49 protein-coding genes, 1 tRNA gene, 1 rRNA gene and 1 riboswitch (1 of these 52 running past the window's edge) are annotated in these 57,671 nt (G+C 45.5%); of the genes, 22 read left to right on the plus strand and 29 right to left on the minus strand.

Features of this window, described 5'->3' with window-relative positions; translation table 11 throughout:
* A 16S ribosomal RNA gene (locus tag D9A03_RS00735) occupies positions 1-268 on the minus strand; the annotation flags it as partial.
* Between the two features lie 643 nt (positions 269-911).
* On the opposite strand from D9A03_RS00735, the gene D9A03_RS00740 reads away from it, so the two are divergent.
* Together D9A03_RS00740 and D9A03_RS00745 are read left to right on the plus strand one after the other, a co-directional pair.
* Positions 912-2,399, plus strand: a complete 1,488-nt coding sequence (locus D9A03_RS00740; protein WP_254054944.1) for a M23 family metallopeptidase — start codon at positions 912-914, stop codon at positions 2,397-2,399.
* Between the two features lie 421 nt (positions 2,400-2,820).
* A tRNA-Arg gene (locus D9A03_RS00745) sits at positions 2,821-2,897 on the plus strand.
* 369 nt (positions 2,898-3,266) lie between these two features.
* Here the strand turns inward: D9A03_RS00745 and D9A03_RS00750 are convergent.
* Positions 3,267-4,187 carry an HNH endonuclease gene (locus tag D9A03_RS00750; protein ID WP_120495332.1) on the minus strand — a complete coding sequence of 307 codons (921 nt, stop codon included), beginning with the start codon at positions 4,185-4,187 and terminating at the stop codon, positions 3,267-3,269.
* 87 nt (positions 4,188-4,274) lie between these two features.
* On the opposite strand from D9A03_RS00750, the gene D9A03_RS00755 reads away from it, so the two are divergent.
* A complete protein-coding gene (locus D9A03_RS00755) occupies positions 4,275-4,664 on the plus strand; it encodes an MAPEG family protein (RefSeq protein ID WP_120495333.1) in 390 nt (129 codons plus the stop codon).
* A gap of 15 nt (positions 4,665-4,679) precedes the next feature.
* On the opposite strand, the gene D9A03_RS00760 is transcribed toward D9A03_RS00755, so the two are convergent.
* Positions 4,680-5,942, minus strand: a complete 1,263-nt coding sequence (locus tag D9A03_RS00760; protein WP_120495334.1) for an MFS transporter — start codon at positions 5,940-5,942, stop codon at positions 4,680-4,682.
* Between the two features lie 162 nt (positions 5,943-6,104).
* Here D9A03_RS00760 and D9A03_RS00765 point away from each other — a divergent pair, with 162 nt between their 5' ends.
* The 3 genes from D9A03_RS00765 to D9A03_RS00775 all read left to right on the plus strand — a co-directional run bounded on the left by D9A03_RS00765 (position 6,105) and on the right by D9A03_RS00775 (position 8,352).
* Entirely contained in the window at positions 6,105-6,536 is a 432-nt protein-coding gene (locus D9A03_RS00765) for a helix-turn-helix domain-containing protein (protein WP_120495335.1), read from the plus strand.
* Positions 6,537-6,711: 175 nt separating this feature from the next.
* Positions 6,712-7,482 (plus strand): isocitrate lyase/phosphoenolpyruvate mutase family protein, encoded by a 771-nt coding sequence (locus tag D9A03_RS00770; protein ID WP_120495336.1) that lies wholly within the window; start codon positions 6,712-6,714, stop codon positions 7,480-7,482.
* 180 nt (positions 7,483-7,662) lie between these two features.
* The gene (locus D9A03_RS00775) at positions 7,663-8,352 is read left to right on the plus strand and encodes an adenylate/guanylate cyclase domain-containing protein (protein ID WP_120495337.1); all 690 of its coding nucleotides are present in this window, start codon (positions 7,663-7,665) and stop codon (positions 8,350-8,352) included.
* Here the strand turns inward: D9A03_RS00775 and D9A03_RS00780 are convergent.
* A complete protein-coding gene (locus D9A03_RS00780; RefSeq protein ID WP_120495338.1) occupies positions 8,349-9,530 on the minus strand; it encodes a cupin domain-containing protein in 1,182 nt (393 codons plus the stop codon). The two genes, D9A03_RS00775 and D9A03_RS00780, sit on opposite strands and share 4 nt — an antisense overlap.
* Positions 9,531-9,654: 124 nt before the next feature.
* Complete coding sequence (locus D9A03_RS00785; protein ID WP_120495339.1) at positions 9,655-12,054, minus strand: PAS-domain containing protein; 2,400 nt, start codon at positions 12,052-12,054, stop codon at positions 9,655-9,657.
* A gap of 229 nt (positions 12,055-12,283) precedes the next feature.
* Here D9A03_RS00785 and D9A03_RS00790 point away from each other — a divergent pair, with 229 nt between their 5' ends.
* Positions 12,284-13,150: an AraC family transcriptional regulator gene (locus D9A03_RS00790; RefSeq protein ID WP_120495340.1), complete on the plus strand. Its 867-nt coding sequence runs from the start codon at positions 12,284-12,286 to the stop codon at positions 13,148-13,150.
* Here the strand turns inward: D9A03_RS00790 and D9A03_RS00795 are convergent.
* A complete protein-coding gene (locus tag D9A03_RS00795) occupies positions 13,139-14,068 on the minus strand; it encodes a hydrogen peroxide-inducible genes activator (protein ID WP_120495341.1) in 930 nt (309 codons plus the stop codon). The two genes, D9A03_RS00790 and D9A03_RS00795, sit on opposite strands and share 12 nt — an antisense overlap.
* A gap of 124 nt (positions 14,069-14,192) precedes the next feature.
* Between D9A03_RS00795 and nhaA the strand changes: the two genes are divergently transcribed.
* From nhaA to D9A03_RS00825, 6 genes are all read left to right on the plus strand, one after another.
* Positions 14,193-15,383 carry a Na+/H+ antiporter NhaA gene (gene nhaA / locus D9A03_RS00800; protein ID WP_120495342.1) on the plus strand — a complete coding sequence of 397 codons (1,191 nt, stop codon included), beginning with the start codon at positions 14,193-14,195 and terminating at the stop codon, positions 15,381-15,383.
* A gap of 113 nt (positions 15,384-15,496) precedes the next feature.
* A riboswitch (TPP riboswitch) is annotated at positions 15,497-15,605 on the plus strand.
* Positions 15,606-15,718: 113 nt separating this feature from the next.
* Positions 15,719-16,732: a thiamine ABC transporter substrate binding subunit gene (gene thiB, locus D9A03_RS00805; protein ID WP_120495343.1), complete on the plus strand. Its 1,014-nt coding sequence runs from the start codon at positions 15,719-15,721 to the stop codon at positions 16,730-16,732.
* 50 nt (positions 16,733-16,782) lie between these two features.
* Positions 16,783-18,465: a thiamine/thiamine pyrophosphate ABC transporter permease gene (gene thiP, locus D9A03_RS00810; protein WP_120495344.1), complete on the plus strand. Its 1,683-nt coding sequence runs from the start codon at positions 16,783-16,785 to the stop codon at positions 18,463-18,465.
* Complete coding sequence (gene thiQ, locus D9A03_RS00815) at positions 18,458-19,165, plus strand: thiamine ABC transporter ATP-binding protein (protein WP_254054946.1); 708 nt, start codon at positions 18,458-18,460, stop codon at positions 19,163-19,165. Before thiP ends, thiQ begins: the two co-directional genes overlap by 8 nt.
* 155 nt (positions 19,166-19,320) lie before the next feature.
* Complete coding sequence (locus D9A03_RS00820; RefSeq protein ID WP_120495345.1) at positions 19,321-20,109, plus strand: transporter substrate-binding domain-containing protein; 789 nt, start codon at positions 19,321-19,323, stop codon at positions 20,107-20,109.
* Positions 20,110-20,189: 80 nt separating this feature from the next.
* Complete coding sequence (locus tag D9A03_RS00825) at positions 20,190-20,837, plus strand: glutathione S-transferase family protein (protein ID WP_162937905.1); 648 nt, start codon at positions 20,190-20,192, stop codon at positions 20,835-20,837.
* Between the two features lie 374 nt (positions 20,838-21,211).
* Here D9A03_RS00825 and D9A03_RS00830 read toward each other — a convergent pair whose 3' ends face one another.
* Positions 21,212-22,198 carry a D-glycerate dehydrogenase gene (locus tag D9A03_RS00830; protein ID WP_120495347.1) on the minus strand — a complete coding sequence of 329 codons (987 nt, stop codon included), beginning with the start codon at positions 22,196-22,198 and terminating at the stop codon, positions 21,212-21,214.
* Positions 22,199-22,453: 255 nt separating this feature from the next.
* Here D9A03_RS00830 and D9A03_RS00835 point away from each other — a divergent pair, with 255 nt between their 5' ends.
* On the plus strand, positions 22,454-23,029 hold the full coding sequence (locus D9A03_RS00835) for an SH3 domain-containing protein (protein ID WP_120495635.1): 576 nt from the start codon (positions 22,454-22,456) through the stop codon (positions 23,027-23,029).
* Between the two features lie 135 nt (positions 23,030-23,164).
* Here D9A03_RS00835 and irrA read toward each other — a convergent pair whose 3' ends face one another.
* Positions 23,165-23,602 carry an iron response transcriptional regulator IrrA gene (gene irrA, locus D9A03_RS00840; protein WP_120495348.1) on the minus strand — a complete coding sequence of 146 codons (438 nt, stop codon included), beginning with the start codon at positions 23,600-23,602 and terminating at the stop codon, positions 23,165-23,167.
* Between the two features lie 394 nt (positions 23,603-23,996).
* On the opposite strand from irrA, the gene fabA reads away from it, so the two are divergent.
* From fabA to D9A03_RS00855, 3 genes are all read left to right on the plus strand, one after another.
* Positions 23,997-24,509, plus strand: coding sequence for a bifunctional 3-hydroxydecanoyl-ACP dehydratase/trans-2-decenoyl-ACP isomerase (gene fabA / locus D9A03_RS00845; protein ID WP_162937906.1), 513 nt, complete (start codon positions 23,997-23,999; stop codon positions 24,507-24,509).
* Positions 24,510-24,577: 68 nt separating this feature from the next.
* Complete coding sequence (fabB, locus tag D9A03_RS00850; protein WP_120495350.1) at positions 24,578-25,801, plus strand: beta-ketoacyl-ACP synthase I; 1,224 nt, start codon at positions 24,578-24,580, stop codon at positions 25,799-25,801.
* Positions 25,802-25,879: 78 nt separating this feature from the next.
* Positions 25,880-26,656, plus strand: a complete 777-nt coding sequence (locus D9A03_RS00855) for an enoyl-ACP reductase (protein ID WP_174233623.1) — start codon at positions 25,880-25,882, stop codon at positions 26,654-26,656.
* 236 nt (positions 26,657-26,892) lie between these two features.
* On the opposite strand, the gene clpB is transcribed toward D9A03_RS00855, so the two are convergent.
* The gene (gene clpB, locus D9A03_RS00860; RefSeq protein WP_120495352.1) at positions 26,893-29,484 is read right to left on the minus strand and encodes an ATP-dependent chaperone ClpB; all 2,592 of its coding nucleotides are present in this window, start codon (positions 29,482-29,484) and stop codon (positions 26,893-26,895) included.
* A gap of 634 nt (positions 29,485-30,118) precedes the next feature.
* On the opposite strand from clpB, the gene D9A03_RS00865 reads away from it, so the two are divergent.
* Complete coding sequence (locus tag D9A03_RS00865) at positions 30,119-30,874, plus strand: MOSC domain-containing protein (RefSeq protein ID WP_120495353.1); 756 nt, start codon at positions 30,119-30,121, stop codon at positions 30,872-30,874.
* A gap of 59 nt (positions 30,875-30,933) precedes the next feature.
* Here the strand turns inward: D9A03_RS00865 and D9A03_RS00870 are convergent, their stop codons facing one another.
* From D9A03_RS00870 to D9A03_RS00910, 9 genes are all read right to left on the minus strand, one after another.
* Positions 30,934-31,656 carry a DUF4167 domain-containing protein gene (locus D9A03_RS00870; protein WP_120495354.1) on the minus strand — a complete coding sequence of 241 codons (723 nt, stop codon included), beginning with the start codon at positions 31,654-31,656 and terminating at the stop codon, positions 30,934-30,936.
* A 184-nt stretch (positions 31,657-31,840) separates the two neighbouring features.
* Positions 31,841-32,713, minus strand: coding sequence for a peptide chain release factor N(5)-glutamine methyltransferase (gene prmC / locus D9A03_RS00875; protein ID WP_120495355.1), 873 nt, complete (start codon positions 32,711-32,713; stop codon positions 31,841-31,843).
* A 35-nt stretch (positions 32,714-32,748) separates the two neighbouring features.
* Entirely contained in the window at positions 32,749-33,825 is a 1,077-nt protein-coding gene (gene prfA, locus D9A03_RS00880) for a peptide chain release factor 1 (protein WP_120495356.1), read from the minus strand.
* 2 nt (positions 33,826-33,827) lie between these two features.
* The gene (gene hemA, locus D9A03_RS00885; protein WP_120495357.1) at positions 33,828-35,162 is read right to left on the minus strand and encodes a glutamyl-tRNA reductase; all 1,335 of its coding nucleotides are present in this window, start codon (positions 35,160-35,162) and stop codon (positions 33,828-33,830) included.
* A 62-nt stretch (positions 35,163-35,224) separates the two neighbouring features.
* On the minus strand, positions 35,225-36,469 hold the full coding sequence (gene hisS, locus D9A03_RS00890; protein ID WP_120495358.1) for a histidine--tRNA ligase: 1,245 nt from the start codon (positions 36,467-36,469) through the stop codon (positions 35,225-35,227).
* A 130-nt stretch (positions 36,470-36,599) separates the two neighbouring features.
* The gene (gene ispG / locus D9A03_RS00895) at positions 36,600-37,733 is read right to left on the minus strand and encodes a flavodoxin-dependent (E)-4-hydroxy-3-methylbut-2-enyl-diphosphate synthase (protein ID WP_120495359.1); all 1,134 of its coding nucleotides are present in this window, start codon (positions 37,731-37,733) and stop codon (positions 36,600-36,602) included.
* A 181-nt stretch (positions 37,734-37,914) separates the two neighbouring features.
* Entirely contained in the window at positions 37,915-39,141 is a 1,227-nt protein-coding gene (locus D9A03_RS00900) for a helix-turn-helix domain-containing protein (protein ID WP_162937907.1), read from the minus strand.
* 119 nt (positions 39,142-39,260) lie between these two features.
* Positions 39,261-41,543: a phosphoenolpyruvate--protein phosphotransferase gene (gene ptsP, locus D9A03_RS00905; protein WP_120495361.1), complete on the minus strand. Its 2,283-nt coding sequence runs from the start codon at positions 41,541-41,543 to the stop codon at positions 39,261-39,263.
* A gap of 164 nt (positions 41,544-41,707) precedes the next feature.
* On the minus strand, positions 41,708-42,931 hold the full coding sequence (locus tag D9A03_RS00910; protein WP_120495362.1) for an aspartate kinase: 1,224 nt from the start codon (positions 42,929-42,931) through the stop codon (positions 41,708-41,710).
* A 251-nt stretch (positions 42,932-43,182) separates the two neighbouring features.
* On the opposite strand from D9A03_RS00910, the gene ubiG reads away from it, so the two are divergent.
* On the plus strand, positions 43,183-43,956 hold the full coding sequence (ubiG, locus tag D9A03_RS00915; protein WP_120495363.1) for a bifunctional 2-polyprenyl-6-hydroxyphenol methylase/3-demethylubiquinol 3-O-methyltransferase UbiG: 774 nt from the start codon (positions 43,183-43,185) through the stop codon (positions 43,954-43,956).
* Positions 43,957-44,055: 99 nt separating this feature from the next.
* Here ubiG and D9A03_RS00920 read toward each other — a convergent pair whose 3' ends face one another.
* The gene (locus tag D9A03_RS00920) at positions 44,056-44,475 is read right to left on the minus strand and encodes a DUF1178 family protein (RefSeq protein ID WP_120495364.1); all 420 of its coding nucleotides are present in this window, start codon (positions 44,473-44,475) and stop codon (positions 44,056-44,058) included.
* 183 nt (positions 44,476-44,658) lie between these two features.
* Between D9A03_RS00920 and D9A03_RS00925 the strand changes: the two genes are divergently transcribed.
* The gene (locus tag D9A03_RS00925) at positions 44,659-45,171 is read left to right on the plus strand and encodes a bifunctional 2-polyprenyl-6-hydroxyphenol methylase/3-demethylubiquinol 3-O-methyltransferase UbiG (protein ID WP_120495365.1); all 513 of its coding nucleotides are present in this window, start codon (positions 44,659-44,661) and stop codon (positions 45,169-45,171) included.
* A 10-nt stretch (positions 45,172-45,181) separates the two neighbouring features.
* On the opposite strand, the gene D9A03_RS00930 is transcribed toward D9A03_RS00925, so the two are convergent.
* The 3 genes from D9A03_RS00930 to D9A03_RS00940 form a co-directional block, all read right to left on the minus strand.
* The gene (locus D9A03_RS00930; protein WP_120495366.1) at positions 45,182-46,003 is read right to left on the minus strand and encodes a carbon-nitrogen hydrolase family protein; all 822 of its coding nucleotides are present in this window, start codon (positions 46,001-46,003) and stop codon (positions 45,182-45,184) included.
* Positions 46,000-46,269 (minus strand): glutaredoxin 3, encoded by a 270-nt coding sequence (gene grxC / locus D9A03_RS00935; protein WP_120495367.1) that lies wholly within the window; start codon positions 46,267-46,269, stop codon positions 46,000-46,002. Before grxC ends, D9A03_RS00930 begins: the two co-directional genes overlap by 4 nt.
* Before the next feature lie 131 nt (positions 46,270-46,400).
* Entirely contained in the window at positions 46,401-47,144 is a 744-nt protein-coding gene (locus tag D9A03_RS00940; protein ID WP_120495368.1) for a ComF family protein, read from the minus strand.
* Positions 47,145-47,257: 113 nt separating this feature from the next.
* On the opposite strand from D9A03_RS00940, the gene D9A03_RS00945 reads away from it, so the two are divergent.
* Entirely contained in the window at positions 47,258-48,154 is an 897-nt protein-coding gene (locus tag D9A03_RS00945) for a methyltransferase domain-containing protein (RefSeq protein ID WP_120495369.1), read from the plus strand.
* Positions 48,155-48,171: 17 nt separating this feature from the next.
* On the opposite strand, the gene D9A03_RS00950 is transcribed toward D9A03_RS00945, so the two are convergent.
* The 5 genes from D9A03_RS00950 to D9A03_RS00970 all read right to left on the minus strand — a co-directional run bounded on the left by D9A03_RS00950 (position 48,172) and on the right by D9A03_RS00970 (position 52,752).
* On the minus strand, positions 48,172-48,435 hold the full coding sequence (locus D9A03_RS00950) for a ribbon-helix-helix domain-containing protein (protein WP_120495370.1): 264 nt from the start codon (positions 48,433-48,435) through the stop codon (positions 48,172-48,174).
* Positions 48,436-48,569: 134 nt separating this feature from the next.
* On the minus strand, positions 48,570-49,028 hold the full coding sequence (mutT, locus tag D9A03_RS00955; protein WP_120495371.1) for an 8-oxo-dGTP diphosphatase MutT: 459 nt from the start codon (positions 49,026-49,028) through the stop codon (positions 48,570-48,572).
* A gap of 53 nt (positions 49,029-49,081) precedes the next feature.
* Positions 49,082-50,314, minus strand: coding sequence for a bifunctional glutamate N-acetyltransferase/amino-acid acetyltransferase ArgJ (gene argJ, locus D9A03_RS00960; RefSeq protein WP_120495372.1), 1,233 nt, complete (start codon positions 50,312-50,314; stop codon positions 49,082-49,084).
* Between the two features lie 86 nt (positions 50,315-50,400).
* Positions 50,401-51,354 carry a peptidylprolyl isomerase gene (locus D9A03_RS00965; protein ID WP_120495373.1) on the minus strand — a complete coding sequence of 318 codons (954 nt, stop codon included), beginning with the start codon at positions 51,352-51,354 and terminating at the stop codon, positions 50,401-50,403.
* Between the two features lie 135 nt (positions 51,355-51,489).
* On the minus strand, positions 51,490-52,752 hold the full coding sequence (locus tag D9A03_RS00970; RefSeq protein ID WP_120495374.1) for a peptidylprolyl isomerase: 1,263 nt from the start codon (positions 52,750-52,752) through the stop codon (positions 51,490-51,492).
* A gap of 250 nt (positions 52,753-53,002) precedes the next feature.
* On the opposite strand from D9A03_RS00970, the gene secA reads away from it, so the two are divergent.
* Positions 53,003-55,678 (plus strand): preprotein translocase subunit SecA, encoded by a 2,676-nt coding sequence (gene secA / locus D9A03_RS00975; RefSeq protein ID WP_120495375.1) that lies wholly within the window; start codon positions 53,003-53,005, stop codon positions 55,676-55,678.
* Between the two features lie 116 nt (positions 55,679-55,794).
* Here secA and D9A03_RS00980 read toward each other — a convergent pair whose 3' ends face one another.
* Complete coding sequence (locus D9A03_RS00980) at positions 55,795-57,408, minus strand: thiamine pyrophosphate-binding protein (protein ID WP_120495636.1); 1,614 nt, start codon at positions 57,406-57,408, stop codon at positions 55,795-55,797.
* Positions 57,409-57,512: 104 nt separating this feature from the next.
* On the minus strand, positions 57,513-57,671 hold the 3' end of the coding sequence (gene acdA, locus D9A03_RS00985; RefSeq protein ID WP_120495376.1) for a 3-sulfinopropanoyl-CoA desulfinase. The gene runs 1,137 nt beyond the window's last position; 159 of the gene's 1,296 nt are visible here — the last part of the coding sequence; the start codon falls outside the window, past its right edge — the gene reads right to left on this strand; it ends in the stop codon at positions 57,513-57,515.

The raw sequence follows: 57,671 nt of genomic DNA on the forward strand, positions 1-57,671 counted from the left end.
GCTATAGATCGTAGGCTTGGTAGGCCATTACCCCACCAACTACCTAATCTAACGCGGGCTCATCATAGAGCAATAAATCTTTCCCCCTCAGGGCGTATGCGGTATTAGCAGTCGTTTCCAACTGTTATCCCCCACTCCATGGTAGATTCCCACGCGTTACTCACCCGTGCGCCACTGTCCAGTTCCCGAAAGAACCTTCTCGTTCGACTTGCATGTGTTAAGCCTGCCGCCAGCGTTCGTTCTGAGCCAGGATCAAACTCTCAAGTTGACCTGACTTCTGTCTTAAAACAGAACTCAAATTCTATTACTGACTAGGTTTTGTGTAACTTATTTCGAATAAGATACATGAAACTAGCTAGCTCATCGCCATAAACAACAAACCGCCGTCCACGCATCCCTTCCAATTCATATCAACAATGTCAAACAACTATTCACTAAACCAGAACCAAAAAAACCCGGCCCCGAAAAGCTAGACGATATATATAGTCTTTTTCCCTACCGTCAAGGAACATCTGAAACATTTTTGTAAAAACTTTTTCAAGGAACAAATCCTATCCAAATCCTCAAGCCAGCTTCTGTAAAACTTCCGCTAACTGTCTGTTTTTACTCCACCTTTCCGATGTACCGCCAAAGCACCTGCCCCGTCGGTGAGCGACCTTATAGGCCTACACCAACATACTGTCAAAGACCTTTTTAAATTTTATTTACTTTTTTCCATCATCTTGCCTCTTGTTTGCGACAGGTATGCCGCAAACCCCGCAGAAAAAGGGGATTTTTTTGAAAAACAGAATCGAGTAAGCATTGACAGGAATCCATAAATACATCACCTTGTCCAAGCAGAGTATTGAAATTCTATATAACAACAACATCGAATACGGCCGTATGTCGTCACGGATTCCGGAGCACTACGTGTGAAGAACAGATTCCACACACCTGTTTTTATGGTTAATGCAGCACTCGGAGGCAGTCTGTCGATTCTCGCCCTTGGCGGAATCTATTTCTGGCTTTCCAGTAGCACCCCTATAGAAGAACAGATCACAAACGAGGTAAAAACGGCCTCTGTTAGCGAAAGCGAAGATTCATCCATCGTCGCCAATGCCAGTACACAGGAAATTACCATTGCATCACCAGAAGTTGTCGCGACGCTTAAGACCGACCTGCTGACCAGCGAATATATAGCCGTCGGGGCTGTTCCTACGGAAACGGCCGCTGATATTCTTGAACCTGGTGATATCGAAAAAATGGTGACCGTCTCTCACGGTGACACTCTTATGAGCTTGCTTGTTTCCGCAGGCGTAACCAGATCAGAAGCCCACGGTGTGATTAAAGCTCTGACTGATGTCTATTCACCACGAAAGATCAAACCCGGACTGGACATTGCCCTTACCTTTGCACCTCCGTCAGATCCGAACGCCGAGAAGATCGTCCCACAGAAAAAAGAACGCGATGTTGGCCCTCTAAGAGCCATGCAGTTTCAGCCCAGTGTTGAACGCATTGTTAAGGTAAGCACCACGGAAGGCGAAAACACCAAGTATATCGCGGAAGAAATCCAGCGCCCGCTGACCATGAAAATGACGCGTAGCGCAAATGAAATTACAAGTAGCCTCTATCTTGCCGCAACGAACGTTGATGTGCCCAACGATATTATGATCAAGATGATCAGGGCCTATAGCTTTGATGTTGATTTCCAGCGCGAGATTCAAAAAGGTGACAGCTTTGAAGTCGTTTACGAAGCCTATTACGATGAAGATGGTAATCTCGCGCGCACAGGTGACATGCTTTACGGTAAACTGAATCTCTCTGGTGACGATCTACAGTTATACCGCTTCACACCGTCCAGCGGTTTTACCGACTACTTTAATGAAAAGGGACAGTCTGCAAAAAAAGCATTGATGAGAACACCTGTTGATGGCGCACGTCTTTCCAGCCGTTTTGGCAAACGCAAACATCCGGTTCTTGGCTATACCAAGATGCACAAAGGCGTTGATTTTGCAGCACCGCGCGGGACACCAATTTATGCAGCTGGTGACGGTGTGATTCTACGGGCGAACCGCTTCAGCAGTTTTGGTAATTATGTAAGGATTCGTCACCACAGTGGTTATGAAACAGCTTACGCTCATATGAAGGGATTCGCGAAAGGGATTCGTAAATCCAAGCGCGTGCGTCAGGGGCAGGTAATCGGCTATGTTGGCACAACAGGGCGATCTACTGGTCCACACCTCCACTACGAAGTGCTCTTCAATGGTCGTCAGGTTAATCCGTTGAGCGTCAAACTACCCGCAGGCGAGAAGCTCAAGAAGACAGACCTGAAAAAATTCAAGGCTGTAAAAGCCAAAATCGACAAGATGATTGAAGATCTGAAACAACCGGCTGCTATCGCCAAGCTGGAAGCAAACTGATTTCGAAATGATCATCACAATACCAAGTCCGAAAAGGACTACGGCTGTTCCTTTGGCAGGATTATGAAAAAGGCTGTCAAAGGTGTCGCGTTTACGGGACCTTTATGATTCAACAGGATATGTCTAAAGAAACAGACATCAACACGAAAGAGCAAAAACAATCAGCCGCAAGAAAAATCCTGCTTAAAATATACGCGACTTGTCGGTAATCCGTGATCTCTATAGAGACCATCAACGTTCTTACCGTATATATCCAGAGACATATTGAGCTTACCAAGTTAAAAACAAACAAAAGCGGCGCATCCAGAGATAATTTTATAAGCCAGTTAAATTTATCGCCCCAACAAAGGTAACCGCCATTTTGCCCCTTTACCTCGTCCATAGCTTGCAGTAATGTCCGCCCTATTGGCCCTCTGCTTAAGCACCCGTAGCTCAGCTGGATAGAGTGTCGCCCTCCGAAGGCGAAGGTCACAGGTTCGAATCCTGTCGGGTGCGCCATCTCTGTTAATTAATACAATCCCCTTTCATACAGTATTTCTACCTCTACTTATTATTAAACAAGACAAGAGATACAGCGACAATAATCAAAGAAGCTTATGTTCACTTGCTGGATGAAGGAGTTGAGGTTCGCAGACCCTGCAGAGTTTATATGATCAACACCATTATAGTCATAGTTCTATCTGACTACTATGACTTCGAAGACCCACATGAGGTTTGGGATGTGTATCCCAGAAATTTTGTAAAACTTGTTCAAGATTCAAAAGGAAGCTTGATTGTACATGGTTTATCTTCCCCATCATTAGTAAATGACTTGGTAACCTAGGCCCAGTTGTTATGGTTTTTCTTAAAATTGCTACAAAAAGCAGTCTAGGATTTAAAACAATTGTCTCGATGCCATCCTAAAAACTTTGGATGCGGGCGTAATGAGGGGTTTTCGGGTGCATACGCTCTCCCGCTGGAATTCACCAGTCGTTTAATTTGGGTTGGGTCATTTACTTGTCGTGAGATCAAAATATCCAGATCATCGCTTAATGAAATCAGGCCACGATCAAACATCCAATGCACTGTACCAGACAATGCTATCCCATTTCTGACCGTATCAGGACCATGTTGGGCCACAGGTTTAATATGGGCTGCCTCTACTTCTGCTCTACCGCCACCGTTGATAAGCTGTAATCCAGTAATAGCACAGCGTCTGTCATAGGCATCAAGAACGTGTTTTCGAAACACACGATCCCGCGGGATACGTGAGATGGTTTGTTCAACTCGAAGACGTTCACTTTCGTGGGTAAAGCCTGATGCGTCTTCCGATAAACCGTCCCATGCAGGTAAATCTTTGTTTCGCCCCACATCATCAGCCCGTGGCAACATATCTGTTTCTTCGGGAAACCCTTGCAAAACAATCTGATTAAAATCAGCATCGGAAATAGGTCGTATCGCCCACTGGATCAAACCCACATTTAAAGAGCCATCCTCTTTTCTGAGATCTGATTCCATAAAACCGTTGTCTTTTCGAAAGGAGACAAATTCTTCAAAAGACAAAAAGGTTCCCGGCATAATACGGGCAATATACATACCTTCGTTAGAAGCATCCGGCTCAATCGTCTCAACTTTGGCTATCGCGTTGTACCCGAGCCTGCCTCCACCGCCACGAGGTTCGTAATAAAGGACCCAATCATTTTCAAAGCACTTTGCACGCTTCAAATAACGTTTCGGAAACTGGTATTGTTCTTCCGGAAAATCGTTGTATTTTGAATCTGCCCGGTGGACAAACACACCTTTTGCCATGACCAACACTTATTAATTGAATAAAATACCAAGTATCACCCTAGGTTGATCAAATCTTTCCTGCAATTAATTTCCCTGGACCACACCATGCCTTTTGAATTCTATATTCTCTTATCTGCCTGTTTGTTGGCGTTGATACACCTTGCAAGTGCTTCTTTTGCCTTTAAAGCACAGGTAGGGCACGCATATACAATCGGGGCGCGGGATGAGAATTTAAAACCAGAGGGAATAGCTGGTCGATTAAAGCGTGCGCAGATAAACTTTCAGGAAACCTTTCCAATCTTTATCGCGTTGGTTTTCATATTAAATCATATACAAGGCTTTGATCTGATCAGCCAATGGGGAGCAGCCCTTTACCTCGTAGGCCGTATCGTCTTTCTCCCTCTCTATGCCTTTGGTGTCGTTCTCTATCGAACGCTCGCATGGAAGCTTGCCACAACAGGCTTGGCCTTACTTGGTCTTTCTGTTTTTGTCTGACAAAAATCTCAAAAATCAAATCTGCTTTGCCCCAAAATTCAAGATCTCCACCCCTCGTTTTACGGCAGCTATAAGTGCGATTATTCCCAGCAACAGGGCTGTCCCTTGATAGGTTATGGTATAGCCAAAGGAGGTAATCGACGGGATGCTCAGGAAAGGGGAACAGAACTGACCAAGGAAAACGGCGGTTGTCAGAATACCGCCTGCCATACCACGGCGGCTTGAGGGGGCAATCTGCAGAGCGATCCCCACAAAGTTTGGAACGGCAAGCGCAAAGCCAATGCCCACTGCCACAGACCCGATAAAGATCGCCATGGCATCAGTGCCAAGGGGAAGAATGGCAAAACCCAGTGCCATAAAACCATAACCCAGCGCGTAGGTTCCGGCGTAGTTTAGCATTCGCTTGATCCGGCTATAGAACAGCGCGGCACAACCTCCAGACAGAGACAAAGCTCCAAGTGCCGCCCCCGTCATAACGGCACTGTCATATCCCATGCTATCGAGGAAAAAGGGCAGTTGCGTTGGCATCAGGAAAAAGATCATATTGGTCATTAGCTGCAACACTGCCAAGGCGGCGATCCACCCCTTCCATGATTGATGACCATCAGCCTCCGTGGCTTCAGGTTTTGCAGAGGATTCAGGCGCTCTATTTTTTACAGGATCTTTGGTGTTTTTTTCAACGGGCACGCCAGATGTCTCTTGGATAACCAGCCACATAAAGGGAAGATAAAATACAGCCAAACCGTAGATAACAAAGGGCAGACGCGGAGAGCTAACCGCAAACCAACCCGCGAGCGTTAAAAAGACAAAGCCCCCAAAGTTTCGGGCAGAAATCTGTAGCCCCGTCAAAGCACTGCGTTTTTCGCCTGTAAAATAATCACCGATCAAGGCGGTCTGTGACGTCATAATCATCGCCACCGCAATGCCCAGGGCCAATCGGCTGGCAAAGATCATTTCAAGATCGGGCAGATAAAAGCCTGCACTACCGGTAATGACAAACAGCACAACACCGGATAGTAGCATTGCCCGTCTGCCATAACGGTCCACAAAGTACCCGGCAAGCGGCGCAAAGATAACAACTGTTAGCGAAGGCGCTGGAACCAACAGTCTGATCAAAAGTTCTGCGTTGGGCTGCCCCATAAAAACGCGTTCTAACTCAGCCAAGGCCGGACTGATGGTTGCGTTTGCCATGACCATAAGGGTGGCCGCCATCATCAGGGCAATGGCTCTGCCATCCTGCCAAACCGGACTTTCTTTGCTTACCAGCGACTGTGTCATTGGCTTTTCCTCTTGTATGAATTGTGTATTTTGGGCATGATACAAATTCAAGTTAACTTGAGGTCAAGCTAGAAAATATAGCACTAAATGATCTGGGAAATTATCTGGTAATCGACTTGAAAGTTCGCGCCAGAATTTGCCTCTCAATCAACAGAGAAAAACATGCGCGTTTTAGATATTTCAGAAGTGGTTGATCAAACCGGGTTACGCCCTTCGACCCTGAGATATTACGAGGAAATAGGCCTGATTAAATCCATCGGCAGACACGGACTTCGGCGACAGTTTTCCCCGCAGACTTTAATGCAGTTGTCCTTGATCGTGCTGGGAAAATCTGCAGGCTTTTCGCTGGATGAAATCACCGGAATGTTTAGCGAGGACGGACAACCAAACCTGCCCCGAGATGATTTGAAGGCTCGTGCCGATGATCTGGATAAACAAATCCATGACCTTACTGTTCTCAGCAAAGCCCTGCGCCATGTGGCTGATTGCCCTGCGCCATCCCACATGGAATGCCCCAAGTTCCAAAAGCTATTGCGCATTGCCAGACGTAAAAAACCAAATAAAGTTATCGGGGCAAAAAAGAGCCCTTTTTAATTCAACTCAAAAAACAGCCCCTTATCCATCGGGGTATCTAGGTTTAAAACAAAGACATGAAAATATGATCAGGTCCGATTCTGTCCAGCTTTTGTAAAAAGAGAAAGCTATAGCTTGGGAAGAAACACAACGATCTCTATGTTTTCAATATCATGTTTTCACAGGAGTCCTTTCCATGCCTTCGCTTCAAGAAAAAGCCTCAACCTTTCACAATCTACACAAAAAAGGCGATCCGCTGGTTCTCTATAATATCTGGGATCCGGGAACAGCCAAAGTCGCAGCTGGCGCGGGTGCTCCAGCCATTGCAACAGGTAGCTGGTCAGTTGCAGAGGCCTTTGGCTTTCCCGATGGCGAAAAACTCCCGCGTGATCTTGCCATGGAAAACATCAACCGCATTTGCAATAGCGTTGACGTGCCTGTTTCTCTGGATCTTGAATCAGGTTACGGCACAACACCTGAAGAGGTTGCTCAATCTGTGACACTTGCAGGGCAAAACGGTGCGATCGGCATTAACTTTGAAGACCAGATCATTGATGGCCAAGGGCTCTATAGCATCGAAGATCAGGCGGCACGGATTGCCGCAGCCAAAAAGGCATCAGATGCTCTGGATGTATCAATTTTCATTAATGCACGGACAGATATCTTTCTGAAGGCAACCGCTTCAGATGATAAAAAGAAACTGTTGGAAAAGGTTATCGCCCGCGGCCAAGCCTATGCCGATTCTGGCGCAGACGGCTTTTTTGTCCCTGCCTTGACAGATGCGGATCTGATCAAGGAACTCTGCGAAAAATGCCTCTTACCCGTAAACATTATGATGATGCAAGGCTGTCCATCCATCAGTGAACTGGCCGACCTTGGTGTTGCCCGCATCAGCCACGGCCCCGGCCCTTTCCGTGCCGCAATGGCAATGATTGAAAAGGACTGCTCAGCACTTTATGGCGGTTAAATTCTGAATTGTGTGATTTAAGTAAAGGACAAGTTTGAGGTCTTGCCCTTTACTTTCTCATCAGAATTTTGTGACCACAGGCTTTTCCCTTGTTTCTTCGGGCTTCTTTCCCTCTATTATGGCGCGCATAATTACCGCGCAAAGAACGTGGTTACAGGTAACGTCGGTTAGGGAAATAGAATGTCCGTTGATAAGGAACTGTACGAGTTCCATTTTGGCTCACTCAAGGGATGGGAAAACTTTGATGAAAAGTTGGATCGCCCCATAGAAAATTGTTGTGTTATGGCAATGGATTTCTGTTCCTACAGTGCCTTTGTGCGTGAAACGAGTAATATTTCCCTCGCCCATAGAATGTTAAGTGCCTTTTGTGATGGTGCCCGGGACATCCTGATCGAAAGTGGTGCCTTGGTAGATCGCGTACAGGGTGATGGATTACTGGCGGTTTGGGGCGTCCATGAAAAAGTTGATGCCGCCAATGTACTCAGTGTCGCAGCAAAAATTCACAAACTGGCCAAGGAGACCGCCAAGATTTGGCAAGACTCGATTGATCGTGTCATTGAAACCCAAGGCGCACGCATCGGCCTGTCTTACGGTCCTGTTACCTTGCTCTCGCTTCCTTCAGCCTATCCCGGATTTAGCCTTTTGAGCGAGATTGTCAATCTGGCGGCCCGACTTGAAGCCCGTGCCGATCCAGGGACGGTTTTCATGACAAACCGTTTTGAAAACCTGCTCCCCTTTGCCCTACAGAAAAACTGTACCAGCTTGTCAGATGAAGATGGGCTAAGAGGATTAAAGCTTAAAAACGTTGGCCGAGTTCAAGCCTTCAAATGGTCACCGGAAGAAGAGTTGGAAGACAAAAAAGAAGTTTAATCCAAAAATTCAAGGGCTTGATGGTTATATAGCTCTAAAAGAAACTCCAGATAGGCAGGCTCTGAAAAGAGATCCGGGTAACTTGTCGAATTCACAATCTCTTCTTTCATAAAGAGTTGAACAAGCGGGAACATGCGTTCATCCAATGTGAAACTCTGGCTGTCAAAACCAAGACAGAACCCTCCGGTTGGTGATGCTGTAATCGCAAACTTCACGTATTCCGGCTTAATCAGGCTCGCACCTTCCTGTAATTCATTTTCGAATTCATCATCGTAAAGCATTTCTTCACGCTCACTGTAGATGCCAAAATCTTCATGTGAGGATTCTGTGAAGAATTCGACAAGCCACTGCGTAAAGTTTGCAGAGGACAACTGCTGTTCGAAACAGTTTTTGATATCAGCAACAGCCTTTTCACCCAGATTAAAATCAGAGGAAATTTCCGACAGATTTTGACCAACGTAACGTTGATCCAGCTCTTCAAATTCGGAAATGTACTGGGCATAACCACTGAAAAGCTCTGATATTTTTGGACCAAGGAAACCGACAGAGTACGTCAATGCAGGCTCAAGCGTTGTACCTTCATGACCAAAGCGTGGGGGAACATAAAGAACATCGCCACTTGTGACCTCGACTTCATCACCTTCAAAACCACATTCGAGAACCTTGAGGTCAATGCCTTCGATATAAACTTCTTCCTCAATGGCTTCGCGTCCGATTGTCCAGCGCCGTTTTCCTTCGCCCTGCACCAAAAAGACATGATAACTGTCAATGTGCGGCCCAACAGATCCACCCACAGCAGAAAAACTGACCATGACATCATCCATCAACCAACGCGGTGCAAAGTTGAAGATAGGTAACAGATTAGCAGTATCCGGATGGAACTGTTCAACATTCTGAATCAGAAGGCTCCATTCCTTGTCACCAGCCGTATCGAAAGTTTGTTCATCAAAAGGCCCGAAAGCACAGGTCCAGTTTCTTTCTTCACCCGCCGTCTTGACCATTCGGGATCTCGCCGTCTCTTCCATTGATAATCCGGCCAGTTCATCAGGTTTGATCAAAAGATCCAAAGTATCTCTTGGAATTGCGTTGCGAACCAGAAATGGTTTCTGATTCCAGTACTCACCATAAAACTCATAAGCACTCGGCATTTGATCAAGGATAATAAGCGATCTTGTCATAGCGACATCCTGAAGACGTAAAGGAGAAACAGACTTTATAACGTCCTTATTACACCCTTCACTTGAGGATAAAAGTATTTCATTTTTAAACGCAGAAAATTATGAATTCTTAAATCATGCACTCTTAGTGCAATGTTACTTCATCTTCTGGAATTGCCCGCGGTAGAGCGACTTTAATTTCTGTGCCTTCCCCATCATTACTTTTAACTTGAATCGCCCCACCTTGCTTTTCAACAAAATCCCGGCAAATCAAAAGTCCCAGACCAGTACCTTTTTCGCCGGCAGTTCCTCTTGTTGACTGATGAGCTTCTTCCTTAAAGAGTTTTGCAAGAATATCCTCTTTTATCCCGACACCATTGTCTCTTATATAAATATCCAAAAAGCCTTCGGCCTTCTCACTGGTCAGTTCAATTTTACCACCCGGATTACTGAACTTGATGGCATTACCAATAAGGTTCCGTAAAACTGTGCCTGTCATATTGCGGTCACCAATTAGCATATGAGGCTCAGATTCAATTTTTACCTTCAGGTCTTTTTCATCAATAAGGGTTGCAAGCTCTTTGAGAACTTGCGTTGTCATATCTGTGAATTCAAAAGTCTGTGGATCATACTCTATCTGGTTCATTTGTACTCGTGACCATTCCAAAAGGTTCTCGAGCAAATCATAGGCTTGCTGCGCAGCTTGATGAATCGTATCCGCATATTCCAATACCTGCTCACCAGACATCTTTGACGCATTCATTTTGAAATAATCGGAATAGCCAAGTAAGGCATTAAAAGGATTACGCAAATCATGGGCAATGATAGAGAAAAATTTGTTCTTCTGTTGATTGAGCAAATGCAGGTCATCTCTCTGTCGTAAAATCTCCTGCTGCTGCAATCTATCCTGTGTCACATCGATATAAACAATGACAAACCCACCATCCGGTGTTTGTTTTGAAAAAGCTTCACAGATTTCCCCTTCGTTAAAAGTAATCTCACTTCGAGTTTCCGCACTACTTCGAAAAAAATCCAGTCGGGCTTGAGCCAGTGCTTTGGGATCACCTTGGCCATAAGCACCTTTTTTTGCGAAGTGTTCAGCCAAATCAATGAATTTTGTGCCTTTTACTATTAGACTTCCATCCAGATTTGTCTTTTCCATATATTGTTTATTCCAAACCAAAAGCTGCCCATTTTGATCAAAAAGCGCAATCCCGTGCGCAATGTTTTCCAAAACCACCTGCAATAGCATGGTCTGTTCGATCAACTGTTGATCCGACTTTGCGCGCTCAATCGCTGTCTGCCGAAAAACAAGCCATGCCTTTTCCATTCTCCCAATTTCGTCTTTGCGGCCAGAAAACAAAACTTCCGAATCGAGATCACCTTCGGTTAAACGAGACATCGCCTCTGTCATTTTCACAAGAGGGCTGGCTAAATTTCTCGAAACCTTGAAGCCAACTATTGTTACGATTATGGCGATAAAAACAAAGCCGATAACCATTGCCTGCTTCATACGCTGAATTGGAACCAAAATTTCACTTTGTTCAATTTCGGCAATCAACGCCCAACGGACGCTTTGGAATTCGATAAAGTCAAATGCTGCAACAACACCTTCTCCAGCAGCGTTCTTATAACTCTTTACGCCTCTCTTCCCCTCTAAAGCCAAGCGCGCGACTTCCGTCTCAATTTTTTGCTTCAAAATTAAATTTTCATCCGAAAAACGAGAATCGCTTCGACGAAGAAGATCCCTGCCAACAATAATTGTTTCACCTGTCTTCCCCATGCCAGCCGTGTCCTGCATAGCAAAATTCAGACGGTCAATCGGTAATTGGAAAGCCAAAACACCCTTAAATTCACCTTTGGCTCCATACAAAGCACTTGCAACAAAGCTGGCTGGTTTATCTTGGCTGGGTTCATAAAACTCAAAATCAAAGAAAAATTGTTCTTCTCTGTTATCACTGTTGTGAGAGTTTTTAATAAGACGAAAAGCACGCCCCAAGCTCGTATCCCGCCACATACCTTTTTCAAAGTTAGTAGCAAAATCATTCTCTTTAACGACGGTATAAACGAGGTCTCCATCAGCATCGAAAAGGAAGATATCGTAATAACCGCGTTCATTCCGCAAAGATCTGAAAACAGGATGATGCTTTAAATGGTAATGACTATAGAGAGAATCATCATCAGCAACATCAAGCAATTCTCTCTCGCCAACTGGGAAAGGATTTTCTGTAATATAATGCTTTTGAAAATAGCCTTTTGCGTCTTCAGACTGACGATGCCAACTGAAAGAAAAAGTATCCAGAGCCTCTAGGACCAGAGGATTTTTTGACTGTATGCGCAAATCTTCTGAGATTATCTCAAAATAATTTTCAAGGGCACTTTTACGCGCAGCCAATATCACTGTTAAGTTTTCACTGGAAGAACGGTGAAGTTCTGCCGATGTCGTTGAATAGGCAAGTATTCCGGTCAACATGCTGGCCAGAAGAGCTAACGTAACAATAACAACAGGATATTTCGTTGTTATCTTGAGGTCTTGAAAAATCAAATCAGCTTAGCTCCGATAAATTCCTTTCCCCTCAAGTGGTTATAATTCAAATTCGGCAAGCAATTTGATAATATAAGAATAAAGTAGCAATTACTGGTTAACGGGAAATGAATTTAATCCGAGCCTTTTACAAGAAGAACAAAATATTAGAGATCTTTTTTTACAAAAAGCAATTTTAATCAAGATCATTATCCAGCCTGTGTCTATTCTCCGTAAAGCAGGAGTTATTATGCCGATAAATAAAGCAATTTCCTTTATAGAACAAAATCTTGGACATCCGATTACTCTTGGAGAAATCGCAGAACGGTCAGGCCTGTCACCTTACTACTTCGCTCGCTTATTCCGCTCTGCTACCGGCAAAACAGTAATGGGATATCTTAGGCATCGCCGATTGACTGAAGCCGCTAAAATTCTTGAATCCGGGCAAAATGCTTCATTAATTCATCTTGCTTTGGATTACGGCTTTGATAGTCAGGAAGCATTCACACGTGCTTTTAAAAAATGTTTTGGTTTCCCACCCGGACAATATCGGGCCAATGGATGTTCTATGGGTCATAAATATCAGCTTCCTCTCCGGCACCCTATAATCCCAGATCCAGGAGTCCTACCCATGGAACCAAATATTGTAAAAAAAGAAGCCTTTAACGTCATTGGCATGAGTGACGACTTTGGACAGGACAACAACAAAAGCGTCGTTGACCTATGGAAAGCCGTTGGCTGTCGTTACCCGGAAATCGATCATAGCAACAATGGTCGGGCCTATGGACTTTGCCTTAAAGGCTCTCCTGAGAGCTTTACATACATGGCCTCGTTCGAAGTTGATAATCTTTCTACCATCCCTTCTGGCATGGAAGGATTAGCCGTCGATGCAGCAGAGTATGCTGTGTTCACCTTTACTGTTAACGACAAGTCACCCATTGGCGATCAATTTTCAAAGGTCTATCAAGGTATTTGGGGAAATTGGCTCCCCAATTCAGATTATGAGTACGCTGATACACCCGACTTTGAGCTTTATGATGATCGTTTTGACGGAAGCAGCGCAACAGGCGAAGTTGATATATGGATACCCGTAACTAAAAAAGCGTTATCCACTTAACATCACTTCGCTAGAGGTCTGTTGGTTTAAAGATATCAAAAGATCTTCTTTAAACTGCAGAAACTCTTTTATGCGAGGAGAATTTCCGCGCCAGGCCAAACCTACCTGTCTTTTGACAGATCTCGACGCAATTGGCCTGGCGCAAACTTCCTGATCTTTTGTGATCTCAGACCGTGCATAGAGACTGGGGAAAAACGATATTCCCATTCCCATACCCACCATCTGCCTTAGTGTATCCAGACTTGTGCCTTCATAATCATTCTGGAGAGCAGCCCCAAATTCCCGACAAAGCTCTTGTGCTTGCTCGTATAACCGATGCCCCGCTCCCAAAGAAAGTACCGCTTCGCCCTTTAAATCCTGTGGAACGACCTTGTCAGCCACGGCCAAACGGTGATCTTTGGGAAGGCCAACCATGAGCGGCTCACTGAAAAGCGCTTCAGTCCGCAAGCTTTCATCTTCTAGCGGTAGTGCCGTTAAAATAAGATCGTGCGATCCAGCCCTAAGGGCCTGCTCTAGAGATAACGATCTGTCTTCTCGAATATAGAGCTTCAAATCAGGATAGGCCCGGTGTAAATCAGGTAAAACGTAAGGTAGTAAATAGGGGCCAACAGTTGGTGCCACGCCTAAACGTAATGTGCCACCCAACATTGATTTCGCTTTTTTCGCATGATCACAGAGGTCATTGAGATCGAGCAACAGTAACTTTGTTCGATCAAGAATTTCTCGCCCTACAGGCGTCAATTCAACACTATGGCGGGTTCGGTCCAAAAGAACGATACCAAGCCGATATTCCAGCTCTTTTATCTGGTCACTTAACGTCGGCTGTGAAACATGAAGCTGTTCCGCTGCCTTGCGAAAATGCAGCGTTTCCGCAACCACACTAAAATATTCCAGCTGTCTGATAGTTGGTTTCATCATATTGAAAAGATATTAATAGTTTTTTTCTATTACCAATCGATCATAAAACGATTACACTTATCAGGCAATAGCCCCCATTTATTCCACGGGTAAATATATAATCGGCAACCTGGAGATCCCTGCAATGCCATCAAGAATGATCAAAAATTTCCTGCAGCTGGAATCATCCGGGGGTATTATTCTTATGTTCGCGGCCCTTTTGGCTTTGGTCGCATCAAATTCCCCACTGGCATCGCTTTATACAAATGCATTGGATGTCCCTTTCACCATAGCTCTGGGCGAGTTCTCTATTTCCAAGGCCATCCTGCTTTGGATTAACGATGGTATGATGGCCATTTTCTTCCTGTTGATTGGCTTGGAACTAAAAAGAGAGATTCTGGAAGGGCAGCTTTCCTCTGCCGATCAAATTGTTTTGCCGGCAATTGCTGCTGTCGGCGGTATGCTCATTCCAGCCTTGGTCTTTTCCGGTATTAACTGGGGTGTCGGGTCAAACATGAATGGTTGGGCAATTCCGACAGCAACCGATATTGCCTTTGCCCTTGGCATTATGGCTCTTTTGGGCAATAGAGTTCCCTTGGCGCTTAAAGTCCTTCTGACTGCTATTGCCATTTTTGATGACCTCGGTGCGATTATTATCATCGCCCTTTTCTACACAGCTGAATTATCATTAATCTCACTGGCTCTGGCTGCGGTTGCTCTACTCGGTCTCCTGATCCTCAACCGATCCGGCGTTACCGCAAAAACACCCTACATCCTTGTTGGTATCGTGCTTTGGGTCTGTGTCCTGAAATCCGGCGTTCATGCCACACTTGCGGGTGTTGCTCTTGGATTTGCCATTCCCTTGCAAGGAAAAACAAAAGACAGCGCCAGCCCGCTTAAAAACCTGGAACACAATCTCCACCCATGGGTTGCCTATATGATTTTACCTGTCTTTGCCTTTGCCAATGCTGGTGTTTCACTCCTGGGCATAACTATGGAAACTGTCCTTGCGCCTTTGACCCTTGGTATCGCAGGCGGCTTGTTTATTGGTAAACAAATTGGCGTTTTTGGCTTCATTTGGGTTGCCGTTAAATCAAAACTCTGTCGCCTCCCGGAAGGTATTAACTGGCGACAGATTTACGCCCTTGCTCTTTTGACAGGTATTGGCTTTACGATGAGTTTGTTTATTGGCGGCTTGGCCTTTGATGATCCAGAAATCGCTAGTCAGGTGCGAATTGGTGTTCTTAGCGGGTCAATCCTGTCGGCTATTATGGGCTATCTATTATTGAAGTTCTCACCTGAACCTAAAGAAAAATTAGCAAAAGAAAAAAGTTAATCTCTCAAGAAATAGCACAAAGAAGAGTCAGGAAATCCGGGCTCTTCTTGCGAAGTATACAAATCTGCCATGGATTAACTTGCCGCTAACTTCCGAACAGTCTAAGGTCACAAGCGGTCTCAACGGGGTGCCCTTTAAGGGCTGAGAATTTTCAGTAATGGAATAGACCCGTGGAACCTGAACCGGTTAATACCGGCGGAGGGAATTGAAGACTGGATGCTGTTTGTGATTTAAAAGTTCCCGACTTGCTACGTATGCGTCTTTGAATCAGAAACACATGGCTATTTCCAGATTTTTCAGGTCCTTGCCCGCCCCACTCTTTTATGGAGCGTCGCATGATCCTGCGTACAACGATAGCTGCCGTAGCAGCAACACTCGCCCTTGGCTTGAGCGCGCAAGCTCAAGAACAAGACAAAAAAACGCTGACCGTATACACCTATGACTCCTTCGCAGCTGATTGGGGTGCAGGGCCAAAGGTGGAAAAAGCTTTTGAAGCCAATTGTAATTGCGACCTGAAATTTGTCGCGCTTGATTCTTCTGTCGGTATTCTCAGTCGCCTGAAGCTGGAGGGAAAAGATAGTACAGCAGACGTAGTATTGGGCCTTGATACCAACTTGACCGCTGAGGCTTCTGCTACAGACCTTTTTGCAAAAAGCAATGTCGATTTATCCAACATAAATTTGCCTGTTAATTGGAAAGACGAACAGTTCATTCCTTTTGACTACGGTTATTTTGCTTTTGTATATGACAGTGAAAAACTGACCAATCCACCGTCCAGCCTTGATAGTCTCATTAACGGTAATCCAGATTTGAAAATCATCATTCAAGACCCGCGCAGTTCAACACCGGGACTTGGTCTGATGATGTGGATTCAAAATGTATACGGCGACAAATCAGCCGATGTTTGGGAAAAGCTTTCTCCGAAAATTGTCACCGTGACCAAGGGGTGGAGCGAAGCTTACGGCCTTTTCCTTGATGGTGAAGCCGATATGGTATTGAGTTATACAACATCCCCTGCCTATCACATTATTGCAGAAGAAAAAAAGCAGTATAAAGCTGCTATTTTCTCTGAAGGTCACTACATGCAGGTCGAAGTTGCTGCTCAACTCAAAACCGCAAAAGAGCCTGAATTGGCTCAGGAATTTCTAAATTTCATCGCAACATCCGGCTTCCAGAGTGAAATTCCCACTGGCAACTGGATGTATCCGATTATAGATCTGGGTAAAGATCTTCCGGGAACATTTGCTGACTTACCTCGCCCGGATAGATCGCTTCTTTTTGCCCCTGAAGAAGCAAAAAATAATCGACAGGCATGGATTGATAGCTGGTTAAACTCCATCAATCAGTAAGTCGAATAGTAATCGGTAATGTTAAATCCCCGATATCAAGGCGCCATATAATGCAAAGGCCATTACAATCTGTGCAAAAATGGCTGATGTATTTGTGGCCTGGCTTTTTGAGCCTGGGCTTTATCGCCTTGATATTGGGGTTTGCCTTTAGCGGTCTTGTCTCTGAGATCAAGAACATAGATCTCACCCGTATATTTCAAAACAACTATCTGTTTCGGGTTATCGGCTTCACATTCTTTCAAGCTGGCCTAAGCACACTTCTGGCAACCCTCGTCGCTATCCCTGTTGCTCGTGCCCTTGCCAGACGACCAGCGTTACCCGGACGAAAAATTTTCCTGCAACTCGCCTCACTCTCGCTTATTATCCCCACAATTGTTGGTGTATTTGGCATTGTCGCCATCCATGGCCGTAATGGATGGTTAAATCAGTTTCTTTCCCTGTTTGACCTTAGTGCGGGAAACTATCTCTACGGCCTTACAGGAATTCTGATCGCCCACGTCTTCTTTAATGCACCGCTTCTCTCGCGAATTTTTTTACAAAGCCTCGAAGCTTTACCACCGGAATATTGGCGAACAACTGCACAACTTGGCATGACAGGAAAAGATATTTTTCGGCTCATTGAATGGCCTCTTTTACGACGTACCATTCCAGCATCTTGTGGGCTTGTCTTTCTGCTTTGCTTTACTTCTTTTGCTGTTGTCCTCGCTCTTGGAGGCGGCCCTTCAACCAACACACTGGAAGTCGCGATCTATCAGGCAATTCGCTTTGATTTTGATATTCCCAAAGCTGTCATTCTGTCTCTTGCCCAGTTGAGTCTTTGTTTTATCCTGCTCATCATTGGCAGCAAGTTTGCCCGTCACGTTATGCTTCAAAAAACAGAAGAACGATCAGTCCAGCGGTTTGATGCACGGCATACCCGTGCCCAAATAACGGATAGTTTAGCACTTCTGGTGATGGTGCTTTTAGTTGTCCCGCCTTTGCTTGCAACGATCTGGAAAGCCCTCTCTCCTCGCTTGATAGCAGTGATAACAGATGAGAAATTATGGACCGCTTCGTTCAACAGTCTGCTCATCTCATTAACAGCAGGCTGCATCGCACTCATACTAGCCATAGGTATTTCGTTAATGCTTCGAAGCCTACAATCGCCTTACAGATTGGGTAGGCACCACTTTGCTTCATCTTTTGCGACAATGACGGATTTATCAGGAAGCATCATTCTTCTCCTCCCGCCTTTTGTACTGGCTACAGGATTATTTATAACCTTCAGAACCGCTGCCAGCTTGACAATATTGGCACCTTTTCTGGTGATCATTGTTAACGCCCTGATGACATTACCTTTTATTCTGAGAATTCTTGTTCCCGCTTTCGAAACCTCTGCGCAGAAAAGCGATCATCTTTGTGATAACCTGGGCATCAAAGGACTTAATCGCATATGTATTGTTGATTGGCCACAAAACAGGAAAGCTCTGGGGTTGGCTTTGGGATTATCCGTCGCGCTATCAACAGGAGATTTAAGTGTCATCGCCCTCTTCGGAACACAGGATTTTACGACTTTGCCACTTTTAATGTTTCAAAAAATGGGCAGTTATCGCTTGGATGACGCAGCAATCACAGCACTATTTCTCTGCCTTCAGAGCTTGATCCTTTTTATTCTAATAGAGCGTACGATAGCCGGAAAACGTTTCTCTTTCTCGACCATAGAAGCCAACAAGAAAGTTTCAACCCGTGCCTGACGATCAAAAAGCACCAGACCAGAAAGCACAATTCTCCAAAGCACTGGCCCCTAAAACAAATGATCAAGCATCATTCCAAGGCCTGAGTATTGAGAAACTGTCCTATCAGCATCACGGCAGTGAAGAGGTTCTGGATTTTGATTTGAGGCTAGAACCGAATGAACTCGTTGCTATCCTCGGGCCGTCAGGTGTTGGGAAATCAACACTTTTGAGCTTAATTGCCGGGTTTGAAAATCCTGCTTCGGGTACCATCAAATTTAAAGGTAAAGACCTTAACAACCAGTCACCCTCAGAACGTCCCATCACAAGTCTCTTTCAGGAGCATAATCTTTTCGCCCACTTGACGGCAGAAGAAAACATTGGTCTGGGTATTCACCCCGGCTTACGCCTGACAAAACAAGACAAGGATCAAATAACACAAGCGCTTAATGATGTTGGCCTCAAAGGACTGGAAAAACGTCTTCCCGCCGAGCTATCAGGTGGTCAACGACAACGCGTTGCACTTGCCAGATGTTTGGTTCGGCGACGCCCTATCTTGTTACTAGATGAGCCTTTTAGCGCTCTTGATCAGGATTTGCGTAAAGAAATGTTGAAACTTGTGAAAGATCTACACAAGAATCATAGCCTGTTAACATTAATGGTAACACATCTGAAAGAAGATGCCGATGCCATCGCAGATCGGATTGTCCACCTTACCTGACGCAAATAGACAACTGCCTCAAACAAACGCTCTGTTCACAAAACTTTGAAGCGCGCCGGTCTCCCTCTTTAGCCTTTGAACTGGTGCAAAATATTCAACTGTTCTACACTTACACCCGAGCCCATCTTTGAAATAGCCGTAAAACCGGAATTCTCATGCTTAAAATTCAGACACTACTCGCCACAGTTACACTTTTAACTGTTGGATTTTTCACATCTGCGCACGCCGCGGATGAATCACGCCTGAACGAGATTCTCAGCTCTGGAGAATTAAGGGTTGGTACCACTGGGGACTGGAATCCCATGACCGTCAAAAACACGGCAACAGGTAACTATGAAGGCTTTGACATAGACGTAGTAACCGAACTCGCCAAAGACATGGGTGTAAAACTGACCTTTGTTCCAACAGACTGGAAAACACTGATCAACGGTGTTGTTGCCAATAAATACGATATGACAACATCCGCCTCCCTAAATCCAAAACGCATGGCCGTAGCTGGTTACACCAAAAGTTATTACAACGTCGGAACCGTACCGCTAACACTGAAAAAGCATCTTGATAAATTCAATTCCTGGGATGATATCAACAAGACTGATGTATCCGTGGCAACAACTCTTGGAACTGTGCAAGAACAACAAGCCAAAGAATACTTCCCCCTGGCTCAGTTAAAATCTGTTGAAGCCCCGGCAAGAGACTTTCAGGAAGTCCTGTCTGGCCGTGCTATGGTGCACATTACATCTAATGTAGAAGCGGCAACTCTTGTTCAAAAATACGAACAAATGGCAATTATCCCTGTTAAAGAAGCGCGCTCACCAACGCCTCTCGCCATGTTAATCGCACAAGACGATCAAGTGTGGATTAACTATCTCAATCATTGGATCGAGTTGAAAAAAACTCAGGGCTTTTTTGTAAAACTCGCAATCAAATGGAAACTGGCTGATTAAGCTTACCACGAGATGTTAAAAGAATAGCGGACTGTATGCGGCCCGCTATTCTTTTATCTGTATCAAGAAATAAACCAGATATGATTTTTTACGCTGTTCCAGTCAGCAATTTCTGCGCAAAAGTTGAAATTGTACTCGCCCTGAAAAACCTTTCCGCCGATGTTCGTTTACCACCATCCGGTTATGGGTCGACTGAATATAAATCCATTGTTCCAGCAGGCACTGTTCCAGCTTTGGTAGATGGCAATCTCGTTTTGAGTGAATCAGACAGTATCATTGAATATCTGGAAGAAAAATATCCCCATCCAAAGTTGCTACCCCAAACAATCGAAGACCGTGCCAAAGTGCGCATGCTGGCCCGATTACACGATCTAAAGGTCGAGCCGCTGATCAGATCTCTTTTTAAACATATGGCACCAACACAAAGAGACATAGAATTCATTGAGGCAACAAAAACATCCCTTTCTCAGCAGTTACATCTTTTGATCCAACTCGGTAACTTCAATCCCTTTATAGCCGGAGAGGACATAACTTTGGCTGATTGTGGATATGCGCCCAGTTTGCTACTGGCGCAAAAAATGTTCCATGAAAGCAATGTCAATTTCTCTTTACCAGACCGTTTTTGTATTTGGCAGGAAAAGTTGAACCAACATGACAAAACTGGTCCTGTTTTAAAGCAATACGGTCACGCTGTAGATAACTGGATCACACAAAAAAGAACACAATAAGTCGTTGTTATAGCAATAAAGCTATTTATAAAACTCGATCCAGCAAAATAAAAGGCAGAGCTGATTTTTCAACTCTGCCTTCTGTTCCAGGTGCGTCTGATTTGGAGATCGAACGATTTAACCTAGGCTTTGACTCTACTATGAACTCGGAGTCCCCTGCAAATAAGCAAGATTACTAATGCTTTTCCAAAGGAATTTTTCGGGCAAACTCCGGATCTAAAAATTAGTTAACTGAATCTTAAATCAGGAAAACGAATCGAGCAACCTCATTACACTCAATTCAGTCATGCAAAAAGCACAAGCCTTTAAAATTTAGCGTTTTTTATGCAACGATCCGATACAAGAAAGGAGCTAAAAAGCTCCTCCTTTTTAACTTAGAACATAGCTTCAACAACACGATCCGGTGGTGTGTGCCCATCAACAAAAGTTTTAATGTTGATAATGACCTTTTCCCCCATATCATGGCGGCCTTCAATCGTTGCCGACCCCATATGCGGCAATAGAACAACGTTCTCACTAGCCTGTAATTTTGGATTAACCGCGGGCTCTTGCTCAAATACATCCAATCCAGCCCCAGCGATCTCACCGGATTTGATTAAACGCGCCAAGGCATTTTCGTCGATCACTTCGCCACGACTGGTGTTCACAATAATTGCCCGGTCATTTAAAAGCTTAAGACGTCGACTGGACAACAGGTGGAATGTCGCTGGTGTATGAGGGCAATTCACGGAAATAACATCCATGCGCGAAAGCATCTGATCCAGACTTTCCCAGTACGTTGCTTCCAGTTCGTTCTCAATATCCGGGTGTACTTTACGTCTATTGTGGTAATGGATCGAAAGGCCAAACCCCTTGGCGCGTCGGGCAACAGCCTGACCAATACGCCCCATGCCGATAATACCAAGGCGCTTGCCCCACATGCGGTGTCCAAGCATCCCGGTCGGACTCCATCCACTCCATTCACCAGACTTGATTAACTTGACGCCTTCAGTGATACGTCGGGAAACAGCCAAAATAAGCGCCATCGTCATATCGGCAGTATCTTCGGTCAAAACACCCGGCGTATTGGTAACGGTAATGCCTCGCTGGCGACAGGTCTTGAGATCAATGTGATCCACACCGGTTCCAAACGAAGCAATAAGTCGCAGATTCGATCCCGCCTGAGCAAGAACTCCTGCATCAACCCGATCTGTAACAGTCGGCACCAGAACATCAGCTTCTTTAACAGCTGCAATCAATTCCTTTTGAGAGAAAGGTTTATCGTCAAGATTCAGACGACAATCAAACAGTTCCATCATCCGGGTTTCAATCGCGTCCGGAAGTCTCCGCGTAACAATTACTAGGGGTTTTTTCTGTGTCATGTGCCTCTGGGGTCCCCGTCGCTGGTCTTTTACCACAAGCCGCTATTTTTGTTTAACGGTCCTGTTTTATGTACCCTAGTCTATGCTGTGAACAAGGTCTTTGCCAAGAGAGAGAAACGGTTGTTTCGATAAATTCTAGCCAGCACAGAATTGGGAAGGTAGTCTCTCAGACAATTCGCAACTAATTTGAATATTTTTTGAAAATTCGGCATGGAAAAAAGTTTGCTGCGTCTGCCTTTTTCGGGGGACAAAAAAATGACGCTCTGGCTTATACAGTCTCTCTTTAAGAAAAGTATCGTTAACACATTGGGCCTTTTGGGAATAATATGCTGCTTCCTGCTCATTGCCCCGAATGTCAAAGCGCAAGGTGTCGGTACCCCCACAGGCGATCAGGTACAAAGAAAAATAGGACCAAGCGGATTGCCTCTTCCGCGTTTTGTAAGTTTTCGATCGGGTAAGGTAAATATGCGGGCTGGCCCTGGTTCCCGATACCCGATCCAGTGGATCTACCAGCGCCGTCGGTTGCCCGTTGAAATAATTGATGAATTTGATACCTGGCGACAAATACGTGATTGGCAAGGAACAACGGGCTGGGTACACCAATCCATGCTCAAAGGTCAACGGAGCATGATGATCACTGGCACTGTGAGGACAGTCTATGATGACCCCGAAATCAATAGCCGTCCCGTTGTCCAAGCCGAAGCAGGTGTGATTGGTGAACTGGAATCCTGTAATATTGACGACTGGTGTCAGGTAGAAATCAACGATATCTCAGGCTGGATTCAGCGAACATCTCTGTACGGTTCTTATCAAGGGGAAGTCTTCGACTAACCCTAATCAATGATATGTATATGTTGCAACTGAGTTCAGCACAAACATTGCAGCACCATCAAGCCTTAGTGCCTGTGAATTAAGATATGAATTTAAAATCTGAAAGCTTGATGCGAAAACATGAGTAACTATCCGTTAAACAGACTTGCTCTTCTCATCAAGATCAACCACATGAACAACAACCTCGACCCTTGAAATAGCCTTACCCTCTGGCAGCTTGGGTAGATTTTTGAACTGAACAGTCTCTTTATCAATATCGATCAATTCACCAGTTTCTTCATAGAAGATATGATGATGATCGCTGATATTGGTATCAAAGTAGGACCTACCTGCTTCCACCAAAACTTCGCGGAGAAGTCCGGCATCATGAAATTGATGAAGCGTATTATAAACAGTCGCCAGAGAAACGGACACCTTGGCATCCATCGCTTCTACATGAAGCTGTTCAGCAGAAATATGACGATCGCCCCGAGAGTACAGTAGCTTGGCCAAAGCCAACCGTTGCCGCGTCGGACGCAGGCCTGCACTTTTGAGCGTATCAATCAATTCTGTATAAGGTCGTATCTTTTCCATGTTTATCAATATAAGGCAGTTTCCGCGCTATTAAAGCAAAAAATCCATATAATGCCCTGTTTTCGAAACTTAAGGCTATCTCGAAACAGAATTATTTTCTTAATATTTGCTCCTTACTTTTGATTTCGGGATCAATGAAAATAAAAAAATTTTAGTGATTTCGGCCAAATATCTCAAATTGTTTCAATTTTTGATTGATCTTTTCCCTTAGAAACCGCACATGTCAGGGCAATTGATTACTTCTCGTGACAAGGAATATAAAATTCCTTAATAAACGAGCTGTTACAACTTGAAGAACATTGCCAGGACATGGTGTGCCTGTGCTATAGTCACGCCGGATTCGGCCGATTAGAGCTGATGTTCGGATAATAACATAAATACGGTGGATAAACCTTTGAGCGAACGCCAGAACAGCTATTCCTACAAAGAGATTCTATCTTGTGGGCGCGGTGAACTTTTTGGTCATGGAAATGCCCAGTTACCTTTGCCTCCAATGCTGATGTTTGATCGCATCACCAGCATTACTGAAGACGGTGGTGAACACGGTAAAGGCCAGATTATTGCCGAGTTCGATATCAACCCCGACCTTTGGTTCTACAAATGTCACTTCGAAGGTGATCCTGTGATGCCTGGTTGCCTGGGCCTTGATGCTCTTTGGCAAATGACAGGTTTTTTCCTAGGTTGGAGCGGTCTTCTCGGTCGCGGACGTGCCCTAGGTGTTGGTGAAGTTAAGCTTAAAAGCATGATTACACCTGACATCAAGAAGGTTACCTATAAAGTAGATATGAAGCGCGTTATTAATCGCAAATTAATCATGGGGGTTTCTGATGGAATCATCATGGCTGATGATGCCATTGCTTTTGAAATTAAAGACATGAAGGTTGGCTTGTTCCAATCTGATTCTTAATCTGAACCACTTGGTATACTGCAGCAGTTTTGAACGGACTGTTGCACAACTAAAAAAGGACACTGCAGATGCGTCGCGTAGTCGTCACCGGACTTGGAATTGTTTCCAGCATCGGGAATAACAAGGAAGAAGTGATCGATTCCCTAAAGGAAGGTCGCTCTGGTATCGAGTATTGTGAAACCTATGCCGAACTAGGGTTTCGCTGCCACATTCATGGCTCCATCAATATTGACCTGGATTCACTTGTAGATCGTAAACTTCGCCGTTTTATGGGTGATGGATCTGCTTATAACTATGTCGCCATGAAAGAAGCCATCGAAGACGCAGGTCTTGGCGATGATCTCGTGTCCAATATTAGAACTGGTTTGGTCATGGGTTCAGGTGGTTCCTCAACCTCCAACCAAGTCGCCGCTGCTGACATTACCCGGGAAAAGAACCCAAAGCGCGTTGGTCCTTATATGGTTCCGCGCTGCATGGGTTCAACCAACTCAGCAAACATGGGTACTGCCTTTAAGATTAAGGGCCACAGCTACTCCATTACGTCTGCTTGCTCGACTTCAGCACATTGTGTTGGTAATGGTGCCGAGTTGATCCAGATGGGCAAACAGGACATTGTCTTTGCAGGTGGTGGTGAAGAACTTCACTGGACACTGACAGTTCTCTTTGACGCTATGGGTGCTCTTTCCAGTAAGTACAACGATGATCCTACCAAGGCTTCACGTGCATACGATACCGACCGTGATGGTTTTGTGATCTCCGGCGGTGCGGGTGTTGTTGTTCTGGAAGAATACGAACACGCTAAAGCACGTGGCGCAAAGATCTATGGTGAACTCGTAGGTTACGGTGCAACGTGCGATGGTGCAGATATGGTTGCACCATCTGGCGAAGGCGCTATCCGCTGCATGCAACTCGCGCTTGCCGAAGCGGGGAATACAAAGGTCAACTATATTAACGCTCATGGTACCTCCACACCCGTTGGTGACGGTACAGAGCTTAATGCTATCAAGGAAGCCTTTGAGGGACAGGACATTCCTTGGATTTCGTCAACCAAGTCCCTAACCGGTCACTCACAAGGTGCAACCGGGGTACAGGAAATCATTTATTCGCTGCTTATGATGGACAACAACTTCTTGTGTGCATCGGCAAACATCGAAAACCTCGATCCAGAAGCTCAGGATATGCCAATTCTCCTTGAAAGAAGAGATTATGAGCAGATCGATTGTGTGATGTCCAACAGCTTTGGCTTTGGCGGAACTAACGCCTCAGTAGTTTTCAAACGCCTCGTCGATTAAGACAACCCGGCACAGAAACAAAGCTTCGAATAGCAGTATTAAACGAAAGGTAGAAACGTGACGATGACAACGGCATTGATGGACGGGAAGCGCGGCTTAATCATGGGCGTCGCGAATAACCATTCCATCGCCTGGGGGATTGCTCAAGCGTTACATAACCAAGGGGCAGAACTCGCTTTCACCTATCAGGGTGACGCCTTTAAAAAGCGCGTTGAACCCCTGGCTGAATCATTGGGGTCAGATCTGGTTCTTCCTTGTGATGTTGAAGATGGCGATGCATTGGAAAATGTTTTTGCAACCCTCAAGGAACAATGGGGAAGTTTAGACTTTGTCGTCCATGCGATCGCTTACTCTGACAAAGAAGAGCTAAAGGGACGCTATGTAGATACAACGCGGGAAAACTTCCGCAATACCATGTCTATATCCTGCTACTCCTTTACCGCCGTGGCACAAAAGGCTGCACCGTTCCTGAGCGAGAACAGTAGTTTGATTACGCTCACCTATCTGGGATCAGAGCGTGTAACGCCAAACTACAATGTTATGGGCGTTGCCAAAGCTGCCTTGGAAGCCTCTGTACGCTACCTAGCAACAGATCTCGGACCAACGGGAACACGTGTCAATGCAATCTCGGCAGGACCGATGCGCACCCTTGCAGGTTCTGCCATTGCAGATGCCAAATACACCTACGGCTTTACGCGTGATAACTCACCGCTAAAACGAAACGTACTGTTGGAAGAGGTTGGCAACGCAGGCCTTTATCTTGCCTCGGACCTTTCGGCTGGTGTCACTGGTGAAGTTCACTTTGTTGATGCAGGCTTTAACGCCATCGCAATACCAAGTCCGAAAAAAGACTAAGGTTATTCCTTTGGCAGGATTGTGAAAAAGGCTGACAAAAGTGTCGCGTTTACGGGATCTTTGTGATTCGCTAAAGAAACAGACATCAACACAAAAGAGCAAAAACAATCATTTGAAAGAAAAATTCCGCTACAAATACGCCGTTTGTCAGTAATTTGAGGCCACTTGCTTTGTCAAGTGGCCCTTTTTTATATACCTCAATCAAATACTTGGTATCAGTAAAATGCCATGATCCACTAGGAAGCGGTGAGCTTTCTTCCGTTAATTGTCAGAACATCGCCTTCAGCAGACACATTCAACTGTTCCCCATCATGGATCGCGCCCTCAAGCAGCAATGAAGCCAGCGGATTTTGTAATTCCCGTTGGATCACACGTTTAAGCGGGCGCGCACCATAGACAGGATCATAGCCTTTATCTGCGAGCCATTCCGTAGCTTCATTATCAAGCTTTGCCCTGATATCCCGATCAGCCAGAAGTTTTTGCAATCGACCAAACTGGATATCAACAATTGAACTCATATGTCGCCGCTCTAAACGATGGAACAGAAGTACCTCGTCCAAGCGGTTCAAGAATTCAGGCCTGAATGAAGCACGAACCACCTCCATAACCTGTTCTCGAACAACAGAACTGTCTTCACCATCCGGCTGATTCGCCAGGACTTCAGACCCAAGATTAGATGTCATGATGATCAAGGTGTTGCTAAAATCAACAGTGCGTCCCTGACCATCGGTCAAACGCCCGTCATCAAGAACCTGTAACAGCACATTGAATACATCCGGATGTGCCTTCTCAACTTCATCAAAAAGGACCACTTGATAAGGACGCCTGCGCACCGCTTCGGTTAAGGCCCCACCTTCTTCATAACCAACATATCCCGGTGGCGCACCAATCATACGTGAGACAGTGTGCTTTTCCATGTATTCTGACATATCCAGACGTACCATCGCCGTTTCGTCATCGAACAGGAATGACGCCAAGGTTTTTGTTAGCTCTGTCTTCCCAACGCCTGTCGGCCCCAAGAAGAGGAATGAGCCAATAGGGCGACTAGGATCCTGAAGGCCAGATCTCGAGCGCCGAACAGCATTAGAAATAGCAACAATAGCTTCATCCTGCCCAATCACACGCTTCCTGAGAAGATCTTCCATCTGAAGGAGTTTTTCTCTTTCACCTTCCAGCATCTTATCAACCGGAATTCCTGTCCAGCGGGAAACCACCCCGGCAATTGCATCTTCACGCACTTCTTCGTTAAGCATGTGACTATCGCCAGCTTCTTCGGCCTGAACCAAAGCCCTTTCCAACTCAGGGAGGCGACCGTATTTCAGCTCGCCCGCTTTCTCCAAGCGGCCATCTCTCTCCGCCTGTTCGAGTTCGATACGTGCCTGCTCAAGCTCTTCTTTGATCTTCTGCGCACCAGCAAGTTTGTCTTTTTCCGATTTCCACTGGCTGGTAAGGGCATTACTCTTATCTTCCAGCTCTGCAATTTCAAACTTCAGCTTGTCGAGGCGGTCTTTGGCCCCCTTGTCACTCTCTCTCTGGAGGGCAGATTGCTCAATCTTCAACTGAATCAACTTACGATCCATCTCGTCGATTTCTTCGGGCTTGGAATCCACCTCCATCCGAAGGCGGCTCGCAGCTTCGTCAACAAGATCAATTGCCTTATCCGGTAAGAAACGATCAGTTATGTAGCGATTAGAAAGAGATGCCGCCGCAACGAGGGCCGAATCTGTAATCCGGACACCATGGTGCAATTCGTATTTTTCTTTCAATCCACGCAGGATAGAAACGGTATCTTCAACATTCGGCTCTTCAACAACAACAGACTGGAAACGCCGTGCCAGAGCCGCATCCTTTTCGATATACTTACGATATTCATCAAGAGTCGTAGCACCAACACAATGTAGATCTCCCCGTGCCAAGGCGGGCTTCAACATATTGGATGCATCCATTGCGCCATCTGTTTTCCCTGCTCCAACCAAAGTATGAAGCTCATCAATAAAAACGATGATTTCTCCGCTGGCTTCGGTAACCTCCTGTAAAACCGCTTTCAAGCGCTCTTCAAACTCGCCGCGGTATTTTGCCCCGGCAACCATTGAGCCGAGATCAAGCGACATCAATTGCTTGTTTCTGAGGCTTTCAGGGACATCTCCGTTCACAATCCGAAGTGCAAGCCCTTCAATGATTGCAGTTTTCCCAACACCTGGCTCACCAATCAGAACTGGATTATTCTTGGTCCGTCTTGAAAGTACCTGAATGGTACGGCGAATCTCTTCCTCTCGGCCAATGACAGGATCAAGCTTTCCTTCCCGCGCCATGCTGGTGAGGTCCTGAGCATATTTTTTCAACGCCTCGTAGCTATCTTCTGCTGATGCAGATTGAGCCGTTCGACCTTTACGCAAGTTATTTACAGCTGCATTGAGATTTTGTGCGGTCAGACCTGCGCTTTTAAGGATTTTACCAGATTCAGCTTCTTTCGATAGTGCGAGTGCAATCAAAAGGCGTTCGACAGTGACATAGTTATCACCCGCTTTTTTTGCAATCTGCTCGGCCTGCTCAAACACGCGGGCTGTCTCAGGAGCAAGATATACCTGCCCCACATCCTGGCCACTTACTTTTGGTAACTTTGCCAACGCACGGTCAACGTCTTCCCGTGCTTTTGACTGATTCCCGCCTGCTGCAGTAATTAAATTTGCGGCAAGTCCTTCGGAATCATCCAACATCACCTTCAGTATATGTTCAGGCGTCAGCCGTTGATGATCACTACGATGCGCAAGTCCTTGCGCGGCCTGAATAAACCCCTGGGTTCTTTCAGTGTAACTATTCAAATTCATATTCTTAAAGCCCTCTCCGTCATGCCTGCATCTGCAGCACACAATCGTTGATGCCAATACTACCCATCACCCACAATAGTAGCATGATAGAACTCTGACGTTGATCAATATCACCCGTCACTCAATATATGTGCATCAGATTAATCAGATACAAGCCTGTATTTCCCGGATTTTTAGAAGATAGCTGTCTGAAACAGAAAGGTTTTCACCTCCAACATCTAACGGATAGCTCCGTTTAATTGTAGTGAATAAATTTGGTGTAATTCAGGTAAAAAAAACCCTGCCCGAAGGCAGGGTTGGGAAATCCCATAGTTACGTCAGGAGAGATGAGTACATACCCAGAAGGAGCACAAACCACAAAGTGTTGGCGATATTCGCCGAAGAGCCTGTGTTGTCTTCCTCGGTAGGAACTACAAGAAGGAAGCTAACCTAAGAAAAAATTTTATGCAACTGAAAATCATTCTCATTTTAAAATTTTTTTATTTATTTTCAGATAGTAAATTCCAGCCCCTACAGTCTGCTGTAATTAAAACGAGGATTACTTGGCTTAAAAGCGGGGAGTTCACTGATAAAATTATTAAAGGCTTGAAAAATAATTCGCAGCCAACACAATAGAAAAAAATCGGGGAAAAAGATGTCTGCGTTCGTAAAATTAATTTATCGCTATCCTGTTAAAGGCCTCAGTGCAGAAAAACTGGATCAAGTTAACGTCAGGAAGGATACTCTTTTTTCCTATGACAGGCGATTCGCCATCGCCCATGGCACCACAGAATTCCCTGATGGCCCAAGATGGCTTTCAAAAAAGCATTTTGTGATGTTGGCGAAAAATCCAAAACTTGCCCAATTGACATCAGAGTTTGATGAAAATGCAGAAACTCTCACGCTATTGCGTAAGGGCAAAAGGGTCTCCAGAGGAAAACTAACAGACCAAACTGGTCGTATGCTTTTGGAACAGTTTCTGGCAAGTTTTCTGGAAGCTGATGTTCGGGGCGCCCCCAAGATAGTGGAAAACAACTCCACAGCATTTACAGATATTCCAGATTTACAAATTTCTCTTATTAACATCGAAAGCGTAAAAGACCTTGAACGTGTAGTAAGAAGTTCAGTCGATCCCATGCGTTTCAGAGGAAATCTCTACATCGAAGGGCTGAAAGCCTGGGAGGAAAATGACTGGATCGGAAAAGAGATCAAAATCGGTGACATCACTCTGGAAGTTCAATCCCCCATCGGACGTTGCTCGGCTACGAATGTAAATCTGGATACTGCGGATGTAGATCTGAATATTCCCAAAAGTCTGCAAGCGGGTTTCGGCCACAGAAACATGGGGGTTTACGCCAGTGTGAAAACAAATGGGACAATTAAAGAAAATGCACCAGTTAGGACTGATTAAATACAATCACATCAACTGGTGCATATAACACTTAAACGAATTACAAAACAGCAAAAACGCTAAGCTGTTTCCGTTGTATCCTTTACAATCGGATTCTTGCGTGGACGCCCCCTTGGACGAGGTGTCTTTACTTCACCTGTGGCCGTGTCAGAAGTTTTTCGCGTACGCATTTTCCGCTTTGGCTTTTCTGCTGGCGCTTCTTCTGTCCCCAGTGGCAACTCAACAACTGCAGGCGCATCATCTGTTTTAATTTCTAGCGTGGCCTTTTCTGAAGGCTTTGCCTCATCAGAAGCCTCATACTTGGGACGACGTGTCCGTACCCGGCCTCTTGGTGCCGGCTTCCGACTTTCATCATCCACAGCAGGGCTTTCGTCATTTAGCACGATTGCCGGAGAAGCATCAGCCTCGGTATCAGCAGCAACATTTCCATCGGCAGGTTTCGCATCGCTGTCAGACGTGTTCCGAGGACTTCTGTTGCGGTAATTGTTATCAGATTGATTATTCCGACCAGAATTTGGATCGGTTGAATCATTAATGACACGGAAATAATGCTCTGCAAACTGATAAAAAGATTCGGCGGCAACACGATCTCCTCCAACAGCAGCATCACGTGCCATCTGTAGATATTTTTCCTTTAATTGTGAGGCATTCCCGCGGATACGCCCCCCAGGTCCGTTACTATCGAAGACACCATTACGTGATTGCTGTGGCTTCCGATTATTATTATTTGACCGGCCACGCGGGCGACGGTTTGAATTGTTTGAATTTTGCTGTCTCATCATTCGCAAGCTAAATTAAATGCTAAATAGTGGGTATCGACAAACGTCACGAGCTTCAAACTCTGACGACATATTTATTAAATTGTCGGCAAATACCCCCGGGGCACCCCACGCCCCTCCTTATTATTACACCGTAAAGCTATATCCCGAGCTTTCCAAGCCCTAAATGTTAATTTTATATTATTTATTAAACGCTTTTACGTCCAATGCAGGCTCTGGGGATACCACCAAGGTCTTTTTTCGGCGAAGAAACAACAAGTCCTGCATCGGACATTAGCGTGTTTATCCCCTCTGCTTGCCCTTGTCCGGCCTCAATGACAAGCAGACCATTTTTGTTTAGAATTGCCGCGGCCGAAGGGATAAGTCTTTGATAATCTTTCATTCCGTTGTCTTCGGCAAAAAGGGCCAAGTCTGGATCGTAGTTTAAAACTTCGGGTGACAAAGTCCTTTTTTCATCCAGTCCGATATAGGGAGGGTTCGATATAATGATATCCCAGCCATGCTCCAAACCTTCACACCAATTACCAGTTTGAAAAACCGAGCGATTGGATAACTCTAGAGAAACTGCATTTTCCTGAGCGACAGCAAGAGCTTTGTCGCTGATATCAATACCAAGGCCTTGAGCGGCCTGAAACTCACTCAAAAGAGCAAGCAAAAGACACCCCGTTCCTGTGCCGAGATCAAGAATTTTAATAGCTTGCGTCGTATCCGATACGTTTTCGAGAACAGCTTCGACAAGAGTCTCACTATCAGGACGAGGATCCAACGTATCATGCGAAACCTTGAAGTTCAGACTCCAAAACTCCTTGTGCCCAATAATTTTTGACACGGGCTCACGTTTCAACCTCCTATTGAGCATCATCTGGAAATGCCCCAACTCTTCGTTACTCAGAATTTTCTCCGGATAACCAAAAAGATAAGAAGTTTCCTTGGAAATAGCCTCTGCAAGCAATAAACGAACATCTAGGCGAGGATTATCAATCCCGGCAGCCATCAACTGCTCGTTCGCTATGAGCAAGCAATCGGCAATCGTCTTGGGATTTTGCCCGTTAGCAACCATCTTATAATCGATCAATCTCTCAAAATGGATTTAGATCACTGTATTTCAGCAAGACGTTCTGCCTGATCCTCGGCGATAAGCGCATTAATCACCTCATCAAGCGCTTCACCCGCAATTACCTTATCCAATTTATAAAGCGTCAGGTTGATCCGATGGTCCGTCACCCGCCCTTGCGGGAAATTGTAGGTTCGGATTCTTTCAGAACGATCACCGCTTCCAACCTGAGACTTACGGTTTGCTGCTTGCTCTTGTTCCTGTTCCAGACGCTGATTGTCATAGATCTGGGTCAGCAACATTTTCATCGCCTGTTCTTTATTCTTATGCTGAGAACGGCCATCCTGACATTGCACAACAACACCCGTTGGAACGTGTGTAATACGTACAGCAGAATCCGTCGTATTGACATGCTGTCCACCAGCACCCTGCGCACGATAGGTATCAATACGCAAATCTGCCGGATTGATTTCAACATCAACTTCTTGTGCTTCAGGCATCACTGCAACCGTCGCAGCAGAGGTATGAATACGTCCACCAGATTCAGTTACAGGCACACGCTGAACACGATGTACACCGGATTCAAATTTCAGATTAGAAAACACGCCTGTCCCGGTAATCAAGGCTGTTGCTTCCTTAACCCCGCCAATCCCATTTTCAGAATAATCCAGTGCCTCAAAACGCCATCCAGATGTTTCCGCATAACGCTGATACATTCTGAATAGCTCAGCAGCAAAAAGACCGGCTTCATCACCACCAGTTCCAGCACGTACTTCAAGAATCGCATTACGTTCACCGTCCACATCTTTGGGCAGCAACATAATTTGCACCTGATGCTCCATTTCCGGCAATTTTTGTTTTAATTCCAGAAATTCTTCCTGTGCCAGATCCCGCATTTCAGAATCAGCATCGGGATCATTCAGCATCTCGGCAAGATCAGCCATCTCGGTTTGCAGTGCACGTAATTCCTGGACGGTCTCAACGACAGAGGTTAGTTCAGATAATTCCCGCAGTAACTTGGTATATTCATTAGACCCCGGGTCCTGATGGGTGGAAATGACCGCATTCAGTTCGTCATAACGGGCAACAACAGCATCTAGCTTTTCATCGAACTTCACGTTCAGTCCTCTTTTCCATCATCGTCTTTATCATTATCAAGCAGAACAGTTTCAATACCAAAAAAACGATAAAGCAATTGTTCCAGCTGCACATGGCCTGTGGGGTCTTCTCTGGCGATCTCTTTTAAAACCACCTGAGGATTATGCAATAGCCTGTTAATCAACAACCGGGTTGTAACATCCGCATCTTCCTTCGTTTCCTCCAAAACCTGCGACCGCAGTGTTTCAAAATGCTTACGAATCACAGCGATAGCGGGGGCTGCTTGTCTCTCTGCCTTTGCACGGATAAAAGCCTGCATTTCATCGCCAAGGACCTTCCACGCTGCCATCATCGCTGCTTCGCGGTGGACTTTACCCTGTTTTGCGACATTTTCAAGATCGCCCAGATTATAGGAATAAGCGCCATCCAGACCATTCACATCTGGGGCAACATCCCGCGCGGCAGTTGTATCAATGAAGAAAACGGGTTTACGCTTCCTTTTACGCAGCGCAATACCAACGTTTACTGTTGTTAATATAGGATCACCACCACCATAGGCTGACAAAACAATATCGCTTCTGGAAATCAGATCGTCCAGTTGATCCCAAGGGCAAACCTCTCCCCCCAGACGAAAACTTGCTGTTTGACTGCGCCCAATTTTGGGATGTGTAATGGAAAGATGCCCAATACCAGCACTCTTAAATTCCTGACAGAGAAGCTCTCCTATTTCACCACTACCGATTAAGGCAACCGCACACCGTGCCAGATCACCATGAATACCATGTGCCACCTGTAACGCTGACGATGCAAGTGAAACAGGCTGTTGCGCGATTGTGGTTTCTGTTCGAACACGCTTCGCAGAAACAAGACTGGCATCAAACACACTATCAAGAAAACTATCTGTTAATCCCAAGCTCTTTGAGAAACGATGGCACTCTTTTACTTGCCCTAAAATTTGTGGTTCACCTACAATGAGACTATCCAATGATGCAGCGACAGCAAAGAGGTGGCGTAAAGCATCAAACCCAGTGTGTTGATAACTTTGCTTTTGAAGCGTATCCAGATCAACACTCGCTTCTTGCGCAATTATATTCTGATAAAAATCAATGTCGTCGTTCTCGACTTGCCCTAAAACAAAATCAAACCTTTCGCAGGTTGCGATTAAAACAACGCTTCGCTTGCTATCATTTTTAAGCTTGCTAAGGATCGATGAATAGTCTGGTTCTTCGACAAAAAGAGTGTCGCGTGTACGTCGCCCCGCCGTGCGGGCACTAACACCAATAATTGCAAGATGATCAAACTGATCAGAGCGTTCGATCAAAGGGTGCTCAGGTATAAAAGGTGGAACTGAATTCATACGATATCACGATTGTAAGCAAGAGAGGCCATTTTAGGCCTCTTTTGTCGGATCTGTACAGTTCAGCGGTAAACAGTCAGCTTGTCAGCCAAAGCGTCCAGCTTAACAAGTTCTTGATCACCACTGGAAAGATCACGAAGCGTCGCAGAATTTTCAGCCAACTCATCATCCCCCATAATAATGGCAGCATAGGCATTTTGCTTATTGGCCCGGTTCAATCGTTTTTTAAGATTACCACTAAAGCCAACTTCGACACGATATGCCGCATATCTTAACTCATCAGCCAGAATTTGTGCCCGTGCTTCGGCAGCTTCACCCATTGGAATAATAACAACTGGCTGAGGTTCCACGACTTGCCGTGTCATCAGCATGGCCAAACGCTCAATGCCAGAAGCCCAACCGACACCTGGCGTTGCAGGGCCACCCATGGTTTTGATCAAACCATCATAACGACCACCAGCCAAAACAGTTCCCTGCGCACCCAGTACTGTTGTCGTAAACTCAAATGCTGTGTGGCAATAATAATCTAAACCGCGCACAAGGCGTGGATTTATTTCATAGGAAATACCCAAAGCATCCAGGCCACCTTTGACTTGTGCAAAAAAATCTTTGCTCAAATCATTGAGATAGTCAGAGAAAACAGGCGCATCAGCAACAAGCTTTCTATCCCCTTCATCCTTTGAGTCCAGAATACGCAATGGATTTTTCTCAAGGCGACTCAAGCTATCTTCAGAAAGCTGGTCTTTGAACGCAGAGAAGTATTCGATCAATGCAGTACGATAGGCCTGTCGGCTTTCAACATCCCCAAGTGTATTGAGTTCCAGCGTCGTATTTTCGTAAACACCAAGCTCTTTGAGGAAATGCACGCCCAAAGAAATAATCTCAACATCCCCTTGTGGTTTATCAACGCCGAGAAGTTCCACACCAGCTTGATGGAATTGTCTCTGCCGACCTTTTTGCGGGCGCTCATGGCGAAACATTGGGCCACCATAAAAGAACTTCACCGGTAGTTGCTGGCTCAAGCCGTTAGACATAAAAGCACGGGCAACACCTGCGGTATTTTCCGGACGCAGCGTTATCTCGTCCCCACCCTTGGTAGAGAAGGTGTACATTTCTTTTGTCACGACATCAGAAGTATCACCAAGTGTCCGCCTGAAAACTTCTGTTTTCTCAAAAACAGGCGTGATTATTTCATCATAACCGAAACGATTGGCAACTTCTCGCCCAATGTTCAACACTTCGCGATGTCGACGCATGTCATCTCCAAAAAGGTCATGCGTGCCGCGTACTGGTTGAAGAGAAGACATCGTTAGGGTTCTCCTGAAATAAACAAATAAAGGTATAAAGTAAAAAATAACCGGAATGGTTATAGGGAATAGCCTTTTAAAAGTACATAGCCACAATAGCGTGCCACATACTTTTATAAAAGCTCCACAGCTAGTGCCCCATCTGTTGTGGCGTTTCACCCCGGGCTACAGCGTCTTCGATTTCAGCTGCCTTGGTTTCGATCATGCCCACCAGATGATCCACAATACTTCGATCTTTGAGACGATGATCCGGCATACCGGCAACATAAACCTGATGAGTCCCCTTACCACCGCCAGTCAAACCAATATCGGTCATAGTCGCCTCACCAGGGCCATTTACCACACACCCGATAACAGAAACAGTCATCGGTGTAGTAATGTGACTCAATCTTTCTTCCAATACAGAAACGGTATTAATCACATCGAACTGTTGACGGGCACAAGATGGACAGGAAATGACATTCACCCCCCTGTGTCTCAACCCCAAAGACTTCAGAATATCAAATCCAACTTTGATCTCTTCAACAGGATCAGCAGATAGAGATACACGCAGCGTATCACCAATACCTGACCACAAAAGACTTCCCAAACCGATAGATGATTTAATCGTTCCTGTACGCAAACCACCAGCTTCTGTAACACCGATATGAAGGGGGTAATCACAAACCTCGCCCAACTGCATATAGGCAGCCACAGCCATGAAAACGTCCGATGCCTTACAGGAAATTTTAAACTCCCTGAAATCAAGATCTTCCAGAATACGGATATGACCGAGAGCAGATTCCACCATTGCATCGGGGCATGGTTCCCCGAAACGTTCCAGAAGATGTTTTTCCAAAGATCCGGCATTCACACCGATACGCATGGAACAGCCATGATCCTTTGCGGCACTGACAACTTCAAGCACCTTCTCGCGCTTACCAATGTTTCCCGGATTAATCCGTAAACAGGCCGCACCGGATTCAGCGGCTTCAATGGCACGCTTGTAATGGAAGTGAATGTCCGCAACGATCGGCACAGAGACTTCTTTGACGATTTCTTTCAAGGCCCTGGAAGATTCTTCATCCGGGCAAGACACACGAACGATATCAGCACCGGCTTCTTCCATCGCATGGATCTGTTCAACAGTCGCCTTTACGTCAGTCGTTAAGGTGTTCGTCATTGATTGAACAGTAATAGGCGCGTCCCCACCAACGGGAACATTACCAACCATTACCTGTCGTGATTTCCGGCGAACAATATCTCGCCAAGGACGTATGCTCATCAAACTCTCTCTGTGCCCTAAAAAGCAAAGGAAACATGCGCTTTCTTGAACAATAATTCAAGTTGAAACCTTAATGTGATAGAAGCTATTCAAGCCTGCAATAGTGACAGAAAAAAGAAAAGGCGCAGCTTTATGACTACGCCTTTTCTTTTTTAGCGATTAACTTTTTGAAATATAATATCTATTCTGCCGTAATTGACTCTAGAAGCCCTTCTTCAGAAAGTATTATATCTCTTCGTACAGCACCCAGAGCTCCAAGTTTGGGCAAATTATTACCATTTAATTTAATTGTAATACCACCGGCATTGCCCGTAGCCATAACCAGATCATCTTGATCAGGGACATTATAAACAGACCCTGCTCTGAGAACCCGGCTAAAAATCGCTTCTCCCGACCCATTCACGATATGCATCCATGTATCTCTTTCGGCATGGATAGAGATCGGAGAATCTCCGACTTCATCGCCAAAAATTTCTGGCTCAGGTGGTGGCGGAGGTGTTACTGCAGCCACAGATGTTTCCGTCGAAGCAGGATCATCTTCCGATGTACTCTGACTCGCAATATCTTCAGCAGTTACATCTTCGCTCGTTATTTCAGAAACTGCAGCATCTCCCTGCTCGGCATTCCCCGTCAGGGAAACTTCCGGAATGTCGGGAACCGCCTGTGATTGTGTCTCAACAGTTACAGCCTCTGAAACTGTATCAGTCGATGTTGTTTCAGTCGCTTCTTGTCCATTTTGGCTCTGGGCTTCTGGAGCCCGGTTCGCAATCGACTCTTCTGCACTTGAGTTTTCTGCTTGAGTATCATCACTTGATGGAGCATCAACAGCCGTTACACTACTTCCAACCGTCGTATCAGCCTGAGAAATACTCTCAACAGGCGTCGAGGCAACATCAACTGAACCTGCCGCTGATGCCTCTTCTTCAGCTGTAGTATCTGCTTTCTTTTCAGACAGAAAAGGAACCCATTCAGAGATATCAACATCGAAACGGGATATCGCTGTCCATCCGCCATAGGCAACGCCTAACAGAACAATTGAAGTCAACAGAATAGCCAACCCGGGCGTCTTACTTTCAGGGACTGGTGTTGGAAAAACCAACTGCTTCCGGTCGCCATAATTTTGAACCTCTTGTTTGAACTGCCGAACAATTTCATCTTTGTCGAGATTCAAATAGCCCGCATAGGTTCGCACAAAACCATATGCATAAGTGTCCCCCGGCAAGCTGGCAAAATCACCACGTTCAATTGCTTCCAGAAAAACATATCTGATACGAAGAATACTCGCGACAGAACGTAAATCCTGTCCGCGTTTTTCCCGACCGGTACGAAGGATTTCCGCAACAGTTATTGTCGGCTCGTTATTTTCCGAGGTATTTTCCCCGGATGTGTTTTCACGTGATTCCGGCATCGCTTCCACAATCCCCTCCCTGCAAGCTGCGACCATCACTTAGTATTAAGCACTGGTCACCTGTGGCGCGTATGGGAAAGTTGTAACAAATTCAGTAACAAACAACAAATAAATCTATTTTAAATCACAACGTTTGCTGTTTTGACATAGTTCTCTAATTCACTACGTACACTGTGATCAGGTTTCTCCAACAGGCCTGTTACAAACTGTTTAATACTATCCACATCCAGCGAGCGTACCATTTTCTTTGCCCCGGGAACCTGTTGCGCAGGCATGGACAGAGATTTAAAGCCACATCCAATCAATGCCATGGCTTCTATTGGTTGCCCCGCCATATCACCACACAAAGAAAGGTCCACGCCAGCCCGATGTGTTGTTTCCGAAATATTTTGCATCATCTTTAAGACACCGGGGTTCAAAGCATCATACCGCCGTGCCAATCGGGTATTGCCCCGGTCCGTTGCAAAAACAAACTGCAACAGATCGTTACTACCGACGGACAGAAAATCCACCTCTTGGCATAAGGGAACCAACTGCCAAATCAACGCCGGAACTTCTAACATAGCGCCGACTCTTATTTTTTCCGGCAAGACACCGCCAATAGTTTTTTCGCGTTCCAGTTCACGATCCAGTAAAGCGCGTGCAGCTCTGAATTCTGCTGTTTCCGATATCATCGGGAACATTACCTCAAGCTGACGTCCCGCGCAGGCACGAATGAGGGCACGCAACTGCTGACGCAATAAAGCCGGTCGATCCAGGCCGATACGAATAGCGCGCCACCCCATAGCCGGATTTTCTTCTGCGACGCTCGACCAATAAGGCAATACCTTGTCGCCACCGACATCCAGTGTTCGGAAGACAACAGATTTACCCTCGGCCCGATCCATCGCCTTACGATACAATTCCGCTTGCTCGGCTACATCAGGAAGGGATTTACGGACCATAAAGGGAACTTCAGTTCGGTATAAGCCAACACCATCGGCCCCTGCTGCGTGCATGTGCGGCAGATCCATCAACAGCCCGACATTAACATTCAGAGATATTCGCTGACCATCCAGACTAACGGGGGCAAGTTCCCGGGTGGCTGAAACCTCTGCCCATCTAAGTTTTTTATCTTTTACGCTAGTCCGTAATGTCCGGAGGACATCATCTTTCGGACGAACAAAAACCTGATCATGCGATGCATCCAGAACAACCATGTCCCCTTCGCGAATACGAGTCAGCACATCCCGGCAACGCCCGATAATGGGAAGTTCAAGGGCCTGTGCAACCAAAGCAACATGAGCGGTCGGAGACCCTTCTTCCAGAACAACTCCTTTCAGGCGATCCCAGTCATAATCAAGGAGTTCAGCCGGGCCAAGCGTACGCGCAAGCAGAATAAACTCATCCGGTAATTCAGGCTTATCTTCGTCCAAATCAAGTAAATGATGCAAAAGTCGATTGGCAAGATCATCCAAGTCAGCAAGACGCTCCCTCAGATAAGGATCGCTGATCTTGCTCATCCGTGAACGGGTTTCATTTTGAATCTTTTGAACTGCAGCTTCTGCAGTCATCCCGCCAACACGAATTGCCTCGGTAATTTTACCGACCCATCCCCGGTCTTCAGCAAACATTCGATAGGTTTCAAGCACTTCGCGCTGCTCTCCCATCGCAGCAATATCAGTTCTCGTCAGCATCTCATCTATTGATGAGCGCATTTCCCTGACGGTTTTTTCCAGACGCTCGATTTCTTCGTCAATATCATCTGCAATAATGCGATTAATAATAATACCGCGATTATGGAAAACGGCTTGCCCGATACCCATACCCTCGTTGAGACAAAGGCCTTTTATCCGGTCGGGCTTTTCGAGTTCCTCTTTGGAACTCTCTGCTTCCAAGGCCGAAACCGAAAGTGCTCCCCCTGCAATAAGTTCAGCCAAAACCATGGCAATCGTTTCTAGGGCTTCGACTTCTTCTTCGTCATAATGACGATGGGTAACATTCTGAACGGCGATAACCCCTAGAACACGACCGCTTCGTAGGATTGGCACCCCCAGCATGGATTGGTAAGGTTCCTCACCTGTCTCAGGACGATAAGCAAAATTAGGATGACGGGGAGCATCAGAAACAGCCATGGGCAAAGCCAGAGCAGCACACTGCCCCACAATACCTTCACCTTTGTGCAATCGTGTTTGGTAAACGGCTTCAGGTTTCAGCCCCATAGTCGCCGCAAGCTCGAGATATTCACCTCGGCGCATAACATAGATTGAGCACACTTCTGCACTCATATCCCGCGCGATCAGGTTGACTGTTTGCGCCAAGCGTTCCTGATTGGTGGATTTGCCCTTCATCTGATCGCGCAAGAGTTTTAACAAACGACGAGATCCACCCCAAGCCGATGTTTTGTCATTCTTGCCTGTCATCAGATTCAGCACCCTCACAACCAGTAAAAAGCAGGTTCTTATAAATATTGGGTTATCAGCCCAGAGCCAATAGCCCGGGGCCAATAACCCAACAAAACAAATCCCATGTCGGTTTTAATTACTGCTTATTTACGAAAACCGATTACAGAATTAATACTATAATATTAATCTTCTGAATCAAGGCCGTATGCAGTATGCAGACTACGCAAAGCCAGCTCTGTATATTCTTCGGCAACAAGTACAGAAATTTTAATTTCTGAGGTAGAGATCACTTCGATGTTGATCCCCTTCTCGGCCAAGGCAGAGAACATTTTCTGGGCAACACCTGCGTGAGAACGCATACCAACGCCAATAACAGAGATTTTTGCAACAGCAGGATCTGAATCCAGACTGTCATATTTCAAACCGTTACTGCTGTCTTCCAGAACGTTAATTGCTCTGTCCAGTTCAGCCTTGGCAACCGTGAAGGTCATATCTGTGGTTTTTTTATCAGCAGAGATATTTTGAACAATCATATCCACATTGATTGCATTATCTGTCAAGGGACCAAAGATGCTTGCTGCAACACCCGGTGTATCTCTCACACTACGGAGTGTAATTTTTGCTTCATCACGATTATAGGCGATGCCACTTACGATTGCCTGTTCCACGATTTCTTCCTCGTCTACAACTAAAGTTCCAGGCTTGTCTTCGAAGCTGGAAAGAACTTGAACGCGCACCCCGTGCTTCATAGCCATTTCGACCGAGCGGGTTTGCAAAACCTTTGCCCCTTGAGAAGCAAGTTCTAACATTTCCTCATAAGTGATCTTTTCCATCTTGCGAGCTTTGGTCACGATACGGGGATCAGTTGTATAAATGCCATCAACGTCCGTATAGATATCACAACGATCAGCTTTTAAGGCCGCAGCAATCGCCACGGCAGAAGTATCAGATCCACCCCGGCCCAATGTCGAAATGCGACCATCAGGTCCAACACCTTGGAAACCAGCAAAAACAGCAACCTGACCTTCACCAAAGCGGCGAATAATATCGTCGACTTCAATGCGTTCAATTCGGGCACTTCCATGTGCAGCGTTTGTCACAATCGGGCTCTGCCAACCAAGCCAGGACCGGGCATTGATTCCCATATCCTGCAACACGATAGAAAGTAAGCCTGATGTCACCTGCTCGCCTGATGATACAACCGTATCATACTCGCGCAGATCATAGAGCGAACCAGCATCTTGAACATAACTGACTAACTGGTTGGTCACACCAGCCATTGCGGATACAACTACCGCAACCTCGTTTCCCGCCTCAACCTCTCGCTTAACACGCTTTGCAGCATTACGGATTCGGTCAAGATCTGCAACCGAGGTGCCACCGAATTTCATAACGACTCGGGCCATCGGAACTCATCCTGTGAGGAAAATATATATTTAATAACACTGCCCCGAATACTACCGTCATAAACCACTTTCAAACGGTTGCTCTCTGGGCTCGACATATCCATACTCTGCACGGCACAGTGACGCAAGAAAATGCGTGCGAAAAACGAATGCAATTACACATGTAAAATGTAAAATAGTGACAATGTGAAGACGAATTTCTCGTCCCCTTACTTAGGTGACGATGACGAAGAAGGTGGCAAGAAATCAAGATGAACGCAGCTCAGACACCCGAAAAAGATGAAGCATCAGGTATTACCGTTGATCCACAAGAAATATCAAAGTTCGCTGCAATGGCAGATGAATGGTGGGATCCTTTGGGCAAGTTCAAGCCACTTCATCAAATAAATCCTGTCCGCATTAGCTATATTCGCGATCACCTTGCTAAAAAACATAATCGCGACATCACTGGTCTCACACCACTCAAGGACCTTACGATTCTTGATATTGGATGCGGAGGTGGCTTGCTATCGGAACCTCTGACACGGCTTGGCGCAAAAGTCACGAGTATCGATGCATCACATCGAAACATCGAAATCGCACAGATTCATGCTGAAGAAAGCGGCCTTGAAATGGACTATCGGCATATGACGGCCGAAGAACTCGTTGAACAAGGCGCGCAATTTGATGCGGTTATCAATATGGAAGTTATCGAGCATGTCGCAGATGTAGAAGCCTATAGCCGAGATTGTGCTGCTCTGGTAAAACCCGGCGGTACAATGTTTGGATCCACCCTAAATCGCACAAAGAAATCCTATCTTCTCGCAATTGTTGGTGCTGAATACCTGCTGCGTTGGGTCCCGCCTGGGACTCACGAATGGGACAAATTCTTGCGTCCGTCAGAATTTGTGGATCTTCTGCGTCGCAATGGACTTGGAACTGAGGATCTAATGGGAATTGTCTATAATCCACTACAAGACAAATGGTATCAGGATGCCAAAGATCTGGATGTAAACTACATGCTGATTGCCGAAAAACCGCAGTAGAAATCCGCGAGAAACTCAGCAGCGCATGAACTATCATAGACTAAGGCCACTACACTATTGCAATATGCGAAAAATGATAAACGCTAACAGCGCACGCTGTTAAGCATCAGCTTTTTGTTTCCATGGAATCGATGAAAAAGCCACGCCTTCTTCCTTCAGGCTTTTCGCATCTGTTTCACTGGCCTCGCCATAAATGTTTTTCTTGTCTGATTCGCCATAGTGAATTTTGCGAGCTTCCTTGGCAAAATCTTTGCCGACGTAATCAAAATTACGCTCAATGGCTTTTTGCGTTTCAGATAAAAATTTCTGTGCTTTGGCAAGCTCGCTTGTTGAAACCTGCTTCTTCTCACTATTGGCGAGACTGACATTTGGCGCCATCAAAGCCTTTTTGACTTCTTTAGAAGAGCAATTAGGGCACAAAACAATCCCCTTTTCGGATTGATCCCTAAAAGTCGCATTATCTTTAAACCAAGCTTCAAAAACGTGATCGTTTTCGCATTTTAAATCGAAAAGAATCATTCTAATCCTGCTTCATCCATACTGTCAGTCGTGCACGGGATATGGTTATGACTGATGAGATCTGCAATGGTCAAGCCTCTGGCACCAGAAGTTGTTGCCATAAAAAGCCTCAGACAGTACTCAATATAACATGACACTCTTTAACAGATTGTTTCACGGCATTGAATCCAGAGGATAAAAGTTATGAACGAACCATCTGCATGGGTGCTTAAACACGCGGGATATATTCCAGAAGGTAGCGATATATTGGATCTTGCCTGTGGTGCAGGCCGACACGCACGCCTGTTTTTAATGTCAGGACACTACGTAATCGCAATCGATAAAAATATCGACGCCCTTGCTGATCTTGAAAACTATCCCGGGGCCGAGATTATTCAAGCAAATCTGGAAGACGGCGGCCCTTTTCCTTTATCAGAAAAGAAATTTGGCGGAGTCATTGTTACCAACTATCTCTATCGCCCTCTGTTGCCTTTACTCGCCAAACTACTGATACCTGGTGGTACTTTGATCTACGAAACATTTATGATCGGAAACGAAAAATTCGGGCGCCCTAAAAATCCAGACTTTCTGTTAAAGCCTCAAGAGCTTTTAGACCATTATCACCCTCAGCTAAGAGTTCTGAGTTATGAAGAAACAACAATCACAGAGCCCAATCCTGCCGTTGTTCAGCGTATTTGCGCTGTGAACCTGGTATAACCAGACACGATTAATTCAGAGTAAAGTCCCGATCATGATGTATTGACGGAACCATGTCCCGAGCTTGCCTTACACGATCAAGATCAATATCTGCAACGATTACACCCGGTTGATCTCCCCCATCAGCAAGTATTTCACCCCAGGGTGCAATAATAACGGAATGCCCATATGTTTCCCGGCCTTCGGCATGAACGCCACATTGTCCGGCAGCAATGACAAAACAGCCGTTTTCAATTGCTCGTGCTTTCAGAAGTGTATGCCAGTGTGCTTCACCCGTGAACTGAGTAAATGCAGCCGGAGCGGTAAGAATCACTGCACCTTTTTTAGCCTGAGCCCGAAATAGATAGGGAAAACGAACATCATAACAAATCCCCATGCCCAATTCACCCCAAGGTAACTTGGCAACGACAGCTTCTTCACCAGGCTTAAAGGTTGCTGATTCCCGATACGATTGACCATCGGGGATGACCACATCAAACATATGAATTTTGTCATATCGAGCCGCAATTTCACCTTGCGGAGAAAAAAGGAACGCACGATTTGCTGCGCGGGATTCTTCTGTACCAACAATCAAAGAGCCAATATGCAGCCAAATCCCAAGTTCAGCAGCCAGTGCAGAAAAAGCCTTAACCGACGGATGTTCACTTTCAGGCAGTGCTTTTTCAAGCGTAAGCTTTTTATTGGGTTCCATCATTGTCGTACATTCAGGTGTTTGAATATACTCGGCCCCCAAGCCATGCGCCTGACGAATAAGATCACAGGCTGGCCCCAACGTAACTTCGTCGTCCCGATCAGCCGTTAGCTGCACACAAGCTGCTTTGAATTTATTCAAGAGGCAATCCTGTTTTCAAGTTTTGTATCCAGATTTCCCGCACTTTCCAGTGCCATCAGTTCATCACAGCCACCAATATGTTCACCATTAATGAAAATTTGCGGCACAGACGTACGCCCACCTGCTTTCTCAACCATTTCTGGTTTGCGGCGAGGTTCCATCATTACGTCAATCTCGTCAAAGGTAACGCCTTTGTTTTTCAGTAGCTTCTTTGCGCGTACGCAGTAAGGACAAAGCATACTGGAATAAACAATAACTTCAGCCATAAAGAACGATCCTAATTTCGCTGTGTTTACATAAGCAGGCGCCTCACGACAAAACCTGCGAGTAATTTTATTTAAGGCACTTACTAACAAATTACAGTATCTGGCAATAAAATTTTACACCTCTGATGCCATCAATCTTTTGTTACTCGCGCTAAAACAATAGCGCTGACAGTGCTAGCACCACTGTTCTTAAGCACCCGGGCACAAGCATCCAGCGTAGCACCTGTGGTATAAACGTCATCAATCAAAACGACGTGTTTTCCCTCAACTATTGCCTTAAACCTATTATTTAAAACAAAAGCGTTGCGCACGTTTCGCCAGCGCCCTGTCATAGAGAACTGCCCTTGAGAAGATGTGTTTTTTGTTCGAAGAAGCAAGTTCGGGATATATCTTTTATGATGAAGACGCGCCACAGAATGAGCCAATAAAGCCGATTGATTGTATCGACGTCTCAACAAACGCCTACGATGGAGCGGGACGGGAATGATAACATCTGCCCTATCCAAAATCCCTTGACCACAGGATGACAGCCATCTTGTAAAGAGCGCAGACAAATACGTTTTATCAGCGTGTTTAAAACTAATAATCATACCTTTGCTATGTACATCATAAACCAATGCCGCACGACACTGATCAAAGGCCTTAGGCGAATGAAGGCACTCACCACAAAGCATCTCATCCCCATGAGAGAGTTCAAAAGGATAACCACATGAGTTACAGCAAGCTGTGGAAATAAAAGTGAGATCCTTCCAACAACTCGCACAGATCCCCGTATTGTCCCATATTGCCTCATCACAATTTCCACAAACAGGTGGAAACAGATAATTTACACCTTTAGTTAAAAGGTTTGGCAGCAATTCCTTCATCATACGCATAGGACTATGCTAATTGATCTGGTCATAAAGAAGCAATCTGCTATAACCGGAAAAATATCTCTCTGCTTAATTATCTGCGTGCTTAATTATCTCTGGGCTTATTGGGTTCAACCATGACTGATATCTATATTTTTGACCGTAAATCCGTTAATCAGCACCATCACCGCGCCCAAAATCACATAGAAGATCATGATTTCCTCTTCAGAGAAGTTGCAGATCGGCTGGGAGACCGGCTTATGGATATCGCTCGCGATTTCCCGAAAACACTTGATCTCGGGTCTAACCACAGCATCCTGGAAGAAACACTGGGGATCAGAGGTAGAATACAAGAGTTTGTAACAGCTAAATTCCAATCAGAAGAAGATTCGCAAAAAGATTTTGTATCCTCAAAAGATATAGAAATTATTTCAGAGATCATACCTTCTGCCACACAGGTTTATGATCTCATTATCAGTAATCTTTGCCTTCATTGGGTCAACGATTTACCGGGCATTCTCTTGCAAGCCCATCAAAGCCTGAAAGCCGATGGATTGTTTTTAGCTTCTATGATTGGCGGGGAAAGCCTTAAAGAACTGCGCGCATGCCTTATGGAAGCAGAAATGGATATCGAAGGCGGTGTCAGCCCCAGAGTATCGCCGCTCATTGATGTCAAGGATGCTGGCGCTCTACTCCAGCGAGCAGGCTTTGCGTTGCCTGTTTCAGATTTTGATCGTATTGAAGTCAGCTATGCCAACGCATTTGATTTAATGAAAGAACTACGAGGTATGGGTGAAACCAATGCCATTCATAACAGAAAAAAATCTTTCACCCGCAGAGAAACACTTTTAAAGGCTGCCCAACTTTATCAGGAAAAATTTTCTGATTCAGAAGGCAGAATTAATGCAACATTTGACATTGTTTATCTCGCGGGCTGGGCGCCACACACATCACAACAAAAACCGCTCAGACCCGGTAGTGCCGCGGAACGACTTTCAGATTTCCTCAATACTCAAGAGACCAAGCTGACTTGAAACTAATGTTTCAAGAATTAGATCGCCTCGCCAAGAAATGTTTCAACATCCCCTGATTGGCCTGATACTGCTGCGTTTCTAAAATAAATAAGAATATAAACTCGAATCGCTGCCGTCAGAGAAGAGTCTTCTTTTGCCTCGTCAATCTGTGTACAAAGTTCGCCAATCGGACAATTCTCACGCACACAAATTTCAAAAAGCGCTTCCCACATATCCGGTTCCAGACGTAAAGAGGTTCTTCGCCCCTTAAGCGTGATGTTACGGTTTACTAGTGTTGACATTAACCCCAATTGCGTCAGTGTTTTGCACCCGGACGCACCCCTCAAAAAGATGCCTGGTATTCCCCTCGCAATCCAATAAACCAGACTTATTAATCAGCAAGCAAGACTCGTCATTGGAATTACTACCTCAAAGTCTATAGCAAATCCCGTAGCAATGCCACCAAAGGCTCATCTGCTGGCGGCATTGGATAGTCGCGCAACCGCACAGGGCGAACCCAGGCAAACTCCTGCCCCTCAAGTGCGGTGATCTTGCCTTCCCAAATACGGCATACAAATAACGGCATCAATAAATGAAAGTCATCATAACTATGTGATGCAAAGGCAATAGGCGCGAGACAGGAAGATCGTGTGTCAATACCAAGCTCTTCTTTCAATTCACGAACCAAGGCTTGTTCCGGTGTTTCACCCGGGTCAACCTTGCCCCCCGGGAATTCCCATAACCCGGCCATAGATTTACCCACAGGGCGCTGTGCCAGCAGAACACGTCCGTCACTGTCAACCAAAGCTGCAGCAGCAACCAGCACAATCGGTTTAGCCGCATCGTGCCTTTTTTCAGCGGCCCAGCACCCCAATTCTTCTTCAGAAGAGTCCATTAAATATATCCTGAAATTTTATCTGACCGTCAAATCCCGAATTAGAATCGTGATTAGCTGCGATAATCCGCATTGATTTCGATATAACCATGCGTCAAATCACAGGTCCACACCGTCGCCTGTCCATCAGCAATCCCGATATCAACAGCAATCGAAATCTCTTGCCCTCGCATATGTTGTGCAACAGGTCCCTCATCAAAATCATCAACCCGCTGACCATCTTTTGCTATCGTAACACCACCCATGGCAATGGAAAGTTTATCACGATCTGCCCGCTCACCAGATTTACCAACAGCCATAACCACCCGGCCCCAATTGGCATCTTCACCGGCAATGGCGGTTTTTACCAAAGGGGAATTTGCAATGGCTAATCCTACACGACGTGCGGCCTGGTCTGTTTCCGCCCCGGTTACGGCAATAGAAATAAACTTACTTGCACCTTCACCATCCCGAACAACCTGGTGAGCCAAATCCTTCAGGATTGTATTCAATGCCAGGACAAAGTCTGCGAGTTCTGGCGCATTGATATCATTGTAGAGCGTGTTTCCTGCTTTCCCTGTAGCACAGAGAAGCACCGTATCACTTGTTGAAGTGTCACTATCAACCGTAATTGAATTGAAAGACAAATCTGCGCCATTTGAGATGAAATTTTGAACCATTGCCGGAGACAGAGCTGCATCTGTTGCAACAAAACTCAGCATTGTTGCCATATCGGGCGCGATCATTCCTGATCCTTTGGCAATGCCATTAATCGTTACAGCTTTCCCATCAATCCAGGTTTTGATTGTTGCCCCTTTGGCAAAGGTATCTGTTGTCATAATAGCTTCGGCAGCATCCTGCCAACTATCAGATCTTAGGTCAGTTTTCAAATCTCCCAGGGCTGATGTTATTCTTTCATCAGGTAATGGCTCACCAATAACCCCGGTTGAAGCAACAAAAACTGTATTTTCAGCACAATTCAGTTCCCGGGCAGTAGCCTCAACGGTCCGGGCAACAGATGCTTCTCCCAATTTACCGGTAAAAGCATTGGCGTTTCCTGAGTTTACAACAATTGCTCTGGCTTCCCCGGACTTTAAATGATCACGGCAACACTCAACAGGCGCTGAACAGGTAAGGGAACGAGTCAAAACTCCGCCAACTGCCGTGCCTTCATCAAAACTCATCAAAAGAACATCCCTACGCCCCTGATACTTTACACCGCAAGCTTTCGTTGAAAGCTTTACACCATTTATTTCAGGCATCTCCGGAAAACTCACCGGTGCGAGCGGAGATCTTTGAAGTTCCATTGCCAAATCCTACCTATTCACAGCCACAAACAGAAACCACCAAAAAGCCCGGCCAAACCGTTGTAGATCAAGCCGGACTTTTCATATTATTCACTGGCAGGCTTTTCTTCGTTTTCTGCCTCTTCATTTTCTGTTTCTACCGGCGCGGCCTCGTCAGTCTCAGCACCAATTATCTCAATCTGTACCCCATCTTTGAGATTATCGACAATACCTTCATATGCACTTCTTGAAAGTTCCGAGCGGAGTTGACCGTCGAGTTGTTCCTTTGTTGGCTGTTCAGAATCACGTTCGTCATCAACTTTAATAACGTGCCATCCAAATCTGGTTTGAACAGGAGCTGTAGAATGTTCACCAACTTTCATGCCAAAAGCAGCATCTGAAAAAGGCTTAACCATCTGTTCAGCCTTAAAGAATCCCAAGTCTCCACCACCTGGCCCGCTTGGACCAGTAGAATGTTCTTTGGCTAAAGTCGCAAAATCAGCGCCTTCGTCCAGTTGCTTGATCAGATCTTTCCCAGTTTCTTCTTTTTCCACAAGAATATGTCTGGCAGAAACTTCACGGACTGCCGGGTTTTCAGTCAAATAATCCTGATAAGCTTTCTCAACGGCTTCGTCCGTGACTTCTTTTTCAAGAGCTCTATTCAAGAAAATTTCAACTAGAATTCTTTCTTTAACTTCACCTACCCGTTTTTGAACTTCTGGATCATTTTCCAAACCACTTGTCGTGGCTTCTTTCGTGATTAACTTCAAATCCACAACCTGCCCTACAAGTTCAGGCAGAATAAGATCAATCTGTTCTTGTGGAATATTTGGAATACTTTCGGCAAACTTCACAACTTCAGAGCGGCGAATTTCGATGTCACCAACCTTGGCCATTACCGGATCATCACCGACAGGAGCATCTGATACTATCTCAGAAGCCTGATCACCGCCAAGGAAAGGCAGTGTTCCCCCTTTTACTCCATAGGAATAACCAGCATACGCCGCACCAGCAAGGGCAACGATACCGACAAGAGGCAAGATAATCTGTTTTGCAGACATGTAGAGATAACTCCTTATTAATTACATTTGGAAAGCAGTCTTTTGGCTGCCATTTCCGTTAATCGATCAGCACCAAACTCCATGACTGTGTCAGGAGAAAGGCGATATTTACTTTTTATTTAATTCACCAGTTAATCAGTTAGCCGGAAAAACAGATATATCAGCCTCTTTTCTTAAATCACGAACCATAAGCGCAACCAACTCGCGACTGATTTGCTCCTTGATTTCAGCACGCATAGATTCGAAAGTTGGTTGTTTTACATCCCGCTTGTCTTCCAGTTTAATAACGTGCCATCCAAAATCAGTAGCAACTGGTGCTTTTGTATAAGTCCCCGGGGCCAAGGAAAAAGCTGCCGACGCAAACTCGGGATCCATATCCTTTCGTTTGAACCAACCCAAGTCACCTCCCTTTTCAGCAGAAGGGCCCTTGGAAAATTTCTTCGCCAGCAAATGGAATTCAGCACCATTATCCAAAGCAATAACCAATGCCAAAGCTTCATTTCGGGTTTCAACCAGAATATGGCGGGCACGAATTTCCGCATTTACCACATTCTCTCTAAGCAGAGCGAAGTACCTGTCTTTTAGCATACTTTCAGAGATCATTTCTTCGAGTTGCTGTTCAAGATAAGAATCACGGATAATCTTCTCTTCGGCCAGGGCCAGCTTTCTTTTTACTTCAGCCTTTTCGTCCACATCAGCATCAGCACCGGCATGCGCCAGAAGTTTCAAATCGATTGCACGATCAAGAAGGATCGGAAACATTGTCTCAAGCTGTCCCTGATATTGCTCAGGTAATTTTTTTGCTGCCTGTGTTATATCCTGCCAATAGATTTCATCTCCCTCAACAACGGCAACAACCGGGTTCTCGCGCGCCAGACGATCCAATTCATCTTCGGTTTTGGTCAAGGATAATTTATTTTGTTCGTCAGAAGCTACAGGGATATTTCCTTGAGTTTCTAAACTCCCTGGTAACGCATTTTGAAAAGTCGGTTCTGTTGATAAATCTTCAACAACAATATTGTCTTCAGACTTTCTTGGAGTGTCTTCAGTAAACCCGGGAGGCGGAGCAAGTCCGTCCCTTTCCTGCCCCGGAACAATTTCTACCACAGGAACGTCTTCAGGGGCCTCTGTAACAGGTTCTGCTGGTGCTGCCTGAATTACATCATCATTGGCCGTCGACGTGTTTTCATCAGGTGAAGGAGCAACAACATCATCATTCGTAATTTTGGGTGTTTCTTCTTCCTCGTCATCTCCAAAAAGAAACTTCAAAAGCTTTCCACCACTTTCACGCTGTTCTTTTTTCCAGTCTTCTTCTGCGTTTTGCTGCGCACTGCTTTCCTGCACAAAACTTGTCGCGATCAAAAAGATGCAAAGAATAATAACTTTACGGAAATTCATTTAAATTCTGGCTCCGGCTCAGAAGAAATAAAAAAGTTTCTCCTTACTACAACAAAGTCGCTACAACCTAAAGCCAGTATCAATGAAATACTCATATTCGATGACTACAAACTATAAAAGCAATGCTTCTGCGTTATTTTCCAGCGATTGAATCCAGCTTCACATTGACATAAGCCAGCCTGCGCCCTATGTCTCACATTGACTTTTTATAACCAAATCTTGAACTGCGTTTTCACGCAAGGGGTACTCAATGCTCGGTGCGCTTGTGAAGCGGATGTTTGGCTCTGCCAATGACCGTTACCTAAAAGGCCTTAACTCTATTGTCCTGTCTATCAACAGCTTTGAAGCAGAGTTGGAAAAACTCTCTGACGACGATATCAAAGGACAAACAGAAAAGTTACGCGATCGCCTGAAGCAAGGAGAAACTCTCGACGATATTCTGCCAGAAGCTTTTGCAACTGTCCGTGAAGCATCTCGAAGAACTCTTGGCTTGAGGCACTTTGACGTTCAGATGATGGGCGGCATCGTCCTCCACCGAGGCATGATCAGTGAAATGGCAACAGGTGAAGGTAAAACACTCGTAGCTACATTACCTGTTTATCTGAATGCAATTGAAGGCAAAGGTGTTCACGTCGTCACTGTTAACGATTACCTCGCCAAACGTGACGCAGAGTGGATGGGACAGATCTATCGCTTTCTGGGGATGACAGTTGGATGTGTCTTCCCGGGTCAGGGAGAAGAAGAACGCGCCTTTGCTTACAGCTGTGACATTACCTATGCCACTAACAATGAACTCGGGTTTGATTATCTTCGTGACAATATGAAGTTTGAAATCGACCAAATGGTTCAAAGAGAGTTTAACTACGCAATTGTCGATGAAGTGGATTCCATTCTCATCGATGAAGCCAGAACCCCGCTTATTATTTCTGGCCCTGCAGAAGATTCATCCGAAAGCTATATCACCATCAACAAGTATGTACCTTCGTTAACAGAAGAACATTATGAACTAGATGAAAAAACACGCTCAGTAACTCTGACAGATGAAGGCGTCGATTTTATAGAGCAAAAACTCATAAACGACGGCGTGATGCAAGGTTCTCTCTACGAGATTGAGAACGTCAGTACACTCCATCATATCAATCAGGCACTGAAAGCGCATAAATTATTCCAGCGTGATAAAGATTACATTGTCAAAGACAATAAAGTTGTCATCATTGACGAGTTCACTGGCCGTATGATGGAAGGGCGCCGTTTCTCGGAAGGTCTGCATCAAGCCCTTGAAGCGAAAGAAAATGCTGATATCCAGCAGGAAAATCAAACTTTAGCGTCGATCACTTTCCAGAATTACTTCCGACTCTACCCCAAGTTGGCTGGCATGACAGGTACTGCGATGACCGAAGCTGAAGAGTTTTCGGCTATCTATGCATTAGATGTTATTTCCATGACAACCAATTTACCATGTATCCGTATTGATCATGACGACGAAGTCTATCGTACAGGTCAGGAACGTGATACAGCGATTGTCAAGCAGATCAAAGAATGCCATGAACGTCAGCAACCTGTCCTTGTAGGTACGGTAACGATTGAAAAATCAGAATACCTTTCTGCCTTACTCAAGAAAGAAAAGATTGAGCACAAGGTTCTCAACGCGCGCTATCATGAACAGGAAGCCATGATTGTTGCACAGGCGGGTTCACCCGGGGCCGTAACAATCGCAACGAACATGGCCGGTCGTGGTACAGATATTAAACTGGGCGGCAATGAAGAAATGCGCATCGAGCAAGAAACGCTCGGCATAACTGAAGAAGCACGGAAGCAAGCCAAAGCAGCTGAAATATCCACTGAAGTTGCTGCAAACAAAGAGATTGTAAACAAGGCTGGCGGCCTGTTTATGATCGGTAGCGAACGCCATGAAAGTCGTCGTATCGACAATCAGCTTCGCGGTCGTTCCGGCCGTCAGTCTGACCCCGGCGCATCCAAATTCTTCCTTAGTCTCGAAGATGATCTGATGCGTATTTTTGGATCCGAACGCATGGATTCAATGCTTCAGAAACTTGGCCTTGAAGACGGCGAAGCCATTATTCATCCATGGGTGAATAAAGCGCTGGAAAAAGCACAGAAAAAAGTCGAAGCCAGAAACTTTGAAATTCGTAAGAACATCCTCAAGTTTGATGATGTGATGAATGACCAGCGTAAAGTGATTTACGAACAGCGCAAAGAAGTTATGTCCGCAGAGGAAGTTAAGGACACTGTCGCTTCCATGCGTCATGAAGTTCTAGAAGATCTCGTAACACGCACCATTCCGGCCAATGCCTATGCGGAACAGTGGGAATTGGACAGCCTGCACGAAGAATGCTTGCGCCTTCTAAGCATGAATCTTCCTGTTAAGGACTGGGCTGACGAAGAAGGCATTGCCGATCAGGAAATTCTGGATCGCATTCTTCAAGCCAGTAATGAGAAAATGGCTGCAAAGACAGCCAACTATGGCCCGGAAGTTATGCGCTCTCTGGAAAAACAACTACTCCTGATGGTGCTCGACAAGCAGTGGAAAGAACACCTGTTGTCCCTTGATCATCTAAAGCAAGCTGTTGGCCTGCGTGCTTACGGACAAAAAAACCCACTCGACGAATATAAACGTGAAGCATTCGAAATGTTTGAAAGCATGCTTGATTCAGTACGTGATGAATTGACAATGCTGATGCATCGTTTTGAACTGCAAACTCCGGAAAATGCAACGGTTCCACGCCAGCAGCAAGAGATGCACGAGTCCAGACAGGATCCTGCGCAAGTAACTGGCACGACAACAGTACAAGCAAAAGAATTTGACCAAAACGATCCGTCGACATGGGGTAAAACCAGCCGTAATGCGGCATGCCCTTGTGGATCAGGCAAAAAGTACAAACATTGCCACGGAAAACTAAGTTAAAACTTACCTAAACCTATATAGTTGGGTTTAGAAACCAGCTTATAACAAAGGCGGCTCTTTGGCCGCCTTTGTTATGTCTGCTAAAATTCCTCTGGAATACTTGGTATATCCCGGAATTAAAACTTCCCGTCATAGGATTCACGCTTTATATGAGCTGCGATCAAGGTAAATTTCTCGCCCTCAAATGCTGTGCTCAGAGCTTTTTGTAACTCATCGCGACTTCGGGCATTGATACCAATCCCCCCCATGGCATCAGCCAAGGCCGCAAAATCAGTACCCCCGAAGTCAACAGCAAGGTTTTCCCTGCCACTTCCGCGCTGCTTCAATTCAATCAAAGCAAGTGATGCATCAACAAAGACAACAACGACAACCGGTAACTTCAAATCTCTGAGTGTAGATAATTCACCAAGAATCATCTCTAGCCCTGCGTCTCCGGTAAAGGCAACTACAGGCAAATCAGGTGAGGCAACTTTAGCTCCCATCGCTAATGGTAAAGCACACCCCATCGTGCACAAACCACTGGATTGAATAAGGGTGTGAGGTTCCCGACAGACCCATTGTTGACTTTGCAAAATTCTATGCGCCCCGGAATCAACAGATGCAAGACCATGATCGGGCAGCGCCTTGCGCACCTCATCAACTATTGCTGACGGTCCCCATTCTTCATCACGAGGAAACGCAGCCGTGATATTTTGCTTTGCCTTGGCAAAAGCGCCATCCCCCCAAACAGAACCCAGCTCTAGCCCCTGATCCAGCATCGCTAATGCAGGAGCTAAAGAGCCAACAAAGGTAAAGCTGGCCCTATGCATACCATGCAAATTCGACTCAAGCGTAAATTCGGCAACAAACTGCCTTTCAGGTTCCCAAACATCCTGCCAGCCATGGCGCATTTCAATAGGGTCGTAGCCTATCAACAGAATACAATCACTTTTCTCGATTAAAGGCAGTATGGTTTTATCGGCTTTTGGAGAAAGCCCCGCCCCGCCAAGAGAAAGAGGGTGATCATCAGCAACAACACCTTTTGCTTTATAGGTAGCAACAGATGGAATCCCATGCTTTAGAAGAAAGTCTTTTACTTCTGCTTCAGCTCCCTCACTGAGTATCTCCAGTCCCAAAACAGCCAAAGGCCTTTCAGCTTTGGACAATCGGTTCCTCAATTCAGAAAAGCTTGGATCATCCACAGGGGCTGTGGGCAAATAATTCGGTTGCCATTCTTTTGGCGCCCAGTCCTGAACCTTTGCAGCCAAAGAAATCGGTACATCAATGTGCACAGGTCCAGGGCGACCTGATTGTGCTAAGGACAAAGCTTTATCAACAATGCGATCAACCGCGCCATCCACAAGGGTAAAACTACCCTTCACGACTGGCTCCAGTGCCTTGCAATGATCAAACACCTGATGTGTATAGCTTGCCATGTCATAGTCATCGACCCGGCCCGTCAGAAAAATCAACGGCACTCGATCCTGATGTGCATTGGCTATGACGTTAAAAGCATTGGCCATACCCGGTCCCAGCGTCGCGAAAAGAACGCCCGGAGCACCCGTGCGATGATAGGTGCCTTCGGCCATAAAACCCGCGCCGTTTTCATGCTTGGTTAGCACAATTTCAAGCCCTGCCCGATCAAGCGCATGCATCACACTCAGAACTTCACCACCCGGAATACCGAATGCATGGCGGCATCCTGCATCAAAAAGGCGTTGGGCAAGAATATCGGCGGTCGTCAAGCTCATTTCGGCTTCTCTCAAGTTAATCATTTATACACAACACTAGACACTCGCTCTCAACAGCGAGTTACTTAAAATCAGATGTTTAGCAGTATTTTATTGCTCTGTATTTAACAGTTAGAGCTATGCTGAACAACTGACCGTAAATCGTCCATAGAAGATTTATCAGATGAACGAGCCAGATAGCCATCTCTTGTCTGTGGAAACTTGCGGTTTAGCAAATCAGAAGCGATCACATTTCTGAGAACCTGTGCTGTCCCACCACCAAT

Source organism: Kiloniella sp. EL199 (genome assembly GCF_900313065.1).
Classification (GTDB): domain Bacteria; phylum Pseudomonadota; class Alphaproteobacteria; order Kiloniellales; family Kiloniellaceae; genus Kiloniella.

Bases quoted from the DNA above. Each gene is read 5' to 3' on its own strand.
- D9A03_RS00750 (WP_120495332.1), bottom strand. From the start codon at position 4,187: ATGGCAAAAGGTGTGTTTGTCCACCGGGCAGATTCAAAATACAACGAT.
- D9A03_RS00755 (WP_120495333.1), top strand. From the start codon at position 4,275: ATGCCTTTTGAATTCTATATTCTCTTATCTGCCTGTTTGTTGGCGTTG.
- D9A03_RS00760 (WP_120495334.1), bottom strand. From the start codon at position 5,942: ATGACACAGTCGCTGGTAAGCAAAGAAAGTCCGGTTTGGCAGGATGGC.
- D9A03_RS00765 (WP_120495335.1), top strand. From the start codon at position 6,105: ATGCGCGTTTTAGATATTTCAGAAGTGGTTGATCAAACCGGGTTACGC.
- D9A03_RS00770 (WP_120495336.1), top strand. From the start codon at position 6,712: ATGCCTTCGCTTCAAGAAAAAGCCTCAACCTTTCACAATCTACACAAA.
- D9A03_RS00775 (WP_120495337.1), top strand. From the start codon at position 7,663: ATGTCCGTTGATAAGGAACTGTACGAGTTCCATTTTGGCTCACTCAAG.
- D9A03_RS00780 (WP_120495338.1), bottom strand. From the start codon at position 9,530: ATGACAAGATCGCTTATTATCCTTGATCAAATGCCGAGTGCTTATGAG.
- D9A03_RS00790 (WP_120495340.1), top strand. From the start codon at position 12,284: ATGCCGATAAATAAAGCAATTTCCTTTATAGAACAAAATCTTGGACAT.
- D9A03_RS00795 (WP_120495341.1), bottom strand. From the start codon at position 14,068: ATGATGAAACCAACTATCAGACAGCTGGAATATTTTAGTGTGGTTGCG.
- nhaA (WP_120495342.1), top strand. From the start codon at position 14,193: ATGCCATCAAGAATGATCAAAAATTTCCTGCAGCTGGAATCATCCGGG.
- thiB (WP_120495343.1), top strand. From the start codon at position 15,719: ATGATCCTGCGTACAACGATAGCTGCCGTAGCAGCAACACTCGCCCTT.
- thiP (WP_120495344.1), top strand. From the start codon at position 16,783: ATGCAAAGGCCATTACAATCTGTGCAAAAATGGCTGATGTATTTGTGG.
- D9A03_RS00820 (WP_120495345.1), top strand. From the start codon at position 19,321: ATGCTTAAAATTCAGACACTACTCGCCACAGTTACACTTTTAACTGTT.
- D9A03_RS00825 (WP_162937905.1), top strand. From the start codon at position 20,190: ATGATTTTTTACGCTGTTCCAGTCAGCAATTTCTGCGCAAAAGTTGAA.
- D9A03_RS00830 (WP_120495347.1), bottom strand. From the start codon at position 22,198: ATGACACAGAAAAAACCCCTAGTAATTGTTACGCGGAGACTTCCGGAC.
- D9A03_RS00835 (WP_120495635.1), top strand. From the start codon at position 22,454: ATGACGCTCTGGCTTATACAGTCTCTCTTTAAGAAAAGTATCGTTAAC.
- irrA (WP_120495348.1), bottom strand. From the start codon at position 23,602: ATGGAAAAGATACGACCTTATACAGAATTGATTGATACGCTCAAAAGT.
- fabB (WP_120495350.1), top strand. From the start codon at position 24,578: ATGCGTCGCGTAGTCGTCACCGGACTTGGAATTGTTTCCAGCATCGGG.
- D9A03_RS00855 (WP_174233623.1), top strand. From the start codon at position 25,880: ATGGACGGGAAGCGCGGCTTAATCATGGGCGTCGCGAATAACCATTCC.
- clpB (WP_120495352.1), bottom strand. From the start codon at position 29,484: ATGAATTTGAATAGTTACACTGAAAGAACCCAGGGGTTTATTCAGGCC.
- D9A03_RS00865 (WP_120495353.1), top strand. From the start codon at position 30,119: ATGTCTGCGTTCGTAAAATTAATTTATCGCTATCCTGTTAAAGGCCTC.
- D9A03_RS00870 (WP_120495354.1), bottom strand. From the start codon at position 31,656: ATGATGAGACAGCAAAATTCAAACAATTCAAACCGTCGCCCGCGTGGC.
- prmC (WP_120495355.1), bottom strand. From the start codon at position 32,713: ATGGTTGCTAACGGGCAAAATCCCAAGACGATTGCCGATTGCTTGCTC.
- hemA (WP_120495357.1), bottom strand. From the start codon at position 35,162: ATGAATTCAGTTCCACCTTTTATACCTGAGCACCCTTTGATCGAACGC.
- hisS (WP_120495358.1), bottom strand. From the start codon at position 36,469: ATGTCTTCTCTTCAACCAGTACGCGGCACGCATGACCTTTTTGGAGAT.
- ispG (WP_120495359.1), bottom strand. From the start codon at position 37,733: ATGAGCATACGTCCTTGGCGAGATATTGTTCGCCGGAAATCACGACAG.
- D9A03_RS00900 (WP_162937907.1), bottom strand. From the start codon at position 39,141: ATGCCGGAATCACGTGAAAACACATCCGGGGAAAATACCTCGGAAAAT.
- ptsP (WP_120495361.1), bottom strand. From the start codon at position 41,543: ATGACAGGCAAGAATGACAAAACATCGGCTTGGGGTGGATCTCGTCGT.
- D9A03_RS00910 (WP_120495362.1), bottom strand. From the start codon at position 42,931: ATGGCCCGAGTCGTTATGAAATTCGGTGGCACCTCGGTTGCAGATCTT.
- ubiG (WP_120495363.1), top strand. From the start codon at position 43,183: ATGAACGCAGCTCAGACACCCGAAAAAGATGAAGCATCAGGTATTACC.
- D9A03_RS00920 (WP_120495364.1), bottom strand. From the start codon at position 44,475: ATGATTCTTTTCGATTTAAAATGCGAAAACGATCACGTTTTTGAAGCT.
- D9A03_RS00925 (WP_120495365.1), top strand. From the start codon at position 44,659: ATGAACGAACCATCTGCATGGGTGCTTAAACACGCGGGATATATTCCA.
- grxC (WP_120495367.1), bottom strand. From the start codon at position 46,269: ATGGCTGAAGTTATTGTTTATTCCAGTATGCTTTGTCCTTACTGCGTA.
- D9A03_RS00940 (WP_120495368.1), bottom strand. From the start codon at position 47,144: ATGCGTATGATGAAGGAATTGCTGCCAAACCTTTTAACTAAAGGTGTA.
- D9A03_RS00945 (WP_120495369.1), top strand. From the start codon at position 47,258: ATGACTGATATCTATATTTTTGACCGTAAATCCGTTAATCAGCACCAT.
- D9A03_RS00950 (WP_120495370.1), bottom strand. From the start codon at position 48,435: ATGTCAACACTAGTAAACCGTAACATCACGCTTAAGGGGCGAAGAACC.
- mutT (WP_120495371.1), bottom strand. From the start codon at position 49,028: ATGGACTCTTCTGAAGAAGAATTGGGGTGCTGGGCCGCTGAAAAAAGG.
- argJ (WP_120495372.1), bottom strand. From the start codon at position 50,314: ATGGAACTTCAAAGATCTCCGCTCGCACCGGTGAGTTTTCCGGAGATG.
- D9A03_RS00965 (WP_120495373.1), bottom strand. From the start codon at position 51,354: ATGTCTGCAAAACAGATTATCTTGCCTCTTGTCGGTATCGTTGCCCTT.
- D9A03_RS00970 (WP_120495374.1), bottom strand. From the start codon at position 52,752: ATGAATTTCCGTAAAGTTATTATTCTTTGCATCTTTTTGATCGCGACA.
- secA (WP_120495375.1), top strand. From the start codon at position 53,003: ATGCTCGGTGCGCTTGTGAAGCGGATGTTTGGCTCTGCCAATGACCGT.
- D9A03_RS00980 (WP_120495636.1), bottom strand. From the start codon at position 57,408: ATGAGCTTGACGACCGCCGATATTCTTGCCCAACGCCTTTTTGATGCA.